The organism is Clostridium sp. HBUAS56010, assembly GCF_007115105.1.
Classification (GTDB): Bacteria; Bacillota; Clostridia; order Lachnospirales; family Lachnospiraceae; genus Lacrimispora.
This window is the reverse complement of the sequence record NZ_SULJ01000005.1, coordinates 1-56395: the sequence shown is the minus strand read 5'-3', so window position 1 is coordinate 56395 and position 56395 is coordinate 1. Positions and strand designations below refer to the sequence as shown.

The 56395-nt window shown below is 42.3% G+C and carries 66 protein-coding genes (1 of these 66 cut by a window edge); 63 read left to right on the top strand and 3 right to left on the bottom strand.

The window, feature by feature from the left end; translation table 11 throughout:
• From FAY33_RS09705 to FAY33_RS09620, 19 genes are all read left to right on the top strand, one after another.
• A protein-coding gene (locus FAY33_RS09705) for a hypothetical protein (RefSeq protein ID WP_143321035.1) crosses the window boundary here: on the top strand, positions 1–95 show its 3' portion. 139 nt of this gene lie to the left of the window's left edge; 95 of the gene's 234 nt are visible here — the last part of the coding sequence; the start codon falls outside the window, past its left edge; the stop codon is at positions 93–95.
• 12 nt (positions 96–107) lie between these two features.
• A complete protein-coding gene (locus FAY33_RS09700) occupies positions 108–620 on the top strand; it encodes a DUF4054 domain-containing protein (RefSeq protein WP_143321034.1) in 513 nt (170 codons plus the stop codon).
• The gene (locus FAY33_RS09695; RefSeq protein ID WP_143321033.1) at positions 610–1008 is read left to right on the top strand and encodes a hypothetical protein; all 399 of its coding nucleotides are present in this window, start codon (positions 610–612) and stop codon (positions 1006–1008) included. The genes FAY33_RS09700 and FAY33_RS09695 overlap by 11 nt, the downstream gene beginning before the upstream one ends.
• Before the next feature lie 13 nt (positions 1009–1021).
• The gene (locus tag FAY33_RS09690; RefSeq protein WP_143321032.1) at positions 1022–1519 is read left to right on the top strand and encodes an HK97 gp10 family phage protein; all 498 of its coding nucleotides are present in this window, start codon (positions 1022–1024) and stop codon (positions 1517–1519) included.
• Positions 1516–1950: a DUF6838 family protein gene (locus tag FAY33_RS09685; RefSeq protein WP_143321031.1), complete on the top strand. Its 435-nt coding sequence runs from the start codon at positions 1516–1518 to the stop codon at positions 1948–1950. Before FAY33_RS09690 ends, FAY33_RS09685 begins: the two co-directional genes overlap by 4 nt.
• A gap of 1 nt (position 1951) precedes the next feature.
• Positions 1952–2125, top strand: a complete 174-nt coding sequence (locus FAY33_RS19375) for a hypothetical protein (protein WP_185967562.1) — start codon at positions 1952–1954, stop codon at positions 2123–2125.
• Positions 2126–3466, top strand: coding sequence for a phage tail sheath family protein (locus FAY33_RS09680; RefSeq protein WP_143321030.1), 1341 nt, complete (start codon positions 2126–2128; stop codon positions 3464–3466). It abuts the gene before it with no gap.
• A gap of 11 nt (positions 3467–3477) precedes the next feature.
• Positions 3478–3948, top strand: a complete 471-nt coding sequence (locus FAY33_RS09675; RefSeq protein ID WP_143321029.1) for a phage tail tube protein — start codon at positions 3478–3480, stop codon at positions 3946–3948.
• A gap of 10 nt (positions 3949–3958) precedes the next feature.
• Positions 3959–4375 (top strand): hypothetical protein, encoded by a 417-nt coding sequence (locus FAY33_RS09670; RefSeq protein WP_143321028.1) that lies wholly within the window; start codon positions 3959–3961, stop codon positions 4373–4375.
• Positions 4376–4534: 159 nt separating this feature from the next.
• A complete protein-coding gene (locus FAY33_RS09665; protein ID WP_143321027.1) occupies positions 4535–6679 on the top strand; it encodes a tape measure protein in 2145 nt (714 codons plus the stop codon).
• Positions 6680–6687: 8 nt separating this feature from the next.
• Positions 6688–7413 carry a hypothetical protein gene (locus FAY33_RS09660; protein WP_143321026.1) on the top strand — a complete coding sequence of 242 codons (726 nt, stop codon included), beginning with the start codon at positions 6688–6690 and terminating at the stop codon, positions 7411–7413.
• On the top strand, positions 7410–8387 hold the full coding sequence (locus FAY33_RS09655) for a hypothetical protein (protein WP_143321025.1): 978 nt from the start codon (positions 7410–7412) through the stop codon (positions 8385–8387). Before FAY33_RS09660 ends, FAY33_RS09655 begins: the two co-directional genes overlap by 4 nt.
• A 9-nt stretch (positions 8388–8396) precedes the next feature.
• On the top strand, positions 8397–8690 hold the full coding sequence (locus FAY33_RS09650) for a DUF2577 family protein (RefSeq protein ID WP_143321024.1): 294 nt from the start codon (positions 8397–8399) through the stop codon (positions 8688–8690).
• 8 nt (positions 8691–8698) lie between these two features.
• A complete protein-coding gene (locus FAY33_RS09645) occupies positions 8699–9103 on the top strand; it encodes a DUF2634 domain-containing protein (RefSeq protein WP_143321023.1) in 405 nt (134 codons plus the stop codon).
• Positions 9100–10248 carry a baseplate J/gp47 family protein gene (locus tag FAY33_RS09640; protein ID WP_143321022.1) on the top strand — a complete coding sequence of 383 codons (1149 nt, stop codon included), beginning with the start codon at positions 9100–9102 and terminating at the stop codon, positions 10246–10248. The genes FAY33_RS09645 and FAY33_RS09640 overlap by 4 nt, the downstream gene beginning before the upstream one ends.
• On the top strand, positions 10238–10759 hold the full coding sequence (locus FAY33_RS09635; RefSeq protein ID WP_143321021.1) for a putative phage tail protein: 522 nt from the start codon (positions 10238–10240) through the stop codon (positions 10757–10759). Before FAY33_RS09640 ends, FAY33_RS09635 begins: the two co-directional genes overlap by 11 nt.
• A 9-nt stretch (positions 10760–10768) precedes the next feature.
• Positions 10769–12367, top strand: a complete 1599-nt coding sequence (locus tag FAY33_RS09630; protein ID WP_143321020.1) for a hypothetical protein — start codon at positions 10769–10771, stop codon at positions 12365–12367.
• Between the two features lie 13 nt (positions 12368–12380).
• Entirely contained in the window at positions 12381–12842 is a 462-nt protein-coding gene (locus FAY33_RS09625) for a hypothetical protein (protein WP_143321019.1), read from the top strand.
• On the top strand, positions 12835–12978 hold the full coding sequence (locus FAY33_RS09620; RefSeq protein ID WP_143321018.1) for an XkdX family protein: 144 nt from the start codon (positions 12835–12837) through the stop codon (positions 12976–12978). Before FAY33_RS09625 ends, FAY33_RS09620 begins: the two co-directional genes overlap by 8 nt.
• 139 nt (positions 12979–13117) lie before the next feature.
• On the opposite strand, the gene FAY33_RS09615 is transcribed toward FAY33_RS09620, so the two are convergent.
• On the bottom strand, positions 13118–14230 hold the full coding sequence (locus tag FAY33_RS09615) for an acyltransferase (RefSeq protein ID WP_143321017.1): 1113 nt from the start codon (positions 14228–14230) through the stop codon (positions 13118–13120).
• Between the two features lie 295 nt (positions 14231–14525).
• Between FAY33_RS09615 and FAY33_RS09610 the strand changes: the two genes are divergently transcribed.
• From FAY33_RS09610 to FAY33_RS09575, 8 genes are all read left to right on the top strand, one after another.
• Positions 14526–14942: a phage holin family protein gene (locus FAY33_RS09610; protein WP_143321016.1), complete on the top strand. Its 417-nt coding sequence runs from the start codon at positions 14526–14528 to the stop codon at positions 14940–14942.
• 70 nt (positions 14943–15012) lie between these two features.
• Positions 15013–15804 carry a M15 family metallopeptidase gene (locus FAY33_RS09605; RefSeq protein ID WP_143321015.1) on the top strand — a complete coding sequence of 264 codons (792 nt, stop codon included), beginning with the start codon at positions 15013–15015 and terminating at the stop codon, positions 15802–15804.
• A gap of 607 nt (positions 15805–16411) precedes the next feature.
• A complete protein-coding gene (locus FAY33_RS09600) occupies positions 16412–16993 on the top strand; it encodes a hypothetical protein (protein ID WP_143321014.1) in 582 nt (193 codons plus the stop codon).
• 73 nt (positions 16994–17066) lie between these two features.
• The gene (locus FAY33_RS09595) at positions 17067–17480 is read left to right on the top strand and encodes a GIY-YIG nuclease family protein (protein WP_143321013.1); all 414 of its coding nucleotides are present in this window, start codon (positions 17067–17069) and stop codon (positions 17478–17480) included.
• Between the two features lie 611 nt (positions 17481–18091).
• A complete protein-coding gene (locus FAY33_RS09590) occupies positions 18092–18673 on the top strand; it encodes a restriction endonuclease subunit S (RefSeq protein WP_143321012.1) in 582 nt (193 codons plus the stop codon).
• 1 nt (position 18674) lies between these two features.
• The gene (locus tag FAY33_RS09585; RefSeq protein ID WP_143321011.1) at positions 18675–21731 is read left to right on the top strand and encodes an HsdR family type I site-specific deoxyribonuclease; all 3057 of its coding nucleotides are present in this window, start codon (positions 18675–18677) and stop codon (positions 21729–21731) included.
• Positions 21732–21770: 39 nt separating this feature from the next.
• Positions 21771–23006: a restriction endonuclease subunit S gene (locus tag FAY33_RS19900; protein ID WP_143321010.1), complete on the top strand. Its 1236-nt coding sequence runs from the start codon at positions 21771–21773 to the stop codon at positions 23004–23006.
• An 18-nt stretch (positions 23007–23024) separates the two neighbouring features.
• Entirely contained in the window at positions 23025–24641 is a 1617-nt protein-coding gene (locus FAY33_RS09575) for a type I restriction-modification system subunit M (protein ID WP_143321009.1), read from the top strand.
• A gap of 528 nt (positions 24642–25169) precedes the next feature.
• Here FAY33_RS09575 and FAY33_RS09570 read toward each other — a convergent pair.
• The gene (locus tag FAY33_RS09570; protein ID WP_143321008.1) at positions 25170–26099 is read right to left on the bottom strand and encodes a DUF5677 domain-containing protein; all 930 of its coding nucleotides are present in this window, start codon (positions 26097–26099) and stop codon (positions 25170–25172) included.
• A gap of 487 nt (positions 26100–26586) precedes the next feature.
• Here FAY33_RS09570 and FAY33_RS09565 point away from each other — a divergent pair, with 487 nt between their 5' ends.
• The 16 genes from FAY33_RS09565 to FAY33_RS09490 all read left to right on the top strand — a co-directional run bounded on the left by FAY33_RS09565 (position 26587) and on the right by FAY33_RS09490 (position 40003).
• A complete protein-coding gene (locus tag FAY33_RS09565; RefSeq protein ID WP_143321007.1) occupies positions 26587–27525 on the top strand; it encodes an HTH domain-containing protein in 939 nt (312 codons plus the stop codon).
• Positions 27526–27741: 216 nt separating this feature from the next.
• The gene (locus FAY33_RS09560; RefSeq protein WP_143321006.1) at positions 27742–28131 is read left to right on the top strand and encodes a helix-turn-helix transcriptional regulator; all 390 of its coding nucleotides are present in this window, start codon (positions 27742–27744) and stop codon (positions 28129–28131) included.
• A gap of 7 nt (positions 28132–28138) precedes the next feature.
• Complete coding sequence (locus tag FAY33_RS09555) at positions 28139–28930, top strand: hypothetical protein (protein WP_143321005.1); 792 nt, start codon at positions 28139–28141, stop codon at positions 28928–28930.
• A 118-nt stretch (positions 28931–29048) separates the two neighbouring features.
• On the top strand, positions 29049–29228 hold the full coding sequence (locus tag FAY33_RS09550; RefSeq protein ID WP_143321004.1) for a hypothetical protein: 180 nt from the start codon (positions 29049–29051) through the stop codon (positions 29226–29228).
• Positions 29229–29374: 146 nt separating this feature from the next.
• Positions 29375–29785, top strand: coding sequence for a sigma-70 family RNA polymerase sigma factor (locus FAY33_RS09545; RefSeq protein WP_143321003.1), 411 nt, complete (start codon positions 29375–29377; stop codon positions 29783–29785).
• 218 nt (positions 29786–30003) lie between these two features.
• Positions 30004–30363 (top strand): DUF4406 domain-containing protein, encoded by a 360-nt coding sequence (locus FAY33_RS09540; protein WP_143321002.1) that lies wholly within the window; start codon positions 30004–30006, stop codon positions 30361–30363.
• Complete coding sequence (locus FAY33_RS09535; RefSeq protein WP_143321001.1) at positions 30323–30706, top strand: hypothetical protein; 384 nt, start codon at positions 30323–30325, stop codon at positions 30704–30706. Before FAY33_RS09540 ends, FAY33_RS09535 begins: the two co-directional genes overlap by 41 nt.
• Positions 30707–31033 (top strand): hypothetical protein, encoded by a 327-nt coding sequence (locus FAY33_RS09530; protein ID WP_143321000.1) that lies wholly within the window; start codon positions 30707–30709, stop codon positions 31031–31033.
• Positions 31033–32163, top strand: coding sequence for a DUF2800 domain-containing protein (locus tag FAY33_RS09525; RefSeq protein WP_143320999.1), 1131 nt, complete (start codon positions 31033–31035; stop codon positions 32161–32163). The genes FAY33_RS09530 and FAY33_RS09525 overlap by 1 nt, the downstream gene beginning before the upstream one ends.
• Before the next feature lie 5 nt (positions 32164–32168).
• A complete protein-coding gene (locus FAY33_RS09520; RefSeq protein ID WP_143320998.1) occupies positions 32169–32717 on the top strand; it encodes a DUF2815 family protein in 549 nt (182 codons plus the stop codon).
• A gap of 66 nt (positions 32718–32783) precedes the next feature.
• Positions 32784–34724 (top strand): DNA polymerase, encoded by a 1941-nt coding sequence (locus FAY33_RS09515; RefSeq protein WP_143320997.1) that lies wholly within the window; start codon positions 32784–32786, stop codon positions 34722–34724.
• A gap of 13 nt (positions 34725–34737) precedes the next feature.
• Complete coding sequence (locus FAY33_RS09510; protein ID WP_143320996.1) at positions 34738–37119, top strand: virulence-associated E family protein; 2382 nt, start codon at positions 34738–34740, stop codon at positions 37117–37119.
• Positions 37120–37369: 250 nt separating this feature from the next.
• Entirely contained in the window at positions 37370–37654 is a 285-nt protein-coding gene (locus FAY33_RS09505) for a VRR-NUC domain-containing protein (protein ID WP_143320995.1), read from the top strand.
• Positions 37635–39002 (top strand): DEAD/DEAH box helicase, encoded by a 1368-nt coding sequence (locus FAY33_RS09500; protein ID WP_143320994.1) that lies wholly within the window; start codon positions 37635–37637, stop codon positions 39000–39002. The genes FAY33_RS09505 and FAY33_RS09500 overlap by 20 nt, the downstream gene beginning before the upstream one ends.
• The gene (locus tag FAY33_RS09495) at positions 38980–39465 is read left to right on the top strand and encodes a hypothetical protein (protein ID WP_143320993.1); all 486 of its coding nucleotides are present in this window, start codon (positions 38980–38982) and stop codon (positions 39463–39465) included. The genes FAY33_RS09500 and FAY33_RS09495 overlap by 23 nt, the downstream gene beginning before the upstream one ends.
• 184 nt (positions 39466–39649) lie before the next feature.
• Complete coding sequence (locus FAY33_RS09490) at positions 39650–40003, top strand: HNH endonuclease signature motif containing protein (RefSeq protein ID WP_143320992.1); 354 nt, start codon at positions 39650–39652, stop codon at positions 40001–40003.
• 152 nt (positions 40004–40155) lie between these two features.
• Here FAY33_RS09490 and FAY33_RS09485 read toward each other — a convergent pair whose 3' ends face one another.
• Positions 40156–40392 carry a SymE family type I addiction module toxin gene (locus FAY33_RS09485; protein ID WP_143320991.1) on the bottom strand — a complete coding sequence of 79 codons (237 nt, stop codon included), beginning with the start codon at positions 40390–40392 and terminating at the stop codon, positions 40156–40158.
• 387 nt (positions 40393–40779) lie between these two features.
• Between FAY33_RS09485 and FAY33_RS09480 the strand changes: the two genes are divergently transcribed.
• From FAY33_RS09480 to FAY33_RS09390, 20 genes are all read left to right on the top strand, one after another.
• Complete coding sequence (locus tag FAY33_RS09480) at positions 40780–41229, top strand: RNA polymerase subunit sigma-70 (protein ID WP_143320990.1); 450 nt, start codon at positions 40780–40782, stop codon at positions 41227–41229.
• The gene (locus FAY33_RS09475) at positions 41210–42436 is read left to right on the top strand and encodes a site-specific DNA-methyltransferase (RefSeq protein ID WP_143320989.1); all 1227 of its coding nucleotides are present in this window, start codon (positions 41210–41212) and stop codon (positions 42434–42436) included. The genes FAY33_RS09480 and FAY33_RS09475 overlap by 20 nt, the downstream gene beginning before the upstream one ends.
• Before the next feature lie 13 nt (positions 42437–42449).
• Positions 42450–42572 carry a hypothetical protein gene (locus tag FAY33_RS20070; RefSeq protein ID WP_279231857.1) on the top strand — a complete coding sequence of 41 codons (123 nt, stop codon included), beginning with the start codon at positions 42450–42452 and terminating at the stop codon, positions 42570–42572.
• 41 nt (positions 42573–42613) lie between these two features.
• Positions 42614–43519, top strand: coding sequence for a hypothetical protein (locus tag FAY33_RS09470; RefSeq protein ID WP_143320988.1), 906 nt, complete (start codon positions 42614–42616; stop codon positions 43517–43519).
• Between the two features lie 221 nt (positions 43520–43740).
• Positions 43741–44634, top strand: coding sequence for an amidoligase family protein (locus tag FAY33_RS09465; protein ID WP_143320987.1), 894 nt, complete (start codon positions 43741–43743; stop codon positions 44632–44634).
• An 88-nt stretch (positions 44635–44722) separates the two neighbouring features.
• A complete protein-coding gene (locus FAY33_RS09460; protein ID WP_143320986.1) occupies positions 44723–45157 on the top strand; it encodes a gamma-glutamylcyclotransferase family protein in 435 nt (144 codons plus the stop codon).
• 82 nt (positions 45158–45239) lie between these two features.
• Positions 45240–45719, top strand: a complete 480-nt coding sequence (locus FAY33_RS09455; protein WP_143320985.1) for a phage terminase small subunit P27 family — start codon at positions 45240–45242, stop codon at positions 45717–45719.
• Positions 45719–47269 (top strand): terminase TerL endonuclease subunit, encoded by a 1551-nt coding sequence (locus FAY33_RS09450; protein ID WP_143320984.1) that lies wholly within the window; start codon positions 45719–45721, stop codon positions 47267–47269. Before FAY33_RS09455 ends, FAY33_RS09450 begins: the two co-directional genes overlap by 1 nt.
• Positions 47270–47469: 200 nt before the next feature.
• Entirely contained in the window at positions 47470–48192 is a 723-nt protein-coding gene (locus FAY33_RS09445; protein WP_143320983.1) for a hypothetical protein, read from the top strand.
• A 104-nt stretch (positions 48193–48296) separates the two neighbouring features.
• Positions 48297–49562, top strand: a complete 1266-nt coding sequence (locus tag FAY33_RS09440) for a phage portal protein (protein ID WP_143320982.1) — start codon at positions 48297–48299, stop codon at positions 49560–49562.
• A 58-nt stretch (positions 49563–49620) separates the two neighbouring features.
• The gene (locus FAY33_RS09435) at positions 49621–50328 is read left to right on the top strand and encodes a head maturation protease, ClpP-related (protein WP_143320981.1); all 708 of its coding nucleotides are present in this window, start codon (positions 49621–49623) and stop codon (positions 50326–50328) included.
• Between the two features lie 13 nt (positions 50329–50341).
• Positions 50342–51550 (top strand): phage major capsid protein, encoded by a 1209-nt coding sequence (locus FAY33_RS09430; RefSeq protein WP_143320980.1) that lies wholly within the window; start codon positions 50342–50344, stop codon positions 51548–51550.
• A gap of 60 nt (positions 51551–51610) precedes the next feature.
• Entirely contained in the window at positions 51611–51886 is a 276-nt protein-coding gene (locus tag FAY33_RS09425) for a head-tail connector protein (protein ID WP_143320979.1), read from the top strand.
• Positions 51886–52218, top strand: a complete 333-nt coding sequence (locus FAY33_RS09420; RefSeq protein ID WP_143320978.1) for a phage head closure protein — start codon at positions 51886–51888, stop codon at positions 52216–52218. Before FAY33_RS09425 ends, FAY33_RS09420 begins: the two co-directional genes overlap by 1 nt.
• 3 nt (positions 52219–52221) lie before the next feature.
• Positions 52222–52605, top strand: coding sequence for an HK97 gp10 family phage protein (locus FAY33_RS09415; protein ID WP_143320977.1), 384 nt, complete (start codon positions 52222–52224; stop codon positions 52603–52605).
• Complete coding sequence (locus tag FAY33_RS09410) at positions 52602–52919, top strand: hypothetical protein (protein WP_143320976.1); 318 nt, start codon at positions 52602–52604, stop codon at positions 52917–52919. Before FAY33_RS09415 ends, FAY33_RS09410 begins: the two co-directional genes overlap by 4 nt.
• A 3-nt stretch (positions 52920–52922) precedes the next feature.
• Complete coding sequence (locus FAY33_RS09405) at positions 52923–53582, top strand: major tail protein (protein ID WP_143320975.1); 660 nt, start codon at positions 52923–52925, stop codon at positions 53580–53582.
• 15 nt (positions 53583–53597) lie between these two features.
• Positions 53598–53975, top strand: coding sequence for a hypothetical protein (locus FAY33_RS09400; RefSeq protein WP_143320974.1), 378 nt, complete (start codon positions 53598–53600; stop codon positions 53973–53975).
• Between the two features lie 350 nt (positions 53976–54325).
• Positions 54326–55522: a hypothetical protein gene (locus tag FAY33_RS19895; protein WP_243126671.1), complete on the top strand. Its 1197-nt coding sequence runs from the start codon at positions 54326–54328 to the stop codon at positions 55520–55522.
• An 81-nt stretch (positions 55523–55603) separates the two neighbouring features.
• On the top strand, positions 55604–56041 hold the full coding sequence (locus FAY33_RS09390; protein ID WP_143320973.1) for a hypothetical protein: 438 nt from the start codon (positions 55604–55606) through the stop codon (positions 56039–56041).
• The last annotated feature ends 354 nt before the right edge of the window (positions 56042–56395 follow it).

Below are 56395 nucleotides of genomic sequence, written 5' to 3'. Positions count from 1 at the left end.
TTGCCGCTCCTAAGGCCAAGAAAGATAAAGCACTGGAGCAGGCAGATGCGGAAGCCGAAGTAAAGGCGGATGCAGCTGATAAGCGGGAAGAATAAGGAGGATACGGCATGTATGAGCAGTTTCATGGTTTAATATCCGCAGCGGCCAACATGCCGCAGCCGGGAGAACTGGGAACTTACACGAAGGAAATGTTTTTGACTGATTTTCCACAGTTCAAAAAAAAACAGGTCAGCCAGGAAGAGGAAGAAGAGAGCCAGATCGTAAGTCTGGTTCCTGATTCCATGCTGCAGGTATTCATCAACAATAGTAATGCCAGTATTTTACCCAGCCGGTACGGAGATATATGGAGATACGCCGCCGGGCTTTATGTGGCTCACTTTTCCGCGTTATACCTAAAAACCTACTCCGATGGATCCGCTACTCCGGCCAGAGCTGCCGCGACTGGTCAACAGACAGGGCTTGTAAAAGAGGCTACTATGGGAGATACGACAATCAGATATGATAATGAGGCCATCACAGAAGCCAGCGCAAAGTGGGGATCCTGGAATGCGACCCAGTACGGCCAGCAGCTTGTGACCATGGCCCGCATGATCGGAATGGGTGGTATGTATGTTATTTGACAATCCGCTCTTTGAAAACTGGTATACAGATACGATGAGCATCTCCAGAAATGTCCCTTATAAAGATGGGAACATTGACAAGAAGAAGCGCGAGGAAGTGGGCAAGGATATCCCTTGCAGAATATACAGTACGAAAAGAAATGGCCCTTCCATGAAGGACACCGCTGCCACGGCTACAGCTACGGATAAAGTGGCCTGTGATGTGTCGGTGGATCTAAAAGCGGGGGATATGCTCATGATTGTAAGGGGCGGGCGTTTGGGGAGCAATCGGGAACCGGAACGTTACTTTGCAGGACTTCCGCAGCCTTATTATGATCCGGTTGGCGGAGTGCTTTCCGGATTGGAGCATCAAGCAGCCGTCCTGTTAATGGACGAAGTAATTAAGTAGGGGAGAAACTGAAATGTCAACCTTTGGGCAGGCAACCAGAAAGCGGATGGAGCAGCTCCGGAAGCAGGGGCAGAACGTACCAGCAATCATGGCCGAGGTTATGGAAGGGGCCACGATTGCAGCCGTAGAACGGGCTACGGAATTGACTCCACCAAACGGATCAGCTATATTCGGAACCGGCACCCGAACCGGAGATCTGGCCCAGCACTGGGAGCTGGACAGCATTACAAAGCCGGTTGTGTCTGGAGGAAACGTCCGGACCTCCCTGGCAAACAACATGCAGTACGCTTCTTATGTAAATGATGGCCATCGCATGGATGAACACTTTGTTCCAGGCTTGATAGTAAACGGAGGCGTACTTGAAAAGGTAGATCCCAGTCTTGGTGGTATTACGGTTGGAACAAAAACCCCCTACGTGCAAGGAAAGTACATGAAGCAGGCAGGTATAGGGAGATATAAAAATGTTGTGAGACTGGAACTTGATAAGCGGGTAAAGGAGAATTTTAAATGATATTTACGCTTGCGCAGTTATTGGACTCCATAGCCGGGGCTTTGAAGGAAAATTATCCGGATATTTCAGTATATAGCAATCCAAACCAGCAGGGGACAGATGTTCCTTGCTTTTTTATATTCTTCATGCCAACCGAAACAGAAAATCGGATGGACCGCCGTTATATGCGGAACATCGGAATAGATGTGGTGTATCTGGTTGAAAGAAACGATCCGGATGCACATGATCAGCTGGTGTCTGTTGCTGATCAGCTGGACTATGCTCTGGAATTCATTTCCTATGAGGCTGGAAAGTTACGGACTTTTGACCGCGAATGGAAGATTGACGACGGAGAGCTACATTACCAGTTTACCATTAAGGCTACAGTATCCTACCCGGATGATACGCCGCCTATTGAGTCCATGGAATCCTATAAAGGAGGTATCAATTAGTATGGCAACTAAAAAAGAGCCAATTAAGTACAAAACAGAAGCCCTGCTTAAGAGCAAAGGGTTTGCAAGCTATCAACAGGATTTTGCAAGGGTGTTGCTGCCGGATCCGGAGTATACCTTGGAAGAGGCAAAGAAAATATTAAATCAGTTTTTTGATAAGAAGGAGGGAGCATAAATGGCCGGAGGAACATGGACCAGTCAAAACAAGAAGCAGCCCGGTGTTTACATTAATGTAAAGTCAAGCATGGCGCAGGCTGTCAGCGTGGGAGATCGGGGCGTGGTTGCAATCTGTGAGCCGTTGTCCTGGGGGCCAGAGAATGAGATTATGACCATTCAAGTGGGCGATGATTTTACTCCTTATATTGGGTACGACTCCACCAATGACAAAGCCCTATTTTTGAGGGAGATTTTTAAAGGCTCTGGACACACAAAGGGGCCTGTAAAGGTTATGCTATATCGTCCGGCAACTACAGGGGCAGCAAAGGCCAGCGCAACCATTGAGCCGCTTACAATCACAGCTAAGTACAACGGCACAAGGGGAAATGATATTTCTATTACTGTTATTGCGGATCCTGACAATGAAGGAAGCTTCACAGTACAGACCGTTGTTGATGGGGCTGTGAAACATACCCAAACCGGAAAGACCGTTGCAGATCTGCAGGAGAATGACTGGGTTGTATTTTCAGGGACCGGAGATTTAGCAGCCAGCGCGGGGACTTCCCTATCTGGTGGCAATGACGGAACCGTGAGCAGTGCAGCATATTCGGCGTTCCTGACAGTTTTGGAACCTTACACTTTTAACATACTGATCTACGACGGGACGGACAGCACGGTACAGGCCGCTTATGTGGCTTTCATTAAGCGAATGCGGGATAACTTGGGCAAGAAGTGTCAGGCCGTCATGGCGGGCGTTGAAAGCAATTCTGACGCCGTAATTTCCGTGAGAAACGGAGTGGAGCTGTCAGATGGAACTGTCATGACTGCGCAGCGAGCAACTTGGTGGGTTGGAGGAGCGGAGGCAGGAGCAAATTACAGTGAGTCCCTGGTATATGCACAATATCCGGATGCTGTGAATGTTTCCCCCCGACTGACCGCATCGGAGATTGATGAGGCGCTGAGTAAAGGACAGATCGTATTTTTTGAAGAGTTTGGCAGCGTAAAGGTAGTATCTGATATCAACACCCTTACTGCTTACACGCCAGATAAGGGCGAAGCATTTGGACTAAATCAGGTGATCCGGACCTTGGATACCATTGCAAATGATATTTACAAGAACTTTTCCCAGAACTACATAGGAAAGATTCAAAACAATGCTCCTGGCCGGGATTTGCTTAAGGCTTGGATCGTTGGGTATTTGAATGAGATCCAGGCAAACGGAGGCATTCAGAATTTTGTTGCAGATGATGTGATCGTGGAAGCTGGAGAGGCCATTAATTCCGTTTTGATAACACTTGCGATCCAGCCGGTGGCAGCTGTTGAAAAGATTTACATCACAGCAACCCTTACAGATAAATAAGGAGGTAAAGTATGGGTTTTTTACTTGAAGGTGACGCCCTAAACGGAAAGGCTGGAAGGGCCTTTTCCGTGATTGATGGCAGAAACGTGGAAATGTTCGGCTTAAAGAAGATGCAGGCCGATGCCGAGTTTCAGGAAGCAGATTTTAATGTGGTAGGCACCAATCTGGTGCAGAAAAAAACTAAGGGCGTGACTCTGACCGGTAGTTTTACAATTTATTATGGGACGCCGGATTTTCTTAATATGTTAAAGACATATTTAAAAACCGGAAAGCTACCCTATTTTACAATTCAGATCACAAATGATGACCAGGGAACGACGGTGGGGACTCAGACCGTAGCGCTTTATAACGTAAAACTGAGCAAACTTCCGATTGCTATGTTGGATGATAGCGCGGATTACCTAAGTATGGATGTCTCATTTAGCTTTACCAACGTGGAAATATTAAACGCATTTGGAGCCCCGGCGCAGCTGGGAGAATAGGAGAGATTTTATGAGCGCATTAAAAGCATTTTTGCAGCCACCAGTAACAGATGTAACAAAAAAGGTTATTGTATCAGATCGATTTAAAGATGATGAAGGGAATCCAGCGCCATTTATAATTAAAGCCATAAACCAGAAAGAAAATGAAAAGCTGGCCCGTATGAGTAGAAAAACAACCAATGTAAAGGGCGCCCCAGTTGAAAGTTTGGATAATATCTTGTACACCAAGAGACTACTCCTTGCCTGCGTTCAGGAGCCAGATTTTAGCGCTCAGGAAATGTGTAAGTATTACGGCACAGAGGACCCTTTGGACGTGCCTTCTCAGATGCTCAGTATTGGAGAATATAATCGTCTGTCTGAGGCGATTTTGGAGTTAAATGGTCTCAGAGATCCGAGGGAGTTACTGGAAGATGCAAAAAACTCCTAAACGGGGAAGATATGGACACGATGCTGGCTTACTATATGTTTGTCAATCACGGTCGCTTCCCCGGTGAAATTGTAGATCTTTCTGATCAGGAAAAAATATTGATGTATCAAATGGCAGTAAAAGAAATTAACAGCCGGCCCAAGAGGTAAAGGAGGAACTGTGGGAGAAATAAGAGAAGAATTTATACTTAATGATCAGTTTAGTGCGTCTTTTTCCAAGTTCCTCGATCTTGGGAATTCTGCCGTCGGCCAGATGCAACGAATTGATCAATCCGTTACAAAAACGGAAATGACTATGCGTCGGTCTATCGGAGGAGCTGCAGGCGCAATTATTTCAAACATGCGGCAGGCTGGTGCTCAGTCTGCCGCGCAAATGGACCATCTTAATGCAACAATCAGGGAAATGGGCGACAATTCCCGATATGTAGCTGTTCAGGGAATGAATGAAATTAATGAGACTCTGAAAAAAATATTAGCCTCCTCCACGAAGGTAACCAACCAGCAGGACAGACATAATAATAAAATTAAACAGGCGGATGTATCTGCAAATAAATTGTTATCGACTGTAAAAAGTCTTGTCGCCGTTGCTGCCGGTTTTACGATCGGAAAGGAGCTGTTTGGGTTATCTGATGAAATGACTCAAACAACTGCCCGATTAAATTTAATGAATAAAGGGTTCCAGGCAAAAGACGTTAGTTCGGGAGCACCTACGCAGGGAGCAGAGGGAAACGAGGCTATAAACAACAGCCTTCAACAGACAGAGCAGCTCCAGGAAAAGATTTATCTATCGGCCCAGAGAAGTAGAACCAGTTACCTTGATACGGCGGATGTTGTTGCAAAGCTGGGACAAAGAGCCGGTGACGCCTTTTCCGGAAGTGATGAAGTGCTGGCTTTCGCTGAAAACCTTAATAAGCAGTTTAAAATCGCTGGTGCCAGTCAACAGGAAATCGCTTCCGCTTCCCTGCAGCTTACCCAGGCATTAGGATCCGGAGTCTTGCGTGGTGAAGAACTAAATGCAGTATTCGAGGCAGCGCCCAACGTAATACAGACCATCGCAGATTATCTTGGAAAGCCCATAGGTGAGATCAGGGGATTGGCTGCGGATGGGTTGATTACTGCGGACATCGTAAAAAATGCAATGCTTAGTGCCACGGATAAGATTAACGAGCAGTTTGAAAGTATACCAATGACTTGGGCTGATGCCTGGAACATGATGAAAAATGCCGGGGTCCATGCTTTGGATGATGTTTTGGACAAAATGAATGAGTTTTTAAGCAGTGACACTGGGCAAAAAGCAATTGAAGGGATTATCGGGGCCATAGAGATATTGGCAGACGTTGCCTCCTTTGCTATTGATCTGCTGGCTTCTGGGGCCAGTTTTGTGATCGAGAATTGGGATTATATATATCCCTTTTTGATAGGAATAGGAGTCGCCTTGGCTGTTGCGGGGGCCGTGGGTCTGGCTTCGGGACTTCAAACCGCAGCCGGTTGGATAAGTGCCGCATGGCCGTTTGTCTTAATTGCTGTTTTAGTGGGGGCGTTAATTTTGGGTCTTACACAGGCGGGCGTATCGTTTGAGCAAATGGGGCAAGTTGTAGGTACGGTGTTTGGATTTATTTATGCCGTGGGTTATAATTCCGTAGCAGATCTGTGGAATCTAATTGCTGTTTTCGCAGAGTTCTTCGCTAATGTATTTGATGATCCGGCTTCTGCCATTGCGCACCTCTTGCATGGGCTGTTTGATACAATATTGGGAGAAGTAGAAACCGTGGCCGACGCAATCGACGCCGTATTGAAAACTAATATGGCGGGTGCCGTGTCCGGATTTAGGAGCCAATTAAGCAGCTGGGTAGATGATGCCTTTGGTGAACAGGCCGTAACAATTGAACGTATGACCAAATTAGATACCGGTGCCACAGCTGATAAAGGTGGCGAACTGGGAGCCGGCCTGGGCAAGAAAATGGACAACATGAATTTTAGTCTTGATGACTTGACTGGTAAACTGGGAGGACTTGGTGGCTCTTTTGGTGCGGGAGCGGGTGATATAGGTAACGTCGATAAAGTGGGTAAGGTAGGCAAGATAGAAGACGATGTAAATATTGCAGATGAAAATATTAAGCTCCTTAGAGATTTGTCAGAACGGCAGTATGTGGCTTTGGTAAACCTTACGGTGCCACAGACCAATGCAACCGTAAACCAGAACAATTATGGTAGTAGTGGCTCCGACGCTGATTTCTTACTCAATGCTTTAAGTGATATGTTGGGTACACAGCAGGCTTCAAGCAGTAATGTTGTTACGGGATAGGAGGAAGCATGAAAAATAAATATAAATTTTTCGTAGATTTAGGCGGAGATACTTTAAGGTTCCCGGTCAATCCCAAAGAATATACTGTCTCTTTTCCTTCTGACCATAAGACATACGATATCTTGGATATAGGAGAAATTGTGGTTCCCAGGCTGCCGTCTTTAATGGAGGTGTCCTGGGAATCTTATTTCCCTGGTGATAGCGACGACCCTCTCATTAATGGGCATGACTGGTCGGAACCGGGGGATTATGTTGAGGCAATCTTGGGCGCAAGGGACAACAAGGAAGTATGTGATCTTGTGATAAGTCGGTACGATGCCAGGGGCAGCCGCATGTATGATACAAATATCAGTGCGCTGATAGACAGTTTTGAAACAACCGAAAAGGGCGGAGAAGCTGGCGACGTGTATTATAAGATTAAATTCAAAGAATACCGGAACTATGCTCCGATCAAGGTAATACTTCCACAGCCAGATGCGTCGACAACCGGGAACGTTCAGGTTGACGAACAACCAAGGCCGCTGTCAGCAGCCCCTGAATTGCGTGTGGGCGCCACAGTAATTGCAAACGGTACGTATTTCAGCAGCAGCTATGGAGATAAGCCCACCGGCACAGCAAACAACTTAACAACAACGGTTTCAAGGATTATTCCTGACGCTTCCAGAGCCTATCCGATTTTAATAGGTGGGAGTCGCGGCTGGATTAAGGCAGATCAGCTGCAGGTGACGGGATGAGTTATAAACTTTTGATATTCAACGCTGAAGCTAATACGATGTATGATTATGCTCCAGTTACCCAAAAAGTCACTTACACTACAAACAGGAACGGCAGCGCAGGAAAGCTGACATTTACCTATTTGCAAGAAAAGCCCATCAATCTTACAGAAGGCGCCAAGGTTCAATTCTATGTTGAAGGAAAAGAAATCTTTCTGGGATTTGTTTTTGTTATTGAGCAGGATCGGTGGGGTGCTGTTTCAGTAACTGCTTACGATCAGCTCCGATATTTAAAGGCAAAGGCGAGCTATAGTTTTGTAGGGAAGCGGCTGGGTGAGATAATTCAACAGATTGCCACCGATATGCAGCTACAGACAGGAAACCTGGAAGATACCGGTTATATTATACCGACTCTTACAAAGGAAAACACGGAATGCTTGGACATTATAGAATACGGTCTGCAAGTGACCCAGTATAATACCGGAAAAACCTTTGTATTCTATGATGATTTTGGAAAACTGAGCCTGCGAGAATCTAAAAATATGATGTCCGATATTCTCATTGGAAACGGCAGCATTATAACGGATTATTCTTACAAGTCGGATATAGACTCGGACACCTATAATCAAGTGAAACTTGTTCGGCCAAACAAGGAAACGGGCCAGGGGGATACTTATATATTCAATGATACTTCTACTATAAAAAAGTGGGGCCTCCTGCAGAAGTATGAAAAGGTAGACGAAAACCTAAATGAAGCACAAATAAACCAACAAGGAAACATCATGATGGCTTACTATGACCGGGTGCTTAAAACCATATCGGTTAATGGTGTTGGAGGCGTGCCAGGACTTAAGGCTGGTGCTATGGCAATGTTTAAAATCAAGGATGTTCCAGAACTCTCAAACGGATACTATTTGCTTCTGGATCAGGTAAAACATACCTTCTCAGATGGGGATCACACAATGAGCGTGGAGGCAAAAATCATAAATAGTTAAGGAGGAGAAATGGAACTGATTGAAAGACTTAAGTCTATTATTAACGATACCGTAAAAGCCATGGACCTACTGGATACTGGTTATGCAACCGTAGAGTCGGTTTCTCCTCTCACTTTAAGGATACAAGCTACTCAGTTGGTGGTAACGGAGCCTGTGGCAGCTTTAACAGATGCTTTACGGTACCGTGCCGTAACAGTACAAGGGGAATTGGTTATTATTAATCCAGGCATAAAGCCGGGGGATAAAGTGCTGGTGTTGAAATCCAACGCTGGTCAGAATTATATCGCAATATCGAAAGTGTAGGTGATACGATGGCAACATTGCCAGATTCAGCAGGAGCGGCTATTTATGAAAATGAGAGTAAGGAGTATCCTACGGAAACCTATCTGGTGGATAAAAGCACCGGCACTATTAAAAAAGTGGGTGGCGGTCTGGAGGCAATGAAACAGGCTGTGGAAATCATACTGGATACTGAGAGATATCAGAATCAAATTTATACTTCCAATTTTGGCAGAGAATTAAAAAAATTAATTGGAAAGCCTCCGGAATACGTGGCAAGTATGTTGAAAAGGCGTATTCAAGAGGCTTTTTCTGTTGATAAGCGGTTCCTATCGGTAGGCAACTTTGTATTTGATACCACTATGCTGGGGATGCTGAAATGTACTTTTGAAATTAAGACCGTATACGGCACTGTGCCGGGGGAGGTGGAAATTTGATTGATTTTAGTAATAAGACATATGCAAATATACTGGCGGCTCAGTTAAACCGGGTACCAGATACAATAGATAAAAGAGAGGGGGCCATGGTCCAGACTGCGCTTGGTCCTGAAAGCTGGTACCTGGAAGGTTTGTATCTGGACCTGGATTCTGTACAAAAGAATGCTTATGCTGAAACAGCCGGAGGAGCTTGGCTTGATATGTTAGTGGCCGAGCGTGGTCTGGAAAGAAAAACAGCGACCAAGGCAGTAAAAAAAGGTATCTTTAATATCCAGGTTCCTATTGGTTCCCGGTTTTCGGCGCTTACCGGTAGTGGATATCTGACCTATAAAGTAATTGAATTCAAGGAGCAGACGGAAGCCGGGTATGAATATAAAATGGAATGCGAAACTGTGGGAGAGATTGGAAATAATTATTCCGGGCAGTTGGTTGCCGTTGACTATGTGACCGGGCTTATATCTGCGCAGCTTACGGAGCTCCTTTCCGGAGGAACGGAAGAAGAAACGGACGCTTCCCTGCGAGAACGGTACTTTGCTACGTTTGATGTTCCCACCTTCGGTGGTAATATTGCATCTTACCGGAATGCGATTCTTGCCATCAATGGTGTGGGAGCCGTACAGATTTATCCTGCTTGGCAGGGTGGGGGGACTGTGCTATGCAGTATCCTTGATGGGAATTATAAGCCTGCAGGAAGCACACTAATTGAAGAGGTACAAAATACGATCTGCCCCCCGGAAGACGATGAGGCAGAACCTTCACCCAATGGGTACGGTCTGGCCCCGATCGGAGCTGCGGTCACAATAGGGACCGGTGAAGAGTTGCAACTTGATATTTCGCTTACTGTTCAATTTATCTCCGGAATACAAAACGGGGAAACGGCTTATAAAAGCCAGATCGAAGAAAAGATAGAAGAGTATCTGGAATCCGTTCGCCAGTCCTGGGGAGCAATGCTCAAAAGCCAAAAAATTGAATACTCAGTAACCGTATATGTATCCAGGATTATTTATGCGATTCTTACGATTCCGGAGATCGTCAACGTTACAGATGTAACCCTTAACGGATCTGCATCGGATGTGGTATGCGTAGAGACTTCTGCCGTGCAGCAAGTACCAATTATGGGGACGGTGATTATAAATGGCGGTTGACTTAAAAATGATGCTTCCTGAGTGGTTTAAAGATATCCTTGAATTTAATCAACTTCTGGAGACGGAAGAAGTGGAACTGGAGGCAGTGGAAAACAGCATTCGATCCGTTAGGAATAACTGTTTCATTCAGACTGCAGATGAAAACACGATATCGCTTTATGAAAAGCGTTTCGGAATCTCTTACCAGGGCGAAACGCTGGACTACAGAAAAAGCCGGATCCTGCAAAGATACAATACTGTAGTTCCGTTTACAATTGGATTCCTCAAAAATCGTTTATCCGAACTTTATGGATCAGATGGCTACATTCTTTCAGTTAATAGTAAGACCTGCTTGCTGACCATCAAGGTTACATCTGATCGGTACGGTGCTTTAAATCTCCTATATGATCTTTTGTGGGATATTATCCCTGCTCATATCAGGATCATAGCAAGCCAGGAGGCACAAAAGTATATTAAAGGTGGTCTATATATTGGAACGACGATGAGTAGCACAAAGATAACAACAATATAAGGAGGCAGAATGGGACAGTATAACAAAGCAATTATAACGGCTGCAGGCGAAAGCCTGATTGCCAGGGCGATTGTGGGAGAGATCCAATTAAGTATAACCAAGGCGAAGACCTCAGATTATAAGTACCCTGGCGGCACAGATTTAAAGGCGTTGACCGATATGCAGGGGATTAAACAGATTATGACTTCCCCTGAAACAAAAGTTTTAAGCGGAGACATGATCCAGACCAGGATGCTTTTCAGCAATGAAGAAGTAACTTCAACCTACTACATACAGAATATTGGACTATATGCAATGGACGGGACCCAGGAGGTCCTTTTTTGTATCGTTACCGCCGTGACTCCGGATGAGATGCCTCAGTATAGCGGAGTAGCAGCTACGGCCTATATTTATAACATTCAGTCCGTGGTACAGGATGCAGAAACAATTCACATCACGGTAAATCCTTCCGGCACTGCTACGATACAGGACGTGCTGGAACGGGTGGACGCTACTGGCGGGGATATTTCCGAAACCGTCATAGACAATCTGGAAACCATTGATTCAAAATATCCGATACCAACGGCAGGGGAAAAGGTCAAGACTTTTTTTGGGAAAATAATTACTTTCATGAAAAACATAAAACCGCTTGAAACAGATATGACGGTGTATGTTGCGACTACTGGAAGTGATACAACCGGTGATGGTTCTTCATTGAAACCATTCAAAACCATTCAACACGCAATCGATACGCTTCCGAAAAATCTTGGTGATTTTCGAGCAAGCATATTTATTTCAGATGGTACTTATGACGAAGATGTTCAAATTGTAGGATTTTGCAGTGGTGAAATATTTATTGCGAGTTTATCTAGCCCTGCAGAATTAAATACTGTATGTAATGTAAATAGTATTAGTGGGCGCAATGTCACGTCAAGACTTTTTTTAAATGGCATTAATTCAAATGCAGCCACAAGAAAAGCTTTTTACCTAATCAACTGCACAAATGCGATAATTAGATGGTGTCAAGCAGTTATAACAAATCCTAGTAATGCTGCATTTGAATTTGATAACTGCTCTGCACGTGTAGAAAAATGTGGAGCTTCGAATTATGGTTGGGCATTGATGGCAACATATAATAGTCAGGTATGTATAAATGATTGGAGTGCTAGTTCAATCAATAATACGATAGGTATAACAGCTGCTTACGGTAGTGTAGTAAGCCTCGAGGGAAGCCAACCAGCGGGTACTACATTAAATATGCAATCTCTCTCTGGCGGTTATATTATTCAAGGTAACGGCACGCAGATTTCAACTGTAATTTCCTCAGGATTATCTTGTACCTGGGGGACAATTCAAGGTGGATATGTTCGGCATGGAAACATGTACAGTGGTAGTGCCATGGTAACAATACAAATTAAAATAGATCCCACAATACTTTTAAATGCAGGAGTGTCCTATGTAATAAATGGGTTTCCAAAAGAAGTTATAGGTCCGGTTGCAGTTACTTGTCATATGTATAATTATATTAATTATTGCCAGTTATATAATGGGCAAATTGTTTTTGCTATGAAAAGTAATTTTAATGAAAGCAGATTGTATTTTAACTGCACTTATTTAACTAACTCATAAGCGGAGGAACAACATGAAAAATGAAAGCATCAAAATAGGAAACATAACTTACGATATCGCAAACGGCAGTTGCAGCCTAAATGATTTAAGCGGGTATACTTCTAAAGTCGCTATCATCATCGGATCAAATGAGGTGACGGATATACATAAAAATCTCTCCGAAAATACTACCGTTACAAAATACGATGCGAACGGTGTAGAAGAATGGAAACAAGACAACCTAGTGTATACTGGTCAAATGTCCTTACAATCTTCTTTCCCAATTGGGATTGAATCAGTACGGGAAACCGATGAAAACGGGAATATCGTAACCAGAAACAAAGAAATCGTGGGCGAGGTTGTTATCGTTGAGTACAGGACTCCTAGGCTGGAAGATAAGGTAAATGCGCAGCAGAAACAGATCACCAGTCTGAATGCTCAAATAGCTTATTTACAGATGATATCTGGAATTGAAACGGAGGTAGGTCATGAGTAAGAATTTTGAAAAGGTAAAGAGTTTTTACACAGCAGAGTTATGGTCCTTAAATTGGGTGGGGGATGCAGTAGGTAAATGGATTACGGTGGAAGAGTACAGGGAGATCACAGGGAAAGAGTATGCAAGTGAGGTATAGGGGGATATTCAAGAAGCGAATAAAAACAATTAAAAGCGGAAAGATCAAGTTTAAATTTCTTTCGCTTTTAATTGTAATGGAATTCTAAAATATTATTAAATTTCGTTTGTGATGAATAAAACTTAAAGAAAGAAAATAATTACGTGTTGGTCAATTTAGCTTTTGAACGAATATATGTCTGCAATCTCTTTTCAAAAAAGTAATATGAAATTGATGAAAATATAATAACAAGGATTATATAAACAAAAAATATTTTTCTCTCAGAATAATTAAAAAAAGGAAATATAGTAACTAGTGCTAATTGAATTGGGTAATGAATTAAATATATGGAATACGATATATCACCTAAAAAACGAAATGGAGCTAATGATAGTATTTTATTAACTACACTTGAATTTAAAGCCAGTAATATTATGCAAGGGAAAAATAGCACACTGTAAACTATTGAATAATTTCCAAGCATTTTGACAATAGCAAATTCATAACCAAATATTAATATTGCTGAAAAGTGAAATAATAGTATGGCTCCGCAAATGCAACTAAAAAGTAATTGTTTTTGTTTGGCTAGAATCATTCCTTGAAGCTTAGATAATAAGCAACCCGTAAAAAAGCAGAATATAATTCTTCCTACTTGAGAATTAAATAAAGGAACATTAAAGGAAAAAATCTGAAGTATAAGTCCTAAATAAATTAAAGCGATAAAAGCAGCATAAACATTGTTTCCTATTTTACCAATATTTTTTAATATTTGGTAAAATAGGAAATATGCTAATAATTCTACTGATACAGACCAAGACGGGGCATTAAATGACCAATCAGTATAAATCCAGCCGTTCTGTATGAAAAAAATATTTAACAAAAAGTGATAAAGATTATTATTGGAGTAAATGAAAAAATCTTTTCCTTGAAATATTCTGTACCATTGAAATAGCATTACTACAGTTAGTGTGACAAAGTGTAAAGGGTATAATCGACTAAATCGCAGAATGAAAAAGTTCCTAAAGGATATTGTGCCTTCAGAAATAGGTTTGGAATATTTATAAAAAAAGATATATCCTGAAAGTAAAAAGAAAAATTCTACGGCCAACCACCCGTAGTGGTAGGGCCAATATGCTATATGAGAAAATGGGAAATTACTTGGTGAAAAATGTTGATAATGCCAGAAGAAAGCAACACAACAACATACTATCCCCCTTAAGCCGTCTAAGCAAGTTAATCTTTGAAAGCCAATTTTTGAATTTGTATTTTCCATCGTACGCTCCTATGTAAATTTATTTCTTAATATTAACATAAACAAATTAATTTTCAATCCATATTTACATTATAACTAATTTAATTATATGAAACTTAAAATACAGAGCTGAAAGGCTCCTTTTAATACATATAATCAATAATCTTAAAAAGAAGTCAATTTTATGGACAAATTAATTTTAAAAGAGACTGTTGCAGAAGCAGCATTATAACCATTGAGCAGGTTCAGGACTACTGGCTGGCAAAGACCCGGAAGCGGCTGAAAGAAAATTAAAGAAAGAGTGAGGAAAATGAAAATGAAAAATACAGTATGTACGGCTGCAGGAGTGGCTGGTAGTTTTATAGCATCTTTATTTGGGGGCTGGGATACCGGTATTGCAACCTTAGTTATCTTTATGGGAATTGATTTTTTCTCTGGTCTGGCAGTAGCCGGAGTATTTAAGAAGAGTACCAAAACGGAGACGGGAGCCCTAGAGTCAAAGGCTGGCTTTAAGGGATTGTGCCGCAAGGGTATGTCACTTTTCTTTGTCCTAATAGCTTACCGTCTGGACTTGGTTATCGGCACCAATTACATAAGGGATGCGGTAATTATCGGATTTATTGCTAATGAGACAATCTCCATTGTGGAAAATGCTGGGTTAATGGGGATACCACTTCCGGGGATTCTCGCCAAGGCAATTGATGTGCTGAAGAAGAAAGCAGCAACTGAATAATTTGTTGCGATATCGCAACTCACGGGCCTGGGATTATCCTGGGTCCTTATTTGATTGGAGGAATAAATAAATGAGAGATATTACATTATGCCACCCTCGCCTGCAGGTATTGGCGGCAAAGCTGGTAGAGGAGTGCAACAAGCAGGGATTGAAGATTAAAATTGGAGAAACCTTCCGGACGGTAGCGGAGCAGGATGCGCTTTACGCTCAGGGGAGGACAAAGCCAGGAAACAAGGTAACTAATGCTCCAGGCAGTAGATACAGTTCCTATCATCAGTGGGGAACCGCCTTTGATATTTACCGGAACGATGGACAGGGAGCATATAACGAATCTGGTAACTTCTTTGGACGTGTCGGCGCAATTGGTGTAAGTATTGGCTTAGAGTGGGGAGGTAACTGGAAATCACCAGTTGACAAGCCACACTTTCAGTTACCGGATTGGGGAAGTTCCACTTCCGGAATCAAGAAGTTATATGCAAACCCTGATGAATTCAAAAAAACTTGGGTTGATGCAGCAGAGGTACCGGACAAGAAATCCGGCTGGAAAGAAGAGGACGGCGGCTGGAGATTCTATAATGGAGATACTGGGCTGTGCGTTAGAAACGGCTGGCATGAGGATAAAGAAAAGAATCTCTGGTACTGGTTTGACGGTGCTGGCATGATGGTCACAAACACATGGTACAAATATAACGGTGACTGGTATTACCTGGGACCGGACGGGGCTATGTGTGCTTCGCAGTTGGTGGAGAACTCTGGGAAAATCTATGCAGTGGATAAAGACGGTAAGATGATAACCAAACCGGTGACACTCACGCCCGATCAGGATGGCGCGTTGCAATGGCCGGGGCTGGCGAATGGGTAAAATAAAAAAGGCAGGTATCCGGTATTCCGGGCCTGCCTTCATGTTGTCAATGACTACGATTTGACAACCTCCAACAAGTTATACTATTTCATTCTAATTCACGTCATGATATAATCAGTTTTGTAGTTTCCTTTTACTTGGCGGATTTTCCGTATAATTAGTTATTGCATTTCACACTGTTTCATAACTGGTTTTACGGTTTTTATAAACGAATCACGTTGAGACCATTTGTCTGCTGGAGAGGAAAGCCCAGTAAATCAAAGGGTTCCGGGATTTTGGAATAGAAATGGACGTGTGTGTTTTGATTTGATGATTAGTCCGAGGAAACTTATTTTACCCCTAGGGTAAACTTAGATAAGAGAACAAAATGGTGTGTAGTTTGAGAAATAGGAATTGAACAAAATCGCTGCATAGCCTTGGTCAGCCATCGCGCAGCGATTTTGTTCAATTTGAATTTGTGGAGGAAGATTCACATTAAAATCCGTATATAAGGATGTGTAATTTGAAAAATCAAAGAAAAACACTTCGCCAAGTATAACGGATGTTAAGGTTTGAGTTTCAAGTGTTTCATATTTGATTGACCAGCTTGGGGAAAAGGAGTGTTGAAATGGAATATACAGATGTTGAAAAACAAATATTATCATTGATGGAAAGAACCGATTTTAAGAACTTGTCAAAGAGTGATGTGATTAGTTATGCATCGAAGTTAAGTGAGTTAAGCCCAGAGGTAGCAGCGCAAGTAATTGCACAGTTTCCAAAACTTGCAAAACTCATTCAATCTTCAATGGTTGAGTACAAAGACATTCTGGAAAAAATAGTAGCAAGTGATGATGAAAGCACTAACCAGGTGTATGGTCTTCTGAATAAAGAAATTGATGAAGCAGATGAAAGCAGAAAAGAATATATTGAATTTGCTGATAAAGTCCGTTCGGATTTAAGTAAATGTCTTGATAATCCTGATTTAACACCCGAACAGCAAAAGGAAATCAGAGATCAGGAAATGGAAGTTTTACGAATGGTGGATAAGAAAGATTCAGAAATTAGAGAGCAAGAAACTGAGGCCGCACATATGGCAGATAAAAAGGATTCAGAAAAGAAAGCATTTAATTGGAAAGTGGTCGGCACAGCAAGTTTCGTTGTTCTGACAGCTATTGGTATCGGAACAGCTGCATTGGGGGGGCAATTTTAACATCAAGTTACCAAAAGCAAAGCAGTAAAGTTTACATCATTATTATTGCATAGTATTGAAGGGTGAAAACTAAATGAATGAAAAAATAGCGATTGATGAGCGAATTGAAGAACATCAACGAGGTATTTACGGCATTTTTATTTTATCATGTAATGGTAATTGCAAGGAGCAATGTGCATACATTGGAAAAAGTGAAGAATTATGTACAAGAGTAAAAAATCATTATAACAGCATACAGAATCAGACTCATATTTCAACTTTGAACAATGTAATGGATGATGAAGAAACAAGAATAGAGATACGCCTTGTTGAACCTGTGCCATACATATTTGATAATTATTATAAAGATGCTCAGAGGCTTGCTAGTCGTGAAAATTATTGGATTGATAAATACCAAGAAATTGACCAGTGCTTAGAGCAAGTCCCAGAAGGAAAAAGACCGAGTATTGTTCGTTGGGAACAACTTAAGGCAGAATCATCGAAGTGATTTATTTTAATGACTTATTGACTTCAAAGGGTAATGGGAAATAGTGAAAAATATGATAAAATCGAGACATTTACTCTGTCTCAAGTATTATGACAAAAGGGTCTAAAATGCCCTATGACATATTGCCACGAACTATGGGAGTGAGGATGTGGTACTGTCTTTATTCTAGTGCCATGTGGAGACGTGCTGTCTGCTGTCTCGAAAAGCCTAGAAAGCCCGTAAAATGGGCGCTTGTTTAGAGATAGATTCCCGCAAGCGGTTTTGCAACGGTTTGCAAGGGATTTCTGTTCCTACAGACAAGTGCGAGAAATAGGTATAATATAATATTACGCGGAGATTGATAAATGCGCGGAGATAAATTTCTAAAATAAGTGCAAGAAGATATTTAAATAGCGCGTTTTTCAAGACAGAGGTTATATAGGATATGCGCTCATGATGATTTTAAATAGAGTACCTAACAAGAACATAGCAAGTGTTTTGTTAGGTCTTTTTTAATGGAAATATGAAATATTTAAATATTACAAAAATACTTGACGCATACATGGATTTATGATTTAATATGAAATATAGTAATATTACAAAAAATACTTAGTGGTCTAGGGAGGTAAAGAGTGAATACAAAACAATTAAAAGAATTTGTAACCTTCATTCCAGGTATAAATCCAACAAGAGTGCAACATCAGTTTGAAAATGAATTCATTAAATTCTATGACCAGTTGTCTTTTACAGAAGATTATAAGCATGAAAAAATAAGTGCAGAAGATGAGATAATATCTACTGAGCAGAATAATCTAGCATTAATGGTTGGGGATGTCGTAATTAGCAATTCATTACAGTGTGCAACGATGGTAAGCACAAAGAATGCAGGGAAAGTATTGTCACTAAACTTTACGAAAATAGAGTTTAATGAAGAACAACTGGATAAGGGATATTTTTTATTCTTATTTAATGCATATAAAAATGTAAAGTACCAAAAAGAAAAGAAGTTGCAAGGTAGTGGATCAATTCTTAGAATTCCACTTCATTCTTTGAAAGAAATAGTTATACCGGTTATTCCTATAAAAGAGCAGAGAAAAATTGGGACTATTTATATAAAAACGCTCCAATTACAAAGTGAATTAAGCGAGTATTCAAAATTATTGGAATTATTTACAAATGAAATACTAGAAAAAAGTGTAAAGGGGTGTTACTGAAATGAAGAGTCAATCAGAATTAGATTTTGAAAAAGAAGTAATTGATTATTTAACAAAAATTGGCGGAGTGAAACAGTGGGAATACAAAACCAATATTAAAACAACCGAACAGCTTTGGGATAATTTTAAAATTATTTTAGAACAGAATAATCAAGCTCGTTTAGACAATCCGTTATCTATTACAGAATTTAATCAGGTTAAAAAAATTATTTCTGCTATAGAAACACCCTATCAAGCAGGACAATTTTTATATGGGGTTAATGGTGTCTCTGAAATTGAGGTTGATCTTGATAATGGTAAACATGTATTTTTAACAGTATTTGATCAAGCGCAAGTTGGAGGGGGGTATACGGTTTATCAAGTCGTTAATCAAATTAAACGATTAAAAGTAATTGACGGAAAGCCAGAGCGTCGATTTGATGTGACATTGCTAATTAATGGATTACCTATTATTCAAATTGAATTAAAGAAAGCTCTTCATAGTACGACAGAATCACTAAATCAAATGGAGCAGTACATTGCAGAAAAGCAATATACTGGAATTTTTAGTACCTTACAGATTCTAATAGCAATGACACCATACGATATTCGTTATATGGCAAATACAACGCTTGACAATTTCAACCGTGCTTTTGCATTTAACTGGCAAGATGAAGAGGATGCCAGACCTGTTCGCTCGTGGAAAACTTTTGCAGATAAAGTATTGTCAATTCCAATGGCTCATGATTTGGCAACACGCTATATGGTGCTTGATGGTACTAAAAATAAAGAATGCATTAAGGTTATGCGCCCATACCAGGTTTATGCCACAAAGCGTGTACTAGATAAAGTGAGACAACATAAATTTATTTATGATGATGGTAGATTAGGATATATTTGGCATACAACGGGATCTGGTAAGACAATTACAAGTTTTAAGACGGCATGGCTTGCTAGTAGTTTGTCGAATGTTGATAAAGTGGTATTCTTGGTGGATCGTATTGCACTCACAACTCAAACAGCTGATGATTATAAGGCATATGACCCAGTGGCAGGATTTGAAGGAAAATCAGGTGTTGTGAGTGATACTGCAAATATATCTGATTTAGATCAAAAATTGACTAAAAAGAGCGATAAAAATATTATTGTAACTAGTATTCAAAAAATGTCTAGATATGTAGCGCGTCCTACTTTTAAGCCATTACAAGGTAATATCCTCTTTATTGTAGATGAGGCTCATCGTTCAACTGGAGACGGATCAGAAAATGAAGGAATGCTAGAGACAATTCGTAGAATGGTTCCAAATTCTGCTTGGGTTGGATACACTGGTACACCGAAATTCCCAGAAACAAGGGAGATATTTGGAGAAATCTTGCATTCCTATACAATTAAAGAAGCAATTGCTGATAAAAATGTCTTAGGGTTTAAGGTTGAATTTAAAGAAACAATTCCAGCTCCTGAGAATCCAGATGAAGATGATATAGATGATAATATTCGTGGCAGTGTTTATGATACTAGTCCAGTACATATTGAATTGGTAGTTAAGGATATCTTTGATAACTGGAAGAAACGTTCAAATAATAGAAAATATAATGCATTATTGACTGTACATGTTGGAGGAAACAAAGTAAGCACGCCAAGAGCAATGGAGTATTTCGATAAATTTGCAGAAGAAAATGCAAGAAGACCAGAAGAAGAACGTTTAAAAGTTGCGGTAAGTTTCTCAGCAGATACATCTAATGGTATGAATCAAATAACTACAAATTCAAATTTGCATAGAGCGATTATAGTTTATAATGAAATGTTTGGTACTGTTTTTGATATGAGTACAGTGAAATTGTATGCAGAAGATGTAGTTCGACGTTTGAATAAGACCGCAGATGATGGTAACTACTTGGATTTGGTAATTGTTATAGATCAACTTTTAACAGGGTTTAATGCACCAGAGCTAAATACTCTATATATCGATAGAACACTAAAAGGTGGGAATTTGATTCAAGCATACTCACGTACAAATCGAATTCATAATAGTATAGATAAACCGAAGGGAAACATCGTGAATTATAGATGGCCGGCACAAAATGAGTATGAAATGAATAAAGCGTTTGCCGTATATTCAAATCGTGCATCGGCTGATGAACAGCTTTCACTTGAGGATTTGATAGAAAAAAATGAAGAAGCTGGTATTATTTCCAAACCATTCAGTAAGGTTCAGGCTGAAATAAAAGAAGTTGTCAGCAAGCTTTCTCAACTAACGAGCGAGTTTATACAATTACCTCCAAGTGAAAAAGATCAGGATGAAGTATTTGAAAATTTAAAAGAATACAATCGTTTGCTTAGTCAGTTAAAGCAGTATACAGAAGATGATGAGAAAAATCCTGTTTCAGCGTATGATAATCCAGAAGATTTCTATGAGCGCATTGGGATTACTGAGGATCAGGAAGTCATTCTAACAACAGTTCTTGCTGGCGAATTAAAAGAACGTCGGGCTAAGAGAGAAAATATCGATATCTCACAAGTTAATTTATCAATGGTACATATTCATGATGTTACCATTAATTATGATTATTTAGTTGAATTGATTGCTAGAATGGCTGACGAAGTGCATGCAAATGAAATGTCAAAAGCAGAAATCACCAGAGAAGAGATTCATGTTGAAATTGCAAAATCAGATAATGAAAGTGAAAAATCGAAGGTACGTAATTTTGTATCAAGAATCTTTTCAAAAGAATATGTATTTGATGATTACCCAGCACCTAGAAATGTTGAGAAAATGAATCAGGCAATGGAAAGCGCACAGAAAAATACAGATATCCAACTTATTACAAAGTTTATTCGCTCTTGGGGGTTAGATAATTGTGTGAAACCGATAGAGTTAGAAAAATTAATTCGAAAGCATCAATTAGGGCAAGAAGATATGGATAAACAGGGTGAATTGACAGTGATTATGAATGCAGCAAAATCTGATTATAAAGAAATAGCAAATAAAGAAATAGCACAATTAACCTGGGTAAAATATCGTATTGAATTCCGAAAGGGATTTTATGAGATGGCGGATAGAATTAAAAGGGAGGAATAATTGGGTGAAAAATAAGCGAACTGGAAGAGGAGAGCATGAATGGACGATAAAATGATAAAAGAACCAGAAATAAGGTTTACAGGTTTTAGTGATGCTTGGGAACAGCGTAAGTTGGGAAAAGAGTTCGTTAAAGTTAATGAACGTAATGATGGAAGCTTTGGAAAAGAGCATTGGATCTCTGTCGCAAAAATGTACTTCCAAGATCCAGGAAAAGTTCAATCTAACAATATTGATACACGAACTTATGTTATGAAAAAGGGTGACATTGCATTTGAAGGTCATCCTAATGATGAGTTTAAGTTTGGAAGATTTGTTGCCAATGATATTGGTGCTGGTGTGGTTTCAGAGTTGTTTCCTATATACCGTCATAAAAGAGAATATGATAATAACTATTGGAAACACGCAATTCAAATTGAACGTATAATGAGTCCGATTTTTAGTAAGTCAATTACTTCATCTGGAAACTCATCAAATAAGCTCGACGAGAAACATTTTCTAAGACAGTCAATTTTTGTGCCAACTATTGAAGAACAAGTTAAAATTGGTAGGCTGTTTAAGTACTTGAACAACCTTATCACCCTTCATCAGCGTGAGTTGGATTTGCTAAAACAAAGCAAGAAAGCAATGCTCCAAAAAATGTTCCCCCCAAATGGATCAAATATTCCTGAAATTAGATTTGCAGGATTTACTGACGATTGGGAGCAGCGTAAGTTAAAAGATGTAGCAAATTATATAAGGGGATCATTCCCTCAACCTTATTCAAACCCAGATTTTTATGATGAAGAAAATGGAAAGCCATTTGTTCAAGTTGCAGATATCGGATTTGATTTAAAATTAAATTCAGATACAAAAGCACATATCAGCAAAATAGCAGAGCCTAAAAGCCGATTTGTTGAAGCAGGAAAGATAGTGGTTGCTTTACAAGGAAGTATTGAGAAAAGTATTGGTAGAACGGCTATTACACAATATGATGCTTATTTTGATCGTACAATTTTAATTTTTGAAGAATATAAATTCCCAATAGATAAACAATATTTTGCGCAAGTAATTAAGAAATTGTTTGAGGCAGAAAAGGAAAGAGCATGGGGAGCAACAATTAGCACAATTACAAAAGAACATTTAAATGATTTTATAATTGGCGTACCCAAAATTGAAGAACAGCGGAAAATAGGTTCATTTTTTTCTAATCTCGACAACCTTATCACCCTTTATCAGCGTGAGTTGGATTCATTAATAAAATTAAAGAAATCTATGTTACAAAAAATGTTTATATAAGAGAAGGAGAATACGCAAATGAGCACTACAGTAGATATTACATCTAGATTATGGGAAATGGCTAACAAACTGCGTGGCACAATGGATGCCAGTGAATATAAGAATTATATTTTACCATTTATGTTTTATCGTTATTTGTCAGAGAATCAGGCTGAATACCTAAAATCCAATGATTTAGGAGATTTTTATGTACTAGATGATGCGGATGAAATAGAAGATTATCTTGAAGAAATTAGTAAAGGTATCGGATATGCGATTAATCCAGATTATACATGGAATAAGATGGTGTCAAAAATTGAAAACCACAAGATCAAAGCTAGTGACTTTCAAGACATGTTTGATTCATTTAATACAAACGCAAAGCGTAATGCTGTGGCTGCGGCTGATTTTGCCAATGTATTCTCGGATGTTAATCTTGGAGACACACGTCTGGGTACTAGTACAAATGAGCGTGCAAAAGCTTTAAATGATATTGTATTAATGATTAACGAATTTACTTTTAAAGATGATTCTGGCCATGATATTTTAGGAGATGTTTATGAATATTTAATAGGACAATTTGCAGCTAATGCTGGTAAAAAAGGTGGAGAATTCTATACACCTCATGAAGTTAGTCAGATTTTGGCAAAGATAGTTACAACAGAGAATACAGATACAAATGATCAATTTAGGGTATATGATCCTACCATGGGATCAGGCTCTCTTTTGTTAACTGTTCAAAAAGAGTTACCAAATGGTGATGAAGAAGGAAGCGTGGAATTTTACGGACAGGAATTAAATACTACAACATATAACTTGGCGCGTATGAATTTGATGATGCATGGTGTCAATTATAGAAATATGGAACTAAAGCGTGCAGATACACTCGATGTGGACTGGCCATTTGCTGAAAAAAATGGTACACAACTCCCGCTTACCTTTGATGCTGTTGTAGCGAATCCTCCTTATTCTCAAAATTGGGATATAAAAACCATTGATCGTGAAAAAGATCAACGTTTTCGTGGCTTTGGAGTGGCTCCTGCATCAAAAGCTGACTATGCATTTGTTCTTCATGGTCTTTATCATTTGGCTAAAACAGGTACAATGGCGATTGTTCTTCCACATGGCGTATTGTTTCGTGGAGCAGCAGAAGGTAAAATTCGTAAGAATATAATTGATAACAACCTTTTAGACAGCATTATTGGGTTACCAGCAAATTTATTTTATGGTACCGGTATTCCAACATGTGTTTTAGTATTTAAAGGTCGGGAAGCACGCAAGAATAAAGATATTTTATTTATAGATGCGTCTAATGATTTTGTTAAAGGTAAAAATCAGAATAAATTATCGGAAAAAAATATTAATAGAATTATTGAAACATTTCGTAATCGTGAGAACGTTGAAAAGTATGCACATATTGCATCCTTAGATGAGATTATAAAAAATGACTATAATTTGAATATACCGCGTTACGTGGATACGTTTGAAGAAGAAGAAGCTATATCACTTACGCAGGTAGCTGAAGAGTTAACAACAGTGAAAGCTGAAATTGAGAATTCTTACAAAGTTTTATTTGAACTTATGAATTCATTGAATGGGACAACAGATGAAGCTAAAGCAGAATTAAATAATTTTATGAATCGTATGTGCAAATAAGATATATTGTTCTCACAGTAATATTGCATAGTTGATATCCTAATAGTAGTTACATTATTACTGTGAGATTTCCAGGCATAGATACTTACCCTAAACCTGCATTTGCATTATTTCCTTGCATGGAAAATCAGCAAAACATATACTCTATATTAATCTGATTTTATTGTTCCATGTAGATGATGCTGTAAAAGTTTATGGAATGTCAATGGGGGAAGTTTATTTACCCCACCGATGATTGATTAAGACACTTTCGCTATGTAGTATAAAACGTCCGTCTATGGGAACGTTGAAACCGTTTGTCTGCTGTCGCGGAAAGCTTGATTTTATGCGGGATTGAGAGGTTTTTTCTGAGATTATGAGTCTGTGCTAATAAAATCTGTTTGGCGTTACTGAAATCCTAAAGGGGGATGGGGTAACGCCAAAATGTCTGTTTCAGGACTTTTGCGGAAAAGATAGATTTTCGCTAAAAGGTATATTGGAATATGCGTATTTTCATAATTATGATAAGGGAGTATGCTAAAGAGATGTTTATTGCAACAGTGGGCTCTCAATTCCATCTAGCAAATCCCGTTTATTTAAAAAGTTATCATGCATTTCTTCAAGGAGAACAATCAGTTGTTGATCTTCGGCAACTTCTGTACATAAATCTTGGGATATGCCATGACCAGAAAAACCTTTAATGAATTTTGTTATTGTATCACAGCATATAATCAATACTGGGTTGAGTTGGCGAATATCGGCTTCATGTTCTTGGAAATTAGGGCTGAAAGTATCGGAGGCTTTGTCGTAATTCAAGTAATTCTGGGTGATATCCACCCAATCGCCATGAATATTATGACATTTGGTTCTGTATGCAATATCGTATAGACGCTGATTTCCAGTAGAGCGGAATTTGTCACTAATGTTGGGAACTTTAGTTTTATTTTTTCTGACTTCCTCATAAGATATTCCAGCTTTATTATAAGTGTTGTGTATGGAATTTAATAATTCTGTCTGCCATGGTGATGTTTTTCCTCCATTTTTTTTAATGTCATCGTTAATTGCTTTTTCAAAAAAGGCTTCCGGTTTTAAGCTATGTACGCGAAAATCATTTAATTGTGAACTCTGGTAGTTGAGAACAAAGTATTGTAGATTCATATTATCTTCCAATAACATTCTCTCAAAAAAACCAGCCAATTCGGTGGTCATTATTCTTTTACACACTAAACGTCTTTGAAAACAGAGCATTTTGTAAATACGTATTAGCTGTCCATATATAACGGCTTCATCTCTATTATAGCCTTTTTGTGTGTGAACAGATGTCTGGATTATATATTCAATGCGGGCTGCAGGAAGCATGACTAAGTCACACCAATTTTTTGTAAAATCATCATTCTGAACAGTATTGGATTCGTTTTTCTGTATTAGTTCATTAATATTAGCGCTTATGGTTTGACCAATATCTAAAATATCTTCCATTTGAAGTCCTCCTCAATTTTAATTGAAAATTGTCAACATTTTCTGGTTAGTCAGGAATTACAACGCAATGGTCAACAACGTCTCTCTTAGTATCATTTAAAACAAAGTAGCTTATTATTCGTCAAGAACAAATAAATTTGCAATATCTCATTCTAAAGGTCGGTTAGTTTCAGTTTGTATAATCATAAAATACTCCTAGCATCTTATGAAACTATTATAACAAAAATATAAATAAAGAAGAAGATGAAAAAAGCAGATGGGTTTTTCTGATCTGTTGAGTATTTAATTTGATAATTGTTTATGGAAGAAAAATTAGGGTTTAGCTAAGAGGCAACTTATATTTATGAAATATCAATTGAAAAAAGAAAGTAGCTAATATAGAATAAAAGTATATCAGATAGATACATATCTCTATTGGGGATTCTCCCAAACTTTCCTAGAATGTGATACAATAAAAAATAACATGTACGAAAGGGGAAATTAATTAATGGTTTATAGCTTTTTAGATTTAGCAAAAGAAGTATTAGAACACGAAAACATACCTCTGTCAGTAGAAGAGATGTGGGAAGCAGCGGGCAGATATGACTTACTGGAGAAACTGTCATCCTCCGGTAAAACCCCCATCCGTACTCTGTCTGCCAGAATATATGTAGATATTAAGAATAACCAGGATACGACATTTGAACAGGTAAGTAAACGCCCAGCAAAGTTTTTCTTGAAAGGACAAACGGCAGGATTACAGGAGTATGAGGATAGGCAGGAACGGGCAGGAAAGAAGCTGAAATTTGTAGAACGGGACTTACACATCCTGCTTTCCAGTTTTGTAAATTCCGATGAACATTTTAAATGCTCCACAAAAACCATATATCATGAAGTCTCTAAGCGTGAAAAAAGTGGAAAGAACAAATGGCTGCACCCGGATCTTGTTGGGGTACATTTTCCTTTTGAATCTTATACACCAAATACCCTTAAGCTATTTGATATTTTAAAAGTGAATCCTTATAAACTGTATTCTTTTGAAATGAAAATCAATATCAATCTTGCCAACCTTCGGGAGTATTATTTCCAGGCAGTATCCAATTCCAGTTGGGCGCATGAAGGCTATCTGGTGGCATTACATATTACGGAAAACCCGGAATTAATGGATGAAATGCGTCGTTTAAACAATGCGTTCGGGATTGGAGTAATCCGGTTGGATGCGGAGCATTTCATGCAAAGTGAAATCCTGTTCTCCGCAAAGGAAAAGGAATCCCTTGACTGGGATACCATTAACCGTCTGGTTGACAGCAACCCGGATTTTAAGAAATTCCTTGAAGACTTAATGGAAGATATCAAAGTAGGGAAGATTAAGAGTAAATATGATGAAACCTACACCGAAGAAGAGCAGATGTGCCAGTATGCTTTAAAATGCGGAATTCTGTCTTGAATTTCTGCAAAGTAACAATTCTAATTCAAACCATATATCCCCACTGTCAGCTTAATTATTTCGCAGGCAGCAGGGGATTTTTTAATCTGACTTTGTCTATAAAATTCAAAATACCAAAACCAACAAAAAATATTTTTGTCAATTAATAAGTTGACGAATAGATGTTTGTTTTCATGGCAATGCTTACCATATAAAATTCTTTATAGGGAGAAAGCTATGAATACAGACCATAGATTAAGATTCGGAAAATACGTAGAGACACTTAGAAAAAGTAAAGGAAAATCTCTGCGGGAAACGGCGAAAGCCATAAAAGTATCGCCACAGTTCTATAGTGAGGTGGAGAAAGGGAGAAGCAGCACCTTTACCTCAGAAAGGCTGAAATCACTGGCATATTTTTTAATGCTGGACGATGAGCAAACCCATACACTTTATGATATGGCAGCAGAATCTCGGTCATCTAATGATATTACAACACCCCAGGACTGTGCAGATTATATGCTCTGCAATTCCTATGTGATAGAAGCATTGCGGCTTTCGATGGAAACTGGTGCAGGGGAAAAAGAGTGGCAGGTCCTGCTGAATGAATTAAAGGCAAGGAAAGGGTGAACCGATTATGTACCAGCCAAAGTTAAGAAAAAAAAGAAATGGTGTTCCCATCATGTGTAATGGAGAGATCGATGCTCATGCAGAAGAATTTTTGAAAGATTATAATCCTGCCGTGTTAAAGAACCCACAGCCAGTAAACATGGAGGAATTTGCAGAATTTTATCTGGACTTGACCTTGGATTATACATACCTTTCTCATTGCGGACTGATTTTAGGCAGAATGGTATTCCAGGAGACAGAAAGGATTCCCATATATCTTCCGGAAGAAAAATGTGCGGATTATCTGTATGCAAAAAGAGGTACCATGCTCATAGACAATACAGTGTTGGAAGACTGGAAGGAGTATCGGCTTCGATCCACTATAGGACATGAATGTGGGCACTGGGTATTCCATTCGGACTTTTATGCATATGCCAAAAGCAGAAATAACCAGAAAAAAATAGCAGCATCAGGAATCGTAGGATGTAAAAAGACAGATATTGAGGGTGGATTGGAGATAGTTGGGATGAAAAGGCTGGTTACTGAAATAGACTGGCTGGAACATCATGCAAAATATTTCAGTGCCGCTATATTGATGCCAAAAACACCGTTTATCAATGTAGTATTAGACTTGACTGCTACCCCTTATTTTAATGAATCAGATTTAGCAGAGAAACTTTCAGGGATATTTCAGGTATCACCCATTTCTGCCAGTATCCGGTTGTCCCAGTTGGGATTCACCCAATATGCAGGCAAGAACCAAAATAATCATGATGAAAGACAGCTTAACATATTCCGGCAGATGCCAGGCACTCTGTGAATGACAGAGTGCTGATTTTAAAGGAAGCGTGTCAAGTACATAGTTGACATTTTTTATCAGCTTATTTTTTTGTATCATATGTCAACTAACTCATTGACAGGAAAGGAGCTATAACAGGATGAAGGAGAAAATGAACTGCCCTATATGCCGCAAGCGGGCATTTGATATATGCTCATCTGCAAAAGGGGATATATGGGTAGAACTGAAATGTCCCCACTGCAGGAATATCATACAGGTCCGTTACAGGATTTGCAGTATTCAGGAAGAAAAAATCAAAAAAGAATTAGTAACATATTAAAAGAAATTTACCGAGCAAAGGGTCCGCATAAGCGCGACACCAAATAGCCGGAGTAAAGCGGAATACCAGCTTACTCTGGCTATTTTTTTGCCTGTTTTTCCATTTCTGCTGCTGCCGCTTTACTCACGGGTAAAGAAAGGAGCAGCATGAGAATCAGTTATGAGTTTATAACCGGAGAGAAGTTTGAAATAGAAGTGGATGACAATATTGGTGAAGTTATCATCGAAATGGAGAAAATGCAGTCCAGGAGGAACCGTGTCGAAACGAGACGGCATAATTCTCTGGAATTCATGCAGGAAAACCGTGATGGGTATTGTCCAATGCAGTTTGCTGACAATAGGGCGGATGTAGAACAAATCATCATTCATTCGGATGAGAAAGATAGGCTGCACCGGGCCATTCAGAAACTGGATCGTAAGGATTCCATAATCGTTAAGAAATATTATTTTGAGGATAAGACCATGGTAGAAATCGGAAAAGAATTAGGCATTACAGCAATGGCTGTATCCAAGAGACTGAAAAAAATCCCGGATAAGATAAAAAAAGTTTTTGATTAGTTTAAAAATTAACTTTCCCGTGGCTATAAGATAGAGGCTTTGAAAATGTCTCAAAAGGAAAGGAGGTTTTTAGCCATGAGGACAGTGCGGATTATTGTAAGTGGAGAGGATTGTTCAAGAATTATGGTGACGAATGAGAGAACCAAAAAAGGATTTTTGTCATTCATTTCAGTAAAAAAGAAGTCATCAGCCGTGTGCGGAAAGGATAGCAGGAAAAGATGAAAAAGATTTTTATATGTAGCCCTTTTCGTGGAGATTTAAAAGGGAACAGCGAAAAAGCTGCAAGGTACTGTAGAAAGGTATATGAGAAAGGTTGTCTCCCGATTGCCCCGCATCTTATGTTTCCTCAATTTCTGAATGAGGATAGTCTTAAAGAGCGAACGGATGGGATTTCCATGGGACTGGAACTAATGCAGGAGTGTGATGAAGTCTGGGTATATGGAAAGATAACGGATGGCATGGAGCAGGAAGTGAAGTTTGCCATAGAGCATAGAATTCCGGTCTGGTTCAAAGAGATACAGGAAGGAGGAATGCCGGATGAAGCTTGTAATGGTTGTAACAAAGATAACGGGAAATGAGGAAAATGACCGGGCCAGGGCTTTGGAATATTGCCGTTTTGCCGCCCATAAGGGAGTCCTACCCACCAGCTCTTATCTGAATTTCCATAACATTTTTATGGATGAGTTAGGGTTCGAGGTGGAACATTTGCTGACTTTGAGGTTGGCAAAACAGGTAGACGAGATATGGGTATTTGGAAATGAAAAAGAGGAAGAAAAACGCAGTCTGATAGAGAATGCCTGCCTGGAATATGGCAGCCGGGCAAAATACTTTGACGCAAGAGAAATCGGAGAGGAATTATTGCTGTGTACCATGTTCTCTGAGAAATTAATCGAACGATTGGAAGAACTGGAGGAATGTTAGATGAGCAGCGAATTATTGAAGATGGCAGAAGGATTCTCCATGGTAGCGGAGAGTCTTCGGATGCTTGCCGGGCAGACAGAGATGGTAAATCCATGTACAGATAAAGCAGAGGATACAATGCTGGATAAGCAGGCAGATACTGCAAAAGCAGATACCAAGGAAAAGAAAGTAACCGTAGAGCAGATTCGGGCAGTGTTGGCGGAGAAATCCCAGGACGGAAAGACGGTACAGATTAAAGAACTTCTGAAAAAATATGGTGCTGTGAAGTTGTCTGCCGTGGAAGAAAAAAAATATTCGGCACTGTTTGCCGATGCGGAGATATTGTAATGGGACGGCATGCTTTGTTATCCGCATCTTCTTCCAGGCGATGGCTGAACTGTACTCCGTCTGCAAGGCTGGAGCAACAGTTCCCAGCGGATGTACGGAGTATTTATGTGGAAGAAGGAACCGCCGCCCATGCACTGGCAGAACATAAGCTGAAACGCCTGCTTAAGAAGCGTTCCAAGCGGCCAGTATCCGATTATGATTGTGATGAGATGGAAGATTGTATAGATGAATATGTGTCCTTTGCCATAGAACAGATTGAAAAGGCGAAACAGTCCTGCAAGGATCCGGTCATTCTCATTGAGCAGCATCTGGATTTCTCCCGGTATGTACCAGAAGGGTTCGGTACCGGAGATTTAGTGATTGTGGCGGACGGGACCTTGTTCATCATTGATTTGAAGTATGGAAAAGGTATTGCTGTGGAAGCGGAAGAAAATCCGCAGATGATGTTGTATGCGTTGGGGGCATTAGAGCTTTTCGACGCTATTTATGATATTGAAAGAGTCAGCCTTACCATTCATCAGCCCCGTTTGAAATCTGTCAGTACCTGGGAGATTACGGTGGCTGGTTTGAGAAAATGGGCAGAAGAATACCTGATTCCAAGAGCAGCATTGGCAAATAAGGGACAGGGTGAATTTGTCTCCGGTTCTTGGTGCCGTTTTTGTAAAGCTAGGAATCAGTGCCGGGTCAGGGCGGAGAGCTTCTTGGAACTGGGGAAAATGGAATTTCGTCAGCCGGCTCTGCTTTCCGATGAAGAAATTGCAGAGGTACTGAAAAAAGCGGATGAGCTTGCCAAATGGGCAGCAGATATCTATGCCTATGCCCAGGATGAGGCAATCACCCACGGCAAACACTGGAATGGGTTCAAGCTTGTGGAAGGCAGGAGCAACCGGAAGTACAGCAGTGAAGAGGAAGCCGCGGAAGCTGCAAAGGCAGCCGGGTATACAGATATTTATAAGCAGGCACTCATTGGTATTACGGAGATGGAAAGGCTGATGGGGAAAAAGAAGTTTGCCCAGATACTTGGAAAATTTGTGTATAAGCCACAGGGCAAGATTACACTGGCACTGGAGTCGGACAAAAGACAGCCGGTGGAAACGGCAGTCGCAGAAGCGGATTTTAAGGAGGAGTAAACCATATGAACGTTGAGAATAAAAATGCACCAATCACAAAAGTAATCGTACCTTGCAGATTTTCTTATCTGCATTGCTGGGAGGCGAATGCAGTGGATGGCGGGGAACCGAAGTATTCCGTATCAGCCATTATTCCGAAATCGGATACGGAAACCATTGAGAAGATTAAGGCAGCCATTGAACAGGCGAAGAAGGATTCCCTTTCCAAGTGGGGAGGGAAGATTCCTGCCAATTTGAAACTGCCTTTGCGTGACGGTGACATTGACCGTCTAGAGGATGAAGCTTATGCAGACAGCTATTTCTTCAATGCCAATTCAAGACAGGCTCCCCAGGTGGTCGATAAGAACGTGCAGCCAATCCTGGACCAGTCCGAGGTTTACTCCGGCTGTTATGGCAGGATTTCCGTAAACTTCTATGGATTCAACAATAACGGAAACCGCGGCATTGCCGCAGGGCTTGGGAATATCCAGAAGTTAAAGGACGGAGAGCCTCTTGGCGGCAGAGCGAATGCGGAAGAAGACTTTGAAGCTGTGGAAGAAGATTTTCTTGGATAAATGGTACTGGGTGGACGAAGTATCCGCCCGGTTACATAGGGAGAAGCAGCAAAGGAAGGGATACAGATGAAACGGATACTGGCAATTGATATAGAGACTTATTCCGATGTGGACTTGATAAAATGCGGAGCTTATGCGTATGCGGACAGCCCTGCTTTTGAAGTCCTTTTGTTTGCTTATAAATTTGATGAGGAAGATACCAGGATTGTAGATTTGGCTCAGGGGGAGGAGCTGCCGGAGGAAGTAAAGGCAGCGGTGTTTGAGGCTGCTGTAGTAAAAACTGCTTTTAATGCCAACTTTGAGCGGATTTGTCTAAGTAAATATTTCGAAGTCCGTCTGTCGCCGGAATCTTGGCACTGCAGCGCGGTTCAGGCGGCACTGCTTGCTCTTCCCCGGTCTTTAGAGGACGTTGGGGCGTTACTGGGGCTGGAAAGACAGAAGCTGAAAGAGGGCAGGGATTTAATCCGCTATTTCTGCATTCCCTGCAAGCCAAAGAAAAGTAATGGGGAAAGAACTAGAAATCTTCCAATCCATGCACCGGAGAAGTGGGAATTATTGAAAACTTACTGTATCCGGGACGTGGATGTAGAATATGCAATCCGGGAGAAGCTGAAAAACTTCCCCGTTCCTGAGCATGAAATGGAACTTTACCGTCTGGATCAGAAAATCAATGACCGGGGCGTTCTGGTGGATAAGGAACTGGTACGGCAGGCGGTATCGGGGGATTTGATCCATAAGGAGATTGTGACAAAACGGGCATATGAGTTGACTGGAATGGAAAATCCCAATTCCGTTACACAGATGAAGGAATGGCTGAATGAGCAGGGAGTGGAGGTGGAAAGCCTGGCGAAAAAGGCGGTCAGGGAACTGATCCAGGAATCCGGAGGGGAAGTGCAGGAATTGCTGAAACTACGGCTTCTGATGGCAAAGACCTCCGTGAAAAAGTATGAAGCTATCGAACGCAGCGTATGTTCAGACGGAAGGGTGCATGGGTTATTGCAGTTTTACGGGGCAAACCGCACAGGCCGATGGGCAGGGCGGTTGGTACAGGTACAGAATCTCCCTCAGAACCATCTCCCTGATTTGGAGCTTGCAAGGAAGCTGGTGAAGACCGGGCGGTTTGAGGAAGTGGAGCTCTTATATGAGTCTATACCAAATGTGCTGTCAGAACTTATCCGCACCGCTTTTATTCCAATAGAGGGCTGCCGGTATCTGGTTGCGGACTTTTCTGCCATTGAAGCCAGGGTACTGGCATGGTTGTCCGGGGAGCAGTGGAGACTGGAGGTGTTTGTCACGCACGGCAAGATTTATGAGGCGTCCGCGTCCGCTATGTTTCATGTGCCGATAGAAGAGGTTACGAAAGGTTCCCCACTGCGGCAGAAAGGAAAAATTTCAGAGCTGGCACTTGGTTACGGAGGAGCCACAGGTGCACTCATTTCCATGGGAGCGATAGACATGGGAATTAAGAAAGAAGAACTTTCTTCCCTGGTTTCAACCTGGAGAAAAGCCAATCCCCATATCATACAATTCTGGTGGGAAGTGGATAAGGCTGCAATCCAGGCAGTCACCGAGAAAAAGAGGACGCAGGCAGGAAGAATTGTGTTTGAATACCGTAGCGGGATTCTTTTTGTGATTCTTCCTTCGGGCAGGAAGCTGTCCTATGTGAAGCCGAGAATGGAGATGAATCAGTTTGACCGAAAAGGATTGACCTATGAGGGAATCGGAGAGAACAAGAAATGGTGCCGGATAGAAACCTATGGGCCGAAACTGGTTGAGAACATTGTGCAGGGGACAGCCAGAGATTTATTGGCGGAGGCTATGCTTAGGGTGGATAAAGCAGGGTATGAAATTGTCATGCACTGTCATGATGAGATTATAGCAGAAGTACCGGAAGGTGAAGGTTCCGTGGAGGAACTGTGCAGGCTTATGGCAGTGCCGCCTGTATGGGCAGATGGTCTGCCACTCCGGGCGGACGGTTATGAGTGCAGTTTTTATAAAAAAGATTGAGGAGGCTGGGAAAATGAAGTTGTATGTCTCAGTGGGGAATTCCAGAAAAGACAAAAAGTGGAATGGCGTGGAGATGGAACTGGAGAAATTCAGGAAACGGATTGCCGCAACTATCCGCACCTCGGAAACAGTAGAGCAGTACCGAAAACTGTCCAAGGCAAGACAGGATGATATCAAAGATGTGGGCGGTTTTGTGCTTGGGAAGCTGAAAGACGGCCGGCGGAAGAAGGAGTGTGTGGTGTTCCGTTCCGGGCTGACTTTGGATATGGATTATGCTTCAGAAGACATTGCAGACCAGCTTGAACTGTTCCACGATTTTCACTGTTACTTATATTCCACACATAAACATACCCAGGAGAAACCAAGGCTCCGGCTGGTGATTCCACTGTCCAGAAATGTCACACCGGATGAATATCAGGCAGTAGCAAGGAAAGTAGCGGAAGAAATCGGTATGGAGTTGTTTGATGATACCACCTATGAACCTTCCCGGCTGATGTACTGGCCAAGCACTTCCTCAGATGGAGAATTCATATTCCGGGAGATTGAAGGTGAGATTCTGAATCCGAATACTGTTCTGCAGAAATATGAGAACTGGCATGATTCTTCCCAGTGGCCGGTGAGCAGCCGTCAGCAGACCATTGTACAGCGGGAAATGAAAAAGCAGGCGGATCCTCTTACTAAGGAAGGAACCATCGGGGCATTTTGCCGGGCGTACTCCATTGAAGATGCCATCGAAGCCTTTCTTTCCGACACCTACACCGCAAGCCAGATACCAGGAAGGTATGACTACATTCCGGCAGATTCCCAGGCGGGTGTTGTAATCTATGAGGGAAAGTTCGCCTATTCCCATCATGCCACAGACCCGGCCTGCGGTCAGCTTATGAATGCCTTTGACATGGTCCGTATCCATAAATTCGGGGTACTGGATAAAAAGGCAGATGAAGATACGGAGACCAGTAAGCTGCCGTCCTTCAAGGCTATGAGCGAGTTCGCCGTATCTGATGAAAAGGTAAAACTAGAACTTCTGGAAGAAAAGGAACAGTCAGTGAAATGGGAGTTTGCTGCGGAAAAAGATTGGAGGCTGGGACTGGAATACAACCGCCAGGGCGTGCTTGTCAACAACCTGAAAAATCTCCTGTTGATTTTGAACCATGATGAAAAACTGAAGTCCATTGTGTTTAACCAGTTTAGTGATGGTATGGAGATTAAAGGGGAGGTGCCTTGGGAACATCCGGGAAAGTTCTGGAGGGATGCGGATGATTCCCAGCTTGTTTCCTATGTAGATTTAAACTATGGGAATTTCTCTGCAAGGAACTATGACATTGCTGTGACGAAGGTGGTGGATGACCGATCCTATCATCCGGTCAGAGAATTCTTAAGCTCCCTGCCGGAATGGGATAAAATACCCAGGTTAGATACCCTCTTAGTGGATTACCTGGGTGCGGTTGACAATGCCTATGTGCGTGCGGTGACCAGAAAGTCGTTATGCGGTGCGATAGCCAGAGTGATGAGTCCAGGATGTAAATTTGACACCATGCTGGTACTGAACGGTCCGCAGGGGAAAGGAAAGTCTACGCTGATTGCGAAGCTGAGCGGGGAGTGGTTCAATGACTCTCTGCTTTTAAATGACACTAGAGATAAGACCGCTGCGGAAAAACTGCAGGGCTATTGGATTCTGGAAATCGGAGAGCTGGCCGGTCTGAAGAAAACGGAGATTGAAACACTTCGTGGGTTCCTTTCCAGGCAGATTGATATTTACCGCGCCTCCTTTGGACGCAGGGCAACGCCGCATCCAAGGCAGTGTATCTTTATCGGAACTACGAATGCGGAGAACGGATATCTTCGGGATACCGCAGGTAACCGGAGATTCTGGCCGGTGAAAACACCCGGTGATGCAGCGAAGTCATCCTGGGAATTGACAGAGGAGGACGTCCACCAGATTTGGGCGGAGGCATTGTCATATTACAAAGCAGGGGAGTCCTTGTGTCTGGATAAAGTGGCGGAACAGATGGCAATCAAGGAGCAGCAGATTGCCATGGAGGTTGACGAGCGGGAAGGCATTGTGAAGGAATACCTGGAAAAACTGCTGCCGGAGAACTGGGAGAGCATGGAACTTTATGACCGCCGGAATTATGTGAATGGTTCTGAGTTCGGGGAACAGCGGGAAAGAGGTGTGAAAAAGCGGGAGCGTGTGTGCAATATGGAAATATGGTGTGAGTGCTTTGGTAAAGAACGCTCGAACCTCAAGCGCCAGGACGCCAATGAGATCACGGCGATTATGGCAAATATAGATGGCTGGAGGAAGTCGGATGCTAAAATCCGGTTTCCGATTTATGGAGTAGTCAGAGGGTATTGCCGGGAGGAAAATGTTACGGCAGCAAAAGGCAACAATTAGCCAGATGGGCAACAAGGAAAATGGTTGCTGTTGACGGGAAAGCTGCCTTAAATGAGTTAGAAGGGCAACAGGCGTATAGGCAGTAATGATGAGCGTTAGCGGGCATATGTTGCTGTTGTTGCTGATACCATCTTATATTTATGAAATGATAAAAAGGATAGAGGAAAATGTGTGCAAATGCGTGTTTACATTATATACACGCAAGAACAGCAAATCGGCAGCAGAACATTTGGAAGGGAGGTTGAAAAGTATGGGAGAAGAAAGACAGATAGAGATGGCGTTGCAACGGCAGACAAAAAAGCGCGGCGGCAGGGCTGTGAAATTCATCTCTCCAGGTTTGGATGGGGTGCCGGACCGTCTGGTGCTGCTGCCGGGTGGGAGATGTGCTTTTGTGGAGCTGAAGGCTCCCGGAAAAAAGCTGCGTCCGCTACAGGAGAAAAGGAGAATACAACTGGAAGCCCTGGGCTTTCCGGTTTACTGCATAGATAGAACTGAAATGATTGGAGGTGTACTGGATGAAATACAATCCACATGAATATCAGGATTATGCAAAGGAGTTCATCATTGGACACCCGGTGAGCCTGCTTCTTTTAGACATGGGGTTAGGGAAGACCGTAATTACGCTGACCGCCCTTTGGGAGCTGTTGCTGGATTATTTTGAAGTCAGGCGGGTTCTTGTAATCGCACCTTTGCGTGTAGCACGGGATACCTGGTCGGGGGAATATGAGAAGTGGGATCATTTAGATGGATTGCTGCTTTCTCCTATTCTTGGTTCGGATAAAGAGAGGAAAGCAGCATTAAACCGGAAGGCAAATGTGTATGTGATTAACCGGGAGAATGTTGAGTGGCTGATAGGGCAGGGCAACTGGGATTTTGACATGATTATTATCGATGAGCTGTCCTCCTTCAAATCCCACAAGGCAAAGCGGTTCAAAGCTCTTAGAAAAGTAAGGGCGAAGGCACACCGGATTGTGGGCTTGACCGGAACTCCCGCACCAAACGGTCTGATTGACCTTTGGGCGGAAATTGGCATTCTGGACATGGGGCAGAGACTTGGACGATTTATCGGGACGTACCGGGATCGGTTCTTTCTGCCGGATAAGCGGAGCCGGGATATGGTGTATTCCTATAAGCCAAAAGATGGAGCAGAGGAACAAATTTATGGATTGATTTCAGACATCACTATCAGCATGAAGGCGGTGGACTATCTGGAAATGCCGGAATGTATTTATAACCGGGTGGAGGTGAGCCTGAATGAGAAAGAGTATGATCTATACCGGAAACTGGAAAAGGATATGCTTCTTCCTTTTGAAGGAGGGGATGTGGATGCGGTTAATGCGGCGGGACTTTCTAATAAATTGTTACAAATGGCAAACGGAGCAGTCTATGATGAGAGCGGGGATGTGCGGCATATCCATGACCGAAAGCTGGACGTTTTAGAAGATTTGCTAGAAGCGGCAAATGGGAAGCCGGTGCTTGTAGCTTACTGGTATAAACATAATAAGCAGCGGATACGGGAACGGTTCCAGGCGGTGGAACTGGACACTTCGGAGGATTTTAAGAAATGGAACAACGGTGAGATACCACTTGCTATGATTCATCCGGCATCTGCCGGGCATGGGCTGAACTTGCAGGCAGGAGGTTCTACGCTGATCTGGTTCGGACTGACCTGGTCGTTGGAACTATATCAGCAGATGAATGCCAGGGTTTGGAGACAGGGACAAAAAGAAACGGTGGTGATTCATCACCTGATAGCGAAAGGTACCATGGATGAGCAGGTGTTTGCTTCTTTAGAGCGAAAGAATACCAGGCAGTCTGCACTGGTGGATGCGGTAAAGGTCAGGATTGGAGGTATCTGGGATGGATGTGGAAAGAATCTTTAAAGAATACCGGGAGTGGAAACGTAATCTAGCCTTGTTAGAATTTGAGTTGGGCAGATTCCAGGGAATTCCATATGAGGACGTTATCGAGAGCCTGTGCTTTTCAAATCCACAGGGTGAGCGTGTACAGACCAGCGGTACTTCCGATAAAACAGGAATGACCGCCATGGATTACAGGCAGGTAAAGGAAAGGCTGGATGATGAGTGGTTTGATTTTTTGATGGGACGCTATAAACAGATTAAAGAAGAAATGGATTTCCTGGAATATGCCATTCGCCAACTGAGCGGGCGTCTGCCTGAGATTATATGGGATATGATTATAGAACAGGCAAGCTGGCAGGAGCTAATGATAAAATATAATGTAAGTCATGCTATGGTTGGAAAGTATAGGAAGAAAGCCGTGGAGGAACTAAAACGAATTTATGAACTGCGCGGGCAGCAGACGGATTCCTATTTGTTAAGCTGAATGGGTAGACTAAGTGTAGACAATGAGTTGATTGAAAGTTTACCGGATCCTGTGCTATGATTAAGCTGCGAAGAAATGTAAAGAGTCTTGTGGATTTAATTCCATGAGGCTTTTTTTCACGCCTTTGCACTGGCAGGGACTTATCCTTTCACCCTGCCACTACATACGGAAGGAGTGAATTCAGATGCCGAGAAAGCCGAAGAAGCCCTGCAGGTATCCGGGATGTCCGAATCTGACAGAGTCAGCCTATTGTGAAGAACACAGCTATCTGTATCAGACAGAGCGTGCCGGAGCATCAGAGAGAGGTTATAACGGACGCTGGCGGAAAGCCAGGCGCAGGTATCTGAAAGAACACCCGCTGTGTGTCCGGTGCCGGGAACGTGGGAAGTTGGTGAAAGCCACCGTTGTGGACCATATGATTCCGCACCGTGGAAATGAAGAATTGTTCTGGGATGAGTCCAACTGGCAGGCGCTGTGTAAGAATTGCCATGATAGAAAGACGATGACGGAAGACCGTTATCAGGAATACAAATACTGACAGAGAAAAGCCTTGGGAGGTTCCCAGGGCTTTTCATCTGAACGTTTTTCTGTTTTTGCAGTATCTTGGATCGGGAACAGGTGAAAAGGGCAGGGGGTTTGAAATGAGATATGAGAAGGGAACTTTCAGATCTGAATGTTATATCTTCTTTTTCATCTATCCGGCTCTGCTTCGTACTGTGCCTGTTCTTCACATACCATGGCGGGAGCGATGCGGATGCAGTTGTCCTCATAGAATACCTGGATTGCGTCCCCGATATGGAATCCCAATTCCTCCAGCCACTTTCCTTCCATAGATATCTTTGGTGTGCAGGTATAAGTATTGCTGCCAATATACCGTTTGGAGCTTGAACGGCTGGCATAGAGAACTTTCATTTGCTTAGTCTTCATAAAGTATTTCCTCCTTCTTTCTTTTGGTAGAGCCATAGTAAATCTAAAACAACAATTTATCCAGTTAATTTGGGAGTGAAACGTAGACAAATATTATCCGTTATAATTGTTCAGGTTGTGAATTTGTGGGAGAGAAGAAGGGGAGGGGGAGTCCGAATCTCCAGAACCCCGCACCCTGGAAACCGCCGCCCCCCAAGACGTAAATTTTCGTAGAAACCGTCAGGGGGGATAGGATAATAGGTGCCTTATCATACATAAAAATAGGATTTCCGCCGAATTGCTTGGAGGGGATTTTGCCAAAAAGTACCGAAAATCCATGTTTTTAAGCCGAGAAAAGACAGAAATTATCTGCTTTTCCCGGTTTTCTGTAAGGAGGTGCGAAAGGAAATGACAGAGGTGCAGGAAACCAGAATCCGGGAACTGAGACTGAAAGGTTTAGGCTACCGGAGGATTGCCACGGAGGCAGGGCTGTCCCGTGACATTGTCCGAAATTACTGCAGGAGCAAAGGAATGGCTGGATACGCCACAGCTTTGGAAAAGAATGTATCGGAACAGATTTCCCAGGGCAAAGCCTGCTTGTACTGTGGAAAGGAAATAGAGCAGCCTGCCACCGGGCGTCCGAAGAAGTTCTGTTCGGAAAGCTGCCGGAGAAGATGGTGGAGGGTACACCCGGAGATTTCCGAGCAGAAGGATACTGCATTATACACAATGACCTGTGCGTACTGTGACAGGGAGTTTATTTCCTATGGAAACCGAAAACGGAAATATTGCTGTCACAATTGCTACATCAAAGACAGGTTCTGGAGGGGAGAAGAGAATGGAATTTCGGAGAATTAAAATCAAAGACCTGATACCTGCTTCCTACAATCCGAGGAAGCAGCTAAAGCCAGAGGATAAGGAATATGAGAAAATTAAACGCTCCATTGAGGAGTTTGGGTATGTCGAGCCGGTCATTGTCAATTCTGACCTGACCATAATTGGCGGTCATCAGAGGGTTACAGTTTTATCCGATTTAGGGTATGAGGAAATCGACTGTATCGTTGTGGAGATTGACAAGACCAAGGAGAAAGCACTCAACATTGCTCTGAATAAAATTACGGGTGAATGGAATAAGGAACTGCTGGCTGACTTAATCTGGGATTTGCAGGAATCCGATTTCGATGTGGCATTCACCGGATTTGAGCCGCCGGAGATTGAACAGCTTTTTAATACGGTACATGACAAAAATATCACCGAAGATGACTTTGATGTAGATGCGGAGCTGCAGAAACCGGCAGTGGCAAAGCAGGGAGATGTGTGGCTACTTGGCAGACACCGTCTGGTATGCGGTGATTCCACTTTGCCGGAAACCTATGATTTGCTGATGGATGAGAAGAAGGCAAACTTGGTGGTAACTGATCCTCCTTACAATGTGAATTATGAGGGAACTGCTGGGAGCATTCAGAATGACCACATGGAAGAAGAGAAGTTTTACCAGTTCCTCTTTGCCGCTTTTGTAAATATGGAAGCGAGTATGGAGCGGGACGCATCTATCTATGTATTCCATGCCGACACGGAAGGATTAAATTTCCGCAGCGCATTCAAGGGAGCAGGATTTCACCTGTCAGGTACCTGCATCTGGAAAAAGCAGAGCCTAGTCCTTGGAAGGAGCCCTTACCAGTGGCAGCATGAGCCGGTTCTGTTTGGCTGGAAAAAGGGCGGGAAACACAACTGGTATTCCGACCGGAAGCAGACCACTATATGGGAGTTTGACCGGCCGAAACAGTCCAAGGATCACCCGACCATGAAACCGGTGGGGCTTGTAGCATATCCGATCCAGAACTCCTGCATGAGCAACTGTATCGTTCTGGATCCCTTTGGAGGATCCGGTTCTACTCTGATTGCCTGTGAACAGACCAATCGCATCTGCTATATGGCAGAACTGGATGAGAAGTTCGTGGATGTTATTGTGAACCGTTATGTGGAGCAGGCCGGTTCAGCGGAGCAGGTCTTTGTCATCCGCAGCGGACAGAAAATAAAATATGAGGATTTGAAAAGCGAATGAGGTGATCACCACGGTGTTTTATGCAGTGGCGATGATGTTGCCTGAATCCTGTGGAACGGTTGATAACTGTGGTTTCCGGGAGGATGAAAAACAATCTGGAAAGATGGAGAATTGCATTGACTTTACACCCGTTTAGAGTGATTTATGTAGTACCAAAAAAAACGGAGGTAAAGGCTTATGAAGAAAATTATAACAACCACGGAAAACAGAAAAGACGTTGTCAAGGCAATCTGTGAAATCACAGGGGAGAATTCCCGGTACTTGGGTGTCCCAAGCTGCGGATACCAGATTGGGAAATGCATTGTGAACCGGACCGGTGAGGTGGAACTCCCGGACGGGGATGAGAAACTGGAGGAAATGATTCTTGTTGGTCTAATGGATAGAGGACTGTTGGAAAGGGAAGAGGAGACAGAGGGTTTGGAGATTAATATTCCTATAGGAGAGCATACGGGACTGAGTTTGAAGAACCTGGTCTTCATGATCCACAGCAAACAGTACCTTTTAAACAAAGCCGTTGGGAGAAAAGCTTTCCAGGTAAATGGTGAGTTCCTTGTAAAACTGCAGGAGACAGAGCCGGAGGGCAGAGGAGAATTCCTGGAACTGCTCCATTCCTGTAAAGGGAATGAGCGGAACAAAGGCTTTTATTTTACAGAGGACGAGATTGTGTTTGAGGCATTTCCATTTTCTGAAAATGGGGAGGACATGGGAGCTTATGCAAAACTTGCATCGAGTATGTGTGCGGCAGCCTTAGACAGCAAGCGGGTGAATCCGGCAGAAACCATTGCAGAGAACGAGAAGTATTATATGCGTATCTGGCTTTTACGCCTGGGTCTTGGCGGGGAAGAGGGGAAAAAGATACGCAAGGTGATGCTTGCCAATTTAAAAGGGCATTCTGCTTTCCGCACCCCGGAGGATATTGAAAGGGCAAGGGTACGCAGCCGCCAGAGGGCAGAAGCCCGGAAACAGGCGGAGCAGGAGGTTTTAGAGCAGGCAGAAGCTGAAAGAGATGCCCTGATGAATGATTTGGTAAACCAACTGCTTTCAGAAGAAAACGGAATTGCAGAGGAGAAGGAAGAACCTTAGAAAGCGGCTTAAACACATGGTTTCCCGCCTTATTATTAATATAGAAGAAATCCGTAAAAACACACCATTGATGGGCAGATTCCACCCAAATCTTTGTGTACATTATGCGCCGGATTAACTGGATAAAATGTGCTTTCAGAGTGATTAATAGACTACGCTTATTGAGCCTGCTCAATATGATACCAGAAAAAACGAAGAAAGCACAGGAGGCGCATAAATATATGAAAACACAGAAATTCGGGATTGAGATTGAACTAACAGGGATTACCAGGGAAGCAGCGGCGGCGGTAATTGCAGAGTATTTCGGGACTGAAAGCTGCTACGCAGGAACCTATTACGAGACCTACGAGGTAACAGACCGGAAGGGCAGGATTTGGAAAGCTACCTACGATTCCAGCATCATGGCAAAGAAGAGGGTGCTGGGGAAAATCGAAAGTGCGGATGACACTTACAAAACAGAGATTGTCAGTCCCATTCTTACCTACGAAGATATTCCGGATTTGCAAGAAATTATCCGGCAGCTCCGTCACAAAGGGGCATTTGCCAGCGAGAAATGCGGGATTCACATTCATGTGGATGCCAGCCGGTACACCCCGCAGACATTGAGGAATATGGTGAACATCATTGCCAGCAAAGAGGATATTCTCTACAAAGCCCTGCAGATTGACCCAAGGAGGCTTTCCTACTGCAAAAAAGTGAATGAGAAGCTGATTGAAACTATTAACAAGAAAAAGCCGAAGACGATGGCAGAGCTTAAGGATCTTTGGTATGCGGAAGACCCCAACAGCAACCGGAATAAGCATTATAATTCTACCCGCTACCATGGACTGAACCTGCATGCCACCTTCACTAAGGGAACGGTGGAGTTTAGGCTTTTCAACAGCACCACTCATGCCGGGGAGGTTAAGGCATACATTCAGTTCTGTCTGGCGGTCAGCCACCAGGCACTGGCACAGAAATCAGCATCTCCAAGACGGACGGTTACCGACAACGAGAAATATGCATTCCGGTGCTGGATGCTTCGGCTTGGACTCATTGGAGACGAATTTAAAACCTGCAGGCTGCATTTCTTAAAACATCTCGATGGAAACTCAGCCTGGAGACACGGGGCATAAGTACATAACCTTCCCCCAAGTGGTGGCTTGAGCGCTCTTGGGGTGACAGGAGGGGGAATTCACTATAAAAAGGAAAGGAAGATGCTATATGACGAAACTGTATATTGCTTATGGAAGTAACATCGATGAGGAACAGATGGAACACAGGTGCCCGGATGCAAAAGTTGTTGGTACAGCAGTGGTGGAAAACCACCGGTTGCTGTTCAAAGGCGTTAAGGATTGTGCCTATGCTACGATTGAACCGGAGGAAGGGAGTCACATTCCGGTTCTGGTTTGGGAAATCAACGGAGAAGATGAACGGAGACTGGACCGTTATGAGGGATATCCAAAGTTTTATTACAAAAAGGAACTGCCGGTTCTTGTAAATGGGGAGACTCATAACGCGATGGTTTACATCATGGATGAGAGAAACCCGCAAAATAAACCGAGTTACAATTATTACGGGATTCTGGAGAGGTCTTATATAAAATATGGATTTGATGACTTTATATTAAAACGAGCTTTAGAGGAAAGCTGTTCATAAAAATAAGCTGATGAATCAAGGAATCAGAGCTTCTTCGGAGGCTCTTTTCCTTTGCCGGAAACACAGAGGGGAGGTGGAGCAGATGGCACAGAGCGGCAGAAAACCAAAACCTACGGCGGTAAAAGTTCTGGAAGGAAATCCGGGAAAGCGGAGTTTAAACACGCAGGAGCCAAAGCCGGAGAAGAAGGCTCCACGCTGTCCGGTCTGGCTGGAAGAGGAAGCGAAAAAGGAATGGAAGCGTATGGCAAAGCAGATGGAGCAGCTTGGCATCCTCACTGAGATTGATATGGCGGCTTTTGCCGGGTACTGTCAGGCATATGCACGGTGGAAAGAGGCAGAGGGATTTATTACGCAGCATGGAACCATTGTGAAAACACCTTCCGGTTATTGGCAGCAGGTGCCGCAGGTTTCCATTGCCCAGACCTATCTGAAAATCATGAACCGGTTCTGTGAGCAGTTTGGACTTACCCCCTCCTCCAGAAGCCGCATTGTGGCTGAGAATGGGGAGGATAAGGAATGCGATGCCATGGAACTGCTCTTGTATAAAGGCGGTGGCCGGTAATGTTTGATGAGGTAAAAGCGCAATATGTGGTCAACTTTATCAACTGTCTGAAGCATACTAAAGGCCGATGGAGGGGAGTTCCCTTTGAGCTTCTGCCTTGGCAGGATACTATTATCCGGGAGGTGTTCGGTACAGTTAAAGATAATGGTTACCGCCAGTATAACACCGCTTATGTGGAGATCCCGAAGAAGAATGGAAAATCGGAACTGGCAGCGGCTGTTGCTCTTTATATGACCTGCGGAGACGGGGAATGGGGCGCGGAGGTTTATGGCTGCGCCTCTGACCGGCAGCAGGCATCCATTGTGTTTGATGTAGCGGTGGATATGGTGGATCAGTGTCCGGCACTAAAAAAACGGATCAAGCCGGTCATGTCGGTAAAGCGGCTGGTATATAAGCCGACCAACAGTTTTTACCAGGTTCTTTCCGCAGAAGCCTATACGAAACACGGTCTGAATATCCATGCGGTTATTTTTGATGAATTACATGCGCAGCCGAACCGGGAACTGTTTGATGTCATGACGAAGGGATCCGGTGATGCCAGAACACAGCCGTTGTTCTTTCTGATTACAACGGCAGGAAATGACCGGAACTCGGTGTGTTTTGAACAGCACCAGAAGGCAGAGGATATTATACTTGGGAGAAAGATAGACCCTGCGTACTATCCTGTGATTTACGGGGCGAAGGATGACGCAGACTGGTCATTGGAAAAGGTCTGGTATCAGGCGAACCCATCCCTTGGATACACCATTGATATAGAAAAAGTCAGAAACGCTTATCTGAGCGCTAAAGATAATCCGGCGGAGGAGAACATTTTCCGGCAGCTCCGTCTGAATCAGTGGGTGAAACAGTCTACCCGGTGGATGCAGATGGAGAAGTGGGATGCCTGTGATTTTGCAGTCGATGAAGTCGAATTGATTGGCAGGGAATGTTACGGGGGACTGGATTTGTCCAGCTCCACTGACATTACAGCATTTGTCCTGATATTCCCTCCGAGGACAGAAGAAGAAAAATATATGATCCTGCCGTATTTCTGGATACCGGAGGAGAACATGCGGCTACGCGTACGCCGGGACCATGTACCATATGATGTGTGGGAGCAGCAGGGATTCTTGAAAACCACGGAGGGGAATGTGATACATTATGGATTTATTGAGAGATTCATAGACGATTTGGGAAAGAAGTTTCATATTAAAGAGATTGCCTTTGACCGCTGGGGAGCGGTGCAGATGGTACAGAACCTGGAAGGGTTGGGATTCACAGTGATTCCATTCGGGCAGGGTTTCAAGGATATGTCACCGCCCAGCAAGGAACTGATGAAGCTGACACTGGAGAAGAAACTGGCTCATGGCGGACATCCGGTTTTGCGTTGGATGATGGATAACATCTTTATCCGCCAGGACCCGGCGGGGAATATCAAACCGGATAAGGAGAAGTCCACGGAAAAGATTGATGGTGCGGTGGCAACGATTATGGCTTTGGATCGTGCAATCCGAAACAACGGAAATAACGAAGGTAGTGTATATGATGACAGAGGGATTCTGGTGTTTTAATATTGTTTTATCAGACATTATTAAAAAAGTATTTTTATTTTTTATTCTATAAGAAAATGAAATGCAGGTTTCAATAAAATTTAAGAAATCAATACGAAAATAGCGGTACAATTATATTGACATATGTTTTTGGCGGTGCTATATTATTCTTATCAAAAGTAGATACCAGATTTGCGGTACAATTTTAGGAGGGAAAGAATATGGGAAGACCAGGGTATATGTCAATTTATGCAGAAGAGAAAACACAGAAGATTTTCGATGAGTTTTTAGTTACTAAAGGTATTAAGAAAACAGATGCACTCACAGATATGTTGGAAATTTATATGATTAGTCAAGATGAAAATCTGTATCTTAATTTAAAGAAAAAAGCAATGAATATTGATATTGCAAAGGAAATGATTTTACAAAGTGCTGATAAAACAGAAATAAATGATTATATTTTTATGAAACTAAGTTTTTCTAGTGATATATATGGTAATGAGTTAGATGGGGAAGGAACAATGGAGGCTTATCTGAATAACTCGCAGGAAAATGGTTTAGGTTATACTTGGTTCAGCACGCAGTCTTTGCATTTTGGAATGAATAAAGATAAAGTTGCTTATTATAACAAAATGATTAAAAACGGTGATACGGTAAGAATATTATTTGCAGTAGTCGGATTAAATGATGTTAAATATTCAGCGGTTGTCGAAGAAATTGTGTCAAGTCGAGAAAAAATTGCTTGCCCTGGTGATACTTCAGCAATCCCAGAAGAATTTGGACCAGAAGAAACTGCCAAGATCTGGATTAAAATATCAAATATTCAAGAGGAAAAAGAAATTAGTGCTGATATGCTTAGTTTTCGGAGCAATGGCAATAGCGTAAAAGCGGCTATTTCAAAAGGGCAGTTTCATTTTGGATATGTATATCTAAATAATATTTAATTTTATTGATTCAGGTTGTTTCGTTATGAATAAACAGAGTACAAATTATGAGGCATCTCTTCTGAGGTGCTTTTTTCTAGCATTTCTAAGGAGGGAAATATCTAATGGGGTTTGGTTCGATCTTTGGAATACGGGGAGCAAGGGATAAGCCAAGGAACTCTTATGCAGGTTCTGCCTTATCCTTTTTATTTGGAAGAAGCACCAGCGGCAAGCCAGTCAATGAACGGACGGCGATGAAGACCACAGCAGTGTATTCCTGTGTACGGATTCTGGCAGAGGCAGTGGCTTCACTTCCGCTACACATCTATCAATATACGGACAAGGGGAAGGAGCGGGTGGCTGACCATCCGCTTTATCCTATCCTGCACGATGAGCCGAATGAGGAAATGACTTCTTTCGTGTTCCGTGAAACGCTGATGAGCCATCTGCTGATTTGGGGAAATGCTTATGCACAGATTATCCGGGATGGAGCGGGACGGGTTCTTGGTTTATATCCGCTCCTGCCTAACAAGATGCAGGTGGACAGGGCAGACAATGGTGAGATTTTCTATATTTATTCCAGAGATTCGGAAGAAAACCCGAACTTTAGCACTTACGGACAGATTTATCTTCGGCGGCAGGATGTTCTGCATATCCCAGGGCTTGGTTTTGATGGACTTGTGGGCTATTCACCTATTGCCATGGCGAAGAATGCTGTGGGCATGACACAGGCCTGCGAAGAGTACGGAGCAAGTTTCTTTGCCAATGGGGCAAATCCCGGCGGCGTATTGGAGCATCCTGGAGTGTTGAAAGACCCCGGAAAGGTTCGCGAAAGCTGGAATGCGGTCTACCGTGGTACCAATAATGCCCATAAGATTGCAGTGCTGGAGGAAGGGATGAAATACCAGCAGATTGGTATTCCACCGGAGGAAGCACAGTTTCTGGAAACCAGGAAGTTCCAGATTAATGAGATTGCCCGGTTGTACCGGATTCCGCCCCACATGGTAGGGGATTTGGAAAAGTCCAGCTTTTCCAATATAGAGCAGCAGTCTTTGGAGTTCGTGAAGTATACCCTGAACCCATGGGTAATCCGCTGGGAACAGTCCTTGCAGAAGGCACTATTACTGCCGGAAGAGAAGAAGGAATACTTCATTAAATTAAATGTGGACGGACTACTCCGTGGGGATTATCAGAGCCGAATGACCGGTTATGCCACAGCAAGGCAGAACGGCTGGATGTCAGCCAACGATATCCGGGAACTGGAGGATTTAAACCTGATACCGGAGGAGGAAGGAGGAAACCTCTATCTGATAAACGGGAATATGACAAAGTTAAAGGATGCCGGGCTGTTTGCCGGAAACGGCATAGAAAAAGAAGAGGAACCAACTTAGCGGTATGAGGCTGCTGGGTCAGGTTCCCTTTTTGTATGTAAGAAAGTGAGGAATACGGGTGAAACGGAAGTTTTGGAACTGGGTGAAGAATGAGGACGAAGGAAGGACACTGTACCTGGACGGGGAGATTTCAGACGAAACTTGGTATGGCGATGAAGTGACACCGGAACTGTTTCGCAGTGAACTGGTATCCGGCAACGGTGATATTACGGTTTGGATTAATTCTCCGGGTGGAGATGTGTTTGCAGCAGCACAGATTTATAACATGCTGATGGACTACAAGGGAAATGTGACCGTGAAGGTGGATGCCCTGGCAGCTTCGGCGGCCTCGGTCATTGCTATGGCAGGAACTACGGTACAGATGTCCCCGGTTGCCATGATGATGATCCACAACCCCATGACGGTTGCCATCGGGGATTCGGAGGAGATGAAGAAAGCCGGAGCTATGCTGGACGAGGTGAAGGAAAGCATTATGAACGCCTATGAAATCAAGACCGGACTGAACCGGACAAAGATTTCCCATCTGATGGATGCTGAGAGTTGGTTCAATGCTAGGAAGGCAGTGGAACTTGGATTTGCAGATGAGATTATAGAGGACAAAAGTGGAAATAGGGAGAAAGAAAATGAGCTGGAATTGGAAGGAATGATGTTTTCCAGGGCGGCGGTTGCCAATTCCCTTTTAGATAAGTTAATCCCGAAGAAACCGGAAAAGAAGGGAATTCCGGTAGAACAGTTAGAAAAGCGTTTGAATCTATTGAGTCATTGAGGAGGAAGAATCCGTGAAACAGATTTTAGAATTAAGGGAGAAAAGAGCGAAGGCATGGGAAGCGGCGAAGAAATTCCTGGATGAGAAGCGCAGGGAGGACGGCTGCCTTAGCAGGGAGGATACTGCTGCGTATGAAAAGATGGAGGCAGATGTGGTGAACTTGGGTAAAGAGATTGAGCGTCTGGAACGCCAGGCTGCCATTGATCTGGAACTGTCAAAGCCAACCAGTACACCGATTACTAACAAACCAAACGGGAATCCATCCGGTGAAGAAAAGACGGGCAGGGCAGGCATGGAATACCGCAGGGAGTTCTGGAATGCTATGCGTAAGAAGAATTACTACGATGTGAATAATGCACTGCAGATTGGCACGGACTCCGAGGGTGGGTATTTAGTGCCGGATGAGTTTGAACAGACGCTGGTGCAGGGACTGGAGGAAGAAAATGTGTTCCGTACTCTGGCAACCATAATCCAGACTTCCAGCGGTGACCGGAAAATTCCGGTTGTGGCGACGAAGGGAGAGGCTTCCTGGGTAGATGAGGAAGGACAGATTCCGGAGTCTGATGATTCCTTCGGACAGGTAGCCATTGCGGCTTATAAGGTGGCAACCATGATTAAGGTTTCTGATGAGTTGTTGAATGACAGCGTATTTAATATGGAAGCCTATATCTCTAATGAGTTTTCAAGAAGAATCGGCGCGAAAGAGGAAGAAGCATTCTTTGTGGGCGATGGTAAGGGGAAACCGACTGGAATTTTCAATTCTACAGGCGGAGCTTCTGAGGGTGTGACAACAGCTACTGCAAACATTACTTTTGATGATGTGATGGATCTGTTCTATTCCGTGAAAAGTCCGTACCGTAAGAAATCCACTTTTGTGATGAACGATTCAACGGTTAAGGCACTCCGTAAGCTGAAGGACAATAACGGCACCTATATCTGGCAGCCTTCCGTGCAGGCAGGACAGCCGGATACGGTTTTAAACCGTCCAGTGGTGACGTCTGCTTATGTACCGGCCATTGCGGCAGGGGGAAAAGTCATTGCTTTTGGTGATTTCAAGTATTACTGGATTGCCGACAGACAGGGACGTTCCTTTAAACGTCTGAATGAGTTATTTGCAGCCACCGGCCAGGTTGGCTTCCTTGGAAGCCAGAGAGTGGACGGCAAATTGATCCTGCCGGAAGCAGTGAAAGTGCTGGCCATGAAGGCAGCAAGCGGTGCCTGAATCAATTTTTAGGATTTGCTTTAGCGGGCAGGTCTTTTTTTATGTGGAAAGGAGGCATCGATGGTAGTCACATTAGAAGAAATTAAGGAATATGTACGGATTGACAGCATTGGTGAGGATGATTTCCTGCTGAGCTTGTGTGCCACATCAGAAAGTCTGTGCAGTGACATTTTACACCGGACGTTTGATGAGATGGAGGAAGTGCCGGATCCGGTGAAGACGGCCGTGCTGTATGGCATTTCTTACTTGTACGAGAACCGGGAGCAGGCGGATTTCAGAGAGTTGACATTGATGCTGAAGTGCCTACTGTTCGGGCAGAGGGACGAAGTGTTCTGATGAAGATCGGGCAGTGGCGGGAGAGTATCCTTATCCAGAAAAATAATATCACGAAGGATAAGACCGGAAACCAGAAGAACGTGTGGGAAGATTACTATTCCTGCCACGCTTATGTGAATAACCTGTCCGGCCGGGAATACTGGGAGGCGGCACAGGTGAACCAGGAGGCTTCCCTTTATTTTATTGTGCGGTACTGCAGGGAACTGGAATCCATGGACAGCACCTTATACCGGATTATGTTCAAAGGGGAAGTTTACAATATCACCTTCGTGGATTTCATGCAGTACCAGAAAAAAACCATCAAGCTGCGGGCAGAGAAAGGAAAGAGGTAGGATATGGCAGAGCGAAGGGTGAGCGTGGACCAGATGGCAGATGCCATCGCACAGTCCATGTCTGAGTATGCAGATTTATCCAATGAAGTAATGAAGGAGTGTGTCACAGAAATCAGTAAGTCTGTGAAGAGAGAAATACAGGAAAATGCCCCGGTGCGTACCGGAAAGTATAAGAAAAGCTGGGCGGCGAGGAAGGAGAAGGAGAATTCTAATTCCCTCACCATGGTGGTGCACAGCCGTGACCGGTATCAGATTGCACATCTTCTGGAACACGGACATGCGAAACGGGGAGGCGGACGGGTGGCTGCCATTCCACATATTGCTCCGGCGGAACAGAGAGGAGCAGAAGAACTGGTTTCCAGAATCGAAAGGGGGCTTTCGGGATGAACCATGAACAGGTAGTGGAAATGGCAGAGGAAACAGGACTGCCCTTTGCCTATGACCATTTCGTGGAGGGACAGTCCCCGGAGACGCCCTTTTTAGTCTTTCTTTATCCGGGCGCGAACAATTTTGCGGCGGACGGGATCACTTATTTCAAAGTGAACCGATTGCATCTGGAACTGTATACCGATGAGAAATCCATAGAACTGGAAGAAAAGGTCGAGGCTGTGCTTACCATGCATGGCATTTTTTATGGGAAAAGCGAAGTATGGATTGAGTCAGAAAATCTGTACGAGGTACTGTATGAAATGGAGGTTTAATGAATGGGAAATAAAGTGAAGTTCAATCTGTGCAATGCCCATTATGCACCAATTAAGGCAGGAGAAAATGGGGAGAGTACCTTTGGGACTCCGGTGGCACTTCCGGGAGCGGTGTCCATCAGCCTGGATCCCAATGGAGAGCCGGAATCCTTTTATGCGGATGGCATTGAGTATTACATTATCAATAACAATATGGGATATGACGGGGATCTGGAGCTTGCTATGATTCCGGAGTCCTTCCGCACGGACATTTTAAAGGAAGAAGCAGATGCCAACAAGGTGCTGGTAGAAAACTGCAATTCGGAAACAGGCAGCTTTGCTCTGCTCTTTGAGTTTGATGGGGACGTGAAGAAAATCCGTCATGTGCTATATAACTGTTCTGCATCCAGGCCGAAGATTGAGTCAAAGACCAATGAGGAATCAAAGGAAGTGCAGACAGAAACGCTGACCATTAAAGCAAGGCCATTGGCAAGCGGTTATGTGAAGGCAAAGACCGGGGATGCCACCACTCAGGCTGTATACGATAAGTGGTATGAGGCGGTGTATATGCCCGCCAGTACTCCAGCGGTGCAAGCGGCACAGGCATCTGCTCTTTCAGCGCAGACCATAAGTAAGACAGCGGCTGTGATAGCAGAGAAAGAATCAGATACGAAAAAATCATAGGAGGCAGGAAAGGACATGAGTATTACCAGGACAATTGAGATTGACGGCAAGGGTGTATTGTTTAAGGCGTCAGCGGCGATTCCGCGGATTTACCGCTTGAAGTTCCAGAGGGATATTTATAAGGATTTGCGGGCGTTGGAGCAGAGCGTGAATGGTTCAGAAGAAGGGGAGTCAGGGCTTGACCTGTTTTCCTTGGAGATGTTTGAGAACATTGCATTTGTGATGGCGAAACATGCAGAGGGTTCCATTCCCGACACGCCGGAGGAATGGCTGGATGGATTTAATACATTTTCCATTTACCAGGTGCTTCCTAAGCTGATAGAGCTGTGGGGATTGAATGTGCAGACAGATGTGGAGGCTAAAAAAAACTTCGCCCAACAGAGCGCGAAATGACAACGCCACTGTTCCTCTTGCGGTGTGTGCAGCTGGGACTTACTATGCAAGATTTGGAACAACTTTCCATTGGGCTGATTAATGACATGTATGCGGAGAGTAGGAATGATGAATGTAAGTATGCCCAGCTCGCAACTCAGGAGGATATGGATAAGTTCTGATTTGCGTTGATAGAGCCGCCGTTTCCTGCTATACTGGTAGCAGAAAGCGGTTTTTGAAGTCAGTGGGAAATAGAAATTTGTATGAATAAATGAAACTGAAGATTATATCATTTTCAGATAAAAGGTATAATCAGTGAAAAGTTAAAACTAATATTACAACTCAAATTGTAAAGGAGATTTCTTGTATATATGGATGAATTATTAATGGAAATATTATCACTAGATATATATCATAACATAAGCTATTATACTTTTCATTTGACGTTTCCGTTATTTAGACATTTTGGAGGAATAAAATGGAATGGAACTCAAAATTACCTCAAGCCGTTGGTAAATGAAACAAAACAACTTATAGAAAAAAGTGGAATATCTCAAGAGACCATTCTACAATACTTGGCGAATGACATTTCAAACCCATCATATTTATTTGTAGCACAGGCTATTCTTGTTTATGCTGTTCCAATTAAATTAGATGATATGCAAAGATATAATATTGTCACAAAACAGACATCATTATCTAAAGATATGCACATTGACGACGAAATACTAGCGTGTGCCTTAGTTTGTTATGTATTAGATGGGAACAGGTACACTCAGTGGGACTTTAATATTATTGTTACAGAAGAAAAGTTTGTTTATCCAACAAATGATTATCAATTAACTAAGGTAGATAATATTGATTTTCGGCAGAGTGGTTTTATTTTTGATAACAAATATTATCTTTATAATATATATATCAATAGAAAGCCACTCCATGCAGGGGAACCAATTCCTGCTGTTTTCAGAATTATGCAAGATGGCGTTGATATAAGTAAAGCTGACCTATTTTTTCGATTAGATGAACGATTAGCAATCGATGTTGATAAAGCAGATATTTGTCATTATGAATTTTTTGAAAAATTCTATGGACCATCATTTATTTTTTCGGAAACAAGATTAGAAAGAGCAAAGAGTATTATTGTTCATTATGATCTTGAAACATATAACAAATTATTAATGGTTATTAAGAAGGATTATGATACTGTTCTTGATGAAGAGTTTTGGCATATTGAGGTAGAGCAACTCCCAAAAATTGCGGAATCTTATAAACCTAAGTTTGTATTAACAACTTTTGTTCATGGGAAATATTACCCAAATCGAAAAGCTTTTAGACATATTGATTTTATAAAAAATGAGTATAGTACAGAAAAATATAAGCAAAAACATAATGGGTATTCCAATTCAGATGTTTCTATTGACTACTATACTGAAACAAAGAATGAGCATTATAAAATATGGTGCATAGAAAATATAGATATGAGCGAAGAGTTATGGTATAAACTCACATTAGTTTCTTTGGCTCCCCGATATGAAATTCTATTTAATGAAATGTTAGAAAAAATATAAGTGTTTATTATGGTTTATAAATTCTAAATATATGAAATGAATTGTTTACTAAATAGAAAGTTATAAGTTGGAGATGATATTATGATATATGCAAAATGTATTGAAGAATCTCAAATTGCAAACAGTGTCTCTGAGTTTCAAAAGAGACAGAATGAAAAAAATCATGTGTACTGCATAGGGCAAATAACAGTGTCAAAAAATGGATATGATATATTATACTGTGTTCCAATAAATTTTATTTATGATTGCTTAAAGTATGGAAGATATATTGCAATAATAGATAAAGATGATGACAGTTTAGAATATCCACGTAAGAGCAGTTATATGGGGCTTGAACGGTGTACTTCTGAACAACTAGTAATTAATATTATGGATTCACAAAACGAACAAACTATAGACTACATATTCAATGAGGTAGGTGATGCAGAATTAGTACATGATGGATATGTGCATACCCTTCCTGAAAATATACAAAAATATTTTAGACAAAAACAAGCGAACTGTTCGTGCAATGGTTAGTGCATTGAAAAATCATAAGTTGTAAAGGGGATTGGTGATATAAATAGATATAAGCATAGTGATTATTTAATAAATTACTTTGATTATAAACAATAATTTTACATAGGCATCTGTCAGAAATGGCAGGTGTCTTTTCTATGAATGGTGAGCCTTAACGGGCTCTTTTTTTCTGTTCAAACGTAAGGGAGGGGTATCCAATGGCCAACCGCATACAGGGGATTACGGTGGAAATCGGTGGAGATACCACCAAACTTACAACTGCATTAAAGGGGATGACGTATAATTAATTTCGCAAATTTAGTTTCATAAAAAATAGACATGGTCTATAGCCGTTTGGTAAAATAAAGTCACCAC

What these genes read in the sequence shown, in the direction of transcription:
- FAY33_RS09510 (WP_143320996.1), top strand. Translation starts at nt 34,738, where the DNA reads ATGAAGTTGTATGTCTCAGTGGGGAATTCCAGAAAAGACAAAAAGTGG.
- FAY33_RS09675 (WP_143321029.1), top strand. Translation starts at nt 3,478, where the DNA reads ATGGGTTTTTTACTTGAAGGTGACGCCCTAAACGGAAAGGCTGGAAGG.
- FAY33_RS09655 (WP_143321025.1), top strand. Translation starts at nt 7,410, where the DNA reads ATGAGTTATAAACTTTTGATATTCAACGCTGAAGCTAATACGATGTAT.
- FAY33_RS09485 (WP_143320991.1), bottom strand. Translation starts at nt 40,392, where the DNA reads ATGAAGACTAAGCAAATGAAAGTTCTCTATGCCAGCCGTTCAAGCTCC.
- FAY33_RS09645 (WP_143321023.1), top strand. Translation starts at nt 8,699, where the DNA reads ATGGCAACATTGCCAGATTCAGCAGGAGCGGCTATTTATGAAAATGAG.
- FAY33_RS09400 (WP_143320974.1), top strand. Translation starts at nt 53,598, where the DNA reads ATGAGTATTACCAGGACAATTGAGATTGACGGCAAGGGTGTATTGTTT.
- FAY33_RS09480 (WP_143320990.1), top strand. Translation starts at nt 40,780, where the DNA reads ATGACAGAGGTGCAGGAAACCAGAATCCGGGAACTGAGACTGAAAGGT.
- FAY33_RS09695 (WP_143321033.1), top strand. Translation starts at nt 610, where the DNA reads ATGTTATTTGACAATCCGCTCTTTGAAAACTGGTATACAGATACGATG.
- FAY33_RS19375 (WP_185967562.1), top strand. Translation starts at nt 1,952, where the DNA reads ATGGCAACTAAAAAAGAGCCAATTAAGTACAAAACAGAAGCCCTGCTT.
- FAY33_RS09560 (WP_143321006.1), top strand. Translation starts at nt 27,742, where the DNA reads ATGAATACAGACCATAGATTAAGATTCGGAAAATACGTAGAGACACTT.
- FAY33_RS09525 (WP_143320999.1), top strand. Translation starts at nt 31,033, where the DNA reads ATGGGACGGCATGCTTTGTTATCCGCATCTTCTTCCAGGCGATGGCTG.
- FAY33_RS09595 (WP_143321013.1), top strand. Translation starts at nt 17,067, where the DNA reads ATGAATGAAAAAATAGCGATTGATGAGCGAATTGAAGAACATCAACGA.
- FAY33_RS09450 (WP_143320984.1), top strand. Translation starts at nt 45,719, where the DNA reads ATGTTTGATGAGGTAAAAGCGCAATATGTGGTCAACTTTATCAACTGT.
- FAY33_RS09550 (WP_143321004.1), top strand. Translation starts at nt 29,049, where the DNA reads ATGAAGGAGAAAATGAACTGCCCTATATGCCGCAAGCGGGCATTTGAT.
- FAY33_RS19900 (WP_143321010.1), top strand. Translation starts at nt 21,771, where the DNA reads ATGGACGATAAAATGATAAAAGAACCAGAAATAAGGTTTACAGGTTTT.
- FAY33_RS09460 (WP_143320986.1), top strand. Translation starts at nt 44,723, where the DNA reads ATGACGAAACTGTATATTGCTTATGGAAGTAACATCGATGAGGAACAG.
- FAY33_RS09670 (WP_143321028.1), top strand. Translation starts at nt 3,959, where the DNA reads ATGAGCGCATTAAAAGCATTTTTGCAGCCACCAGTAACAGATGTAACA.
- FAY33_RS09615 (WP_143321017.1), bottom strand. Translation starts at nt 14,230, where the DNA reads ATGGAAAATACAAATTCAAAAATTGGCTTTCAAAGATTAACTTGCTTA.
- FAY33_RS09685 (WP_143321031.1), top strand. Translation starts at nt 1,516, where the DNA reads ATGATATTTACGCTTGCGCAGTTATTGGACTCCATAGCCGGGGCTTTG.
- FAY33_RS09625 (WP_143321019.1), top strand. Translation starts at nt 12,381, where the DNA reads ATGAAAAATGAAAGCATCAAAATAGGAAACATAACTTACGATATCGCA.
- FAY33_RS09495 (WP_143320993.1), top strand. Translation starts at nt 38,980, where the DNA reads ATGGATGTGGAAAGAATCTTTAAAGAATACCGGGAGTGGAAACGTAAT.
- FAY33_RS09405 (WP_143320975.1), top strand. Translation starts at nt 52,923, where the DNA reads ATGGGAAATAAAGTGAAGTTCAATCTGTGCAATGCCCATTATGCACCA.
- FAY33_RS09650 (WP_143321024.1), top strand. Translation starts at nt 8,397, where the DNA reads ATGGAACTGATTGAAAGACTTAAGTCTATTATTAACGATACCGTAAAA.
- FAY33_RS09425 (WP_143320979.1), top strand. Translation starts at nt 51,611, where the DNA reads ATGGTAGTCACATTAGAAGAAATTAAGGAATATGTACGGATTGACAGC.
- FAY33_RS09545 (WP_143321003.1), top strand. Translation starts at nt 29,375, where the DNA reads ATGAGAATCAGTTATGAGTTTATAACCGGAGAGAAGTTTGAAATAGAA.
- FAY33_RS09570 (WP_143321008.1), bottom strand. Translation starts at nt 26,099, where the DNA reads ATGGAAGATATTTTAGATATTGGTCAAACCATAAGCGCTAATATTAAT.
- FAY33_RS09565 (WP_143321007.1), top strand. Translation starts at nt 26,587, where the DNA reads ATGGTTTATAGCTTTTTAGATTTAGCAAAAGAAGTATTAGAACACGAA.
- FAY33_RS09530 (WP_143321000.1), top strand. Translation starts at nt 30,707, where the DNA reads ATGAGCAGCGAATTATTGAAGATGGCAGAAGGATTCTCCATGGTAGCG.
- FAY33_RS09635 (WP_143321021.1), top strand. Translation starts at nt 10,238, where the DNA reads ATGGCGGTTGACTTAAAAATGATGCTTCCTGAGTGGTTTAAAGATATC.
- FAY33_RS09620 (WP_143321018.1), top strand. Translation starts at nt 12,835, where the DNA reads ATGAGTAAGAATTTTGAAAAGGTAAAGAGTTTTTACACAGCAGAGTTA.
- FAY33_RS09490 (WP_143320992.1), top strand. Translation starts at nt 39,650, where the DNA reads ATGCCGAGAAAGCCGAAGAAGCCCTGCAGGTATCCGGGATGTCCGAAT.
- FAY33_RS09535 (WP_143321001.1), top strand. Translation starts at nt 30,323, where the DNA reads ATGAAGCTTGTAATGGTTGTAACAAAGATAACGGGAAATGAGGAAAAT.
- FAY33_RS09415 (WP_143320977.1), top strand. Translation starts at nt 52,222, where the DNA reads ATGGCAGAGCGAAGGGTGAGCGTGGACCAGATGGCAGATGCCATCGCA.
- FAY33_RS09555 (WP_143321005.1), top strand. Translation starts at nt 28,139, where the DNA reads ATGTACCAGCCAAAGTTAAGAAAAAAAAGAAATGGTGTTCCCATCATG.
- FAY33_RS09610 (WP_143321016.1), top strand. Translation starts at nt 14,526, where the DNA reads ATGAAAAATACAGTATGTACGGCTGCAGGAGTGGCTGGTAGTTTTATA.
- FAY33_RS09540 (WP_143321002.1), top strand. Translation starts at nt 30,004, where the DNA reads ATGAAAAAGATTTTTATATGTAGCCCTTTTCGTGGAGATTTAAAAGGG.
- FAY33_RS09605 (WP_143321015.1), top strand. Translation starts at nt 15,013, where the DNA reads ATGAGAGATATTACATTATGCCACCCTCGCCTGCAGGTATTGGCGGCA.
- FAY33_RS09630 (WP_143321020.1), top strand. Translation starts at nt 10,769, where the DNA reads ATGGGACAGTATAACAAAGCAATTATAACGGCTGCAGGCGAAAGCCTG.
- FAY33_RS09585 (WP_143321011.1), top strand. Translation starts at nt 18,675, where the DNA reads ATGAAGAGTCAATCAGAATTAGATTTTGAAAAAGAAGTAATTGATTAT.
- FAY33_RS09410 (WP_143320976.1), top strand. Translation starts at nt 52,602, where the DNA reads ATGAACCATGAACAGGTAGTGGAAATGGCAGAGGAAACAGGACTGCCC.
- FAY33_RS09445 (WP_143320983.1), top strand. Translation starts at nt 47,470, where the DNA reads ATGGGAAGACCAGGGTATATGTCAATTTATGCAGAAGAGAAAACACAG.
- FAY33_RS09390 (WP_143320973.1), top strand. Translation starts at nt 55,604, where the DNA reads ATGATATATGCAAAATGTATTGAAGAATCTCAAATTGCAAACAGTGTC.
- FAY33_RS09690 (WP_143321032.1), top strand. Translation starts at nt 1,022, where the DNA reads ATGTCAACCTTTGGGCAGGCAACCAGAAAGCGGATGGAGCAGCTCCGG.
- FAY33_RS09600 (WP_143321014.1), top strand. Translation starts at nt 16,412, where the DNA reads ATGGAATATACAGATGTTGAAAAACAAATATTATCATTGATGGAAAGA.
- FAY33_RS09505 (WP_143320995.1), top strand. Translation starts at nt 37,370, where the DNA reads ATGGGAGAAGAAAGACAGATAGAGATGGCGTTGCAACGGCAGACAAAA.
- FAY33_RS09520 (WP_143320998.1), top strand. Translation starts at nt 32,169, where the DNA reads ATGAACGTTGAGAATAAAAATGCACCAATCACAAAAGTAATCGTACCT.
- FAY33_RS09575 (WP_143321009.1), top strand. Translation starts at nt 23,025, where the DNA reads ATGAGCACTACAGTAGATATTACATCTAGATTATGGGAAATGGCTAAC.
- FAY33_RS19895 (WP_243126671.1), top strand. Translation starts at nt 54,326, where the DNA reads ATGGATGAATTATTAATGGAAATATTATCACTAGATATATATCATAAC.
- FAY33_RS09515 (WP_143320997.1), top strand. Translation starts at nt 32,784, where the DNA reads ATGAAACGGATACTGGCAATTGATATAGAGACTTATTCCGATGTGGAC.
- FAY33_RS09660 (WP_143321026.1), top strand. Translation starts at nt 6,688, where the DNA reads ATGAAAAATAAATATAAATTTTTCGTAGATTTAGGCGGAGATACTTTA.
- FAY33_RS09465 (WP_143320987.1), top strand. Translation starts at nt 43,741, where the DNA reads ATGAAAACACAGAAATTCGGGATTGAGATTGAACTAACAGGGATTACC.
- FAY33_RS09700 (WP_143321034.1), top strand. Translation starts at nt 108, where the DNA reads ATGTATGAGCAGTTTCATGGTTTAATATCCGCAGCGGCCAACATGCCG.
- FAY33_RS09680 (WP_143321030.1), top strand. Translation starts at nt 2,126, where the DNA reads ATGGCCGGAGGAACATGGACCAGTCAAAACAAGAAGCAGCCCGGTGTT.
- FAY33_RS09440 (WP_143320982.1), top strand. Translation starts at nt 48,297, where the DNA reads ATGGGGTTTGGTTCGATCTTTGGAATACGGGGAGCAAGGGATAAGCCA.
- FAY33_RS09475 (WP_143320989.1), top strand. Translation starts at nt 41,210, where the DNA reads ATGGAATTTCGGAGAATTAAAATCAAAGACCTGATACCTGCTTCCTAC.
- FAY33_RS09455 (WP_143320985.1), top strand. Translation starts at nt 45,240, where the DNA reads ATGGCACAGAGCGGCAGAAAACCAAAACCTACGGCGGTAAAAGTTCTG.
- FAY33_RS09420 (WP_143320978.1), top strand. Translation starts at nt 51,886, where the DNA reads ATGAAGATCGGGCAGTGGCGGGAGAGTATCCTTATCCAGAAAAATAAT.
- FAY33_RS09500 (WP_143320994.1), top strand. Translation starts at nt 37,635, where the DNA reads ATGAAATACAATCCACATGAATATCAGGATTATGCAAAGGAGTTCATC.
- FAY33_RS09470 (WP_143320988.1), top strand. Translation starts at nt 42,614, where the DNA reads ATGAAGAAAATTATAACAACCACGGAAAACAGAAAAGACGTTGTCAAG.